The organism is Bacillus cereus group sp. MYBK216-1 (assembly GCF_051916495.1).
In the GTDB taxonomy this organism is placed as follows: Bacteria; Bacillota; Bacilli; order Bacillales; family Bacillaceae_G; genus Bacillus_A; species Bacillus_A thuringiensis_K.
In genome coordinates this window covers 1-56788 of sequence record NZ_JBQAGT010000014.1, presented here as the reverse complement: position 1 = coordinate 56788, position 56788 = coordinate 1, and the positions used below count along the sequence as shown (strand labels likewise).

The window sequence follows — 56788 nt, the reverse complement described above, 5'->3', positions numbered from 1 at the left end:
TTGGAATAGGGTAATTAATACAAATTTAACAGGTGCTTTTTTAGGAAGTCGTGAAGCGATTAAATATTTTGTAGAACATGATATTAAAGGGTCTGTCATTAATATGTCTAGTGTTCATGAGAAAATTCCGTGGCCACTATTTGTACACTATGCAGCAAGTAAGGGTGGCATTAAACTGATGACAGAAACGTTAGCGATGGAATATGCGCCAAAAGGTATTCGAGTAAATAATATTGGACCAGGTGCAATTAATACGCCAATTAATGCCGAAAAGTTTGCTAATCCTAAAAAGCGGGCTGACGTAGAAAGTATGATACCGATGGGCTATATTGGAAAACCTGAAGAAATTGCAGCAGTAGCAACTTGGCTTGCTTCTTCAGAGGCGAGTTATGTAACGGGAATTACGCTATTTGCAGATGGTGGAATGACGTTATATCCATCGTTTCAAGCTGGGCGTGGGTAATATAAAAGGACGAAGAGATAAAACTCTTCGTCCTTTTTTACAAAAAAAATAGCGGCCAGCTATTTTAAATTTAGTGATTAATTGTATCTTGAAGATATTCTGTTGCTTGATGTTCAGAAACATTTTGTACGAGTGCAACTTCACTAATCATCATTTTTCGGGCGTTATCTAGCATTTGTTTTTCGCTCGCATTTAAAGTTCTCTCTTTATTGCGGCGAAGTAAATCACGAACAACTTCTGCACTATCTAGCAGATTGCCGTTTTTCATTTTTTCCATATTCATTGTATATCTTTGTTTCCATGAGAGTGATGGGTCTGACTCCCCGTTTTGAAATTCAAGAAGTATATCATCTAACGTACCTCGATCAACGATATAACGAATACCTGATTTTTTTAATTGATCCATCGGAAGCATTACTTGCATATCTTTACTAATGATGCGTATCACACAATATTGACGTGAAGTACCTAATATTTCTTTCTCTTCAATTGCTTCGATGATTCCTGCACCGTGCATTGGATAAACGATTTTATCACCAATTTGAAACAAATCATCCACCTCCATATGTGGTAACCACTTTTAATGATAGCATACGTATGTAAAAATGTCAAATTTTATATAATAACATAATATTTATATTCGAGTCAATAATGTAAAGCGCTTTTTTTTTAGATCTTATTTATCCCGCATTAACGGGCAGCCCGATTGGTGAGGGCTGCTAATCAGTGGGGGATGAACAAAACCCCCCCACTGATTAAAGTTTCACTTTATAGTGATTTTTTTAGAAAAATAGTACAGGTGAGAAAGAAGGCATATCCACTTATTTTTAAGCATAAAATGTAAAAGCGCTAATACAATATACCTAAATCCGTTCTTTGCAAAGGAGGGAGAGAAGGTGGGGCGCACAATAAAAATTGATATTACAAATAAAGTTGTAGCTAAATTTAGACCAAATTATTTGGAATTATATACGAGTAAATTTATGATAGGTAAGTTTTATGTCTATACTGAAGATAAAAAATATGTGTTAGAAGACGGATATATATATGAGAATGGAAAGTTTTATCGCATCATAGATACGCACCGTGGCAATAATCAAGCGGCGGAGGGCTGCGATCTAGGATGGTGTTAACATGATTCGTGTGAAAGTGTTTGATGAAAGTCACGAAAAAGACTTAGAAGACGCTGTGAATGTGTTTTTGAAAAAGATTGATGATAGCAACTTTGTAGATATTAAGTACCAAGTCGGTGTTTCTATTAACGATGACGAAAACCAAATTTATTGTTTTTCAGCAATGATCGTTTATAAAGCATAAAAAAGAGCTGGATGAGCCAGCTCTTTTTTATGCTTTATGTTGGGACAACATGTGTCGGTAATACGTTCATAATAGATTGGGTTGTGCCTAATTTCTTTGTCGTTAAAAGAGGCTCCCCTGTCTCATGATTTTGGGCATCTTTACACATACCAAGGTGATAACGATCACCTAAAAATGGATCAATATAAAAACCATTTTTGAATACTTTATCATTCGGATGTTTTTCATGGTGAATATCAGAGCAGTTAATGCAATAGAACATAGCGTTCAACCCCTTTTTATTTTGTTTGAAAAAAGTGAGTCGGTAGTCATTTCGCTCCTAAGGAAATGTTGAGGAGAAGAGAAATAACTACCTACTCAAATGGTGGGCATATTCCTTCTGATTTTTCATATCCCGCGTAGTGTCCCTGAGGGAAGGAGGAGAGACGAAATACGCATGATATACGTAAGGCGCTTCTTTCAAGATGAATGATGGAGTTTCATGTTGAGAGAAGTTTTTATTTTTTGTTGCCTTTGTGAGTATATTATGAGGAAATGTGCAGAGGGTGTTTGTCCTGTTGAAAAAATGTTGAGAATTTCTCAACAGTAAAAAAGAATTAGCGTTGACATGAAACTAAAAGGTGTTATATTATCTAAATGAAACCAAAAGGTGTTATATTTGAGTGCTGAATAAAGGAGAATGAAAATGGAACAACAAAATACATTAACTGATATTAAACAAACGATCGTTTTTAACGCGTCTATTCAAAAAGTATGGAATGTAGTATCGACTGCAGAGGGGATTGCATCATGGTTTATGCCAAATGATTTCGAATTAAAGGTAGGACATGAATTTCATGTGCAATCACCATTTGGGCCATCACCATGTAAAGTGCTAGAAATTGATGAGCCAAACCACCTATCTTTCTCATGGGATACAGATGGCTGGGTTGTTTCATTTAATTTGAAAGACCTAGGAGATAATAAAACAGAATTTACATTAATTCACGGCGGCTGGAAACATCCTGATGAAATTCTTCCGAAAGCGAATGCGAAGAGCTCTATTATTCGCGATAGAATGAGCGGCGGCTGGGTAGCGATTGTAAATGAAAAACTGAAAAAGGTTGTCGAAGGCTAAGTGTCCTCATCAGCAGCAAAATATGATGTATTTCAAGCAATTGCTGACCCAACCCGCCGAGAAGTAATACGGTTATTAAGTGATAAAGAGTTACCGATTTCCAAAATAACGGATCACTTTCCTATGAGTCGTACTGCGGTTGTAAAACACCTTCATATTCTTTCAGAAGCGAATTTAGTAAGCGGAAGAAAGAGCGGAAGAGAGAAGATATATCGTTTGCATCCAGAACCATTAGAAGAATTACAACAGTGGCTCTCGTATTATGAACGTTTTTGGGATAATAAATTATCCATGCTGAAACATATTGTGGAGAATGAAGAGTAAAAAGAGGATGACCGAAATGGTCATCCTCTTTATTATTGCTCATTTGTTTGTGTAGCGGGCTTTAATAAAAGCCAAGCGATAATTAATGTACATACTGCTAATACGAAAGTGCTCATATAAATGACGTGTACACTTGCTGCTAATGCGGATTGTGATTCAGTTGCTACACTTGCTGTAGCCCCGCCGTGTCCGCCAGATACAAGATCAAGGTTTTTAATGCCACGTGCGTGAATCATCGTATTGAAGATTGTTCCAAAGATTGCAGCACCTAACGTTTGACTAAATGTGTTAATAAATGTGTTTAAACCAACGGCTGTTCCGCGTGTATGAGCTGGTACAGCTGCTTGAATTGTTACCATGTAAATCGGTGTCACAAGCCCCATTCCTAAGCCAAATAATCCGACTGCTACATAAATAAGGAACGATGGTGAATGTGTTGATAATGTAAATAATAAGAACGTAGCGACTGATAAAATGCTAGCTCCAAGTAAAATGATTTGTTTCGTTTTTAATTTGCCTACTAAGTTACCAGAGAAGATAGCACCAAATGTCCACATAACAGGAATTGGCATTAAAATAAGTCCGGCTTCCGTTGCATTTTTTCCTAATACACCTTGGCTCCAAATTGGAAGGTACATTGTAATACTAATAATCATTGCGCCAGCAATAAGCGTTAATATGTTTATTGTAGATAATGTACGGTTAGAGAAAAGTGCTAGCGGAATTAATGGTTCCGGAGATTTTTTCTCGATGAATAAGAAAATAATGAATGAAACGACGGCGAAGATTAATAGGCCGATAATTGTTATGTCTCCCCAGTTTTGCTTACTGCTACCTGTTAATAATGCGTATAGTAGAGCGATCGTACTTAATGAGAAGACTGTTGCACCAAGATAGTCGATATGGTGTTTAGCGGGCTTAATAGATTCTTTGTAGTAAATGGCAATCATTAAGCAAGCGATAATGCCGAATGGAACGTTTAAGAAGAAAATATAACGCCAAGATAGGGAGTCAACTAAAAATCCACCTACTAACGGTCCGATAACACCAGATACACCCCAAACGGCACTCATCCAGCCCTGTGCTTTCGCGCGGTCTTTCGCTTCGCTATATAAGTCTCCAATAATTGTCATTGTAATCGGCATAACAGCACCAGCACCGATACCTTGAAGAGCGCGGAAGAAAATTAATTGTTCCATCGATGTAACGACTCCGCAAAGTGCAGAACCGACTAAAAAGATTGTAGCTCCGATAAGTAAAACTTTTTTACGGCCAAACAAATCAGCAAGCTTTCCGTATATTGGAGTCGAAACAGCTGTTGCAAGCATATAAATTGCATATACCCAACTAACAAGTTCGACGCCTGACAAATCACTCGTTATACGAGGGATTGCTGTACTAACAATCGTTCCTTCTACTGCAGAAAGAAACGTCATTAGCATTAAAGACATCATGACTTTTTTTCTCATACGTTTTCCCCTTACCCTTTTTCAAATATTCAACAATATAAAATATAAAGGTACTAAGGTATATAAAGCAACAAAAAAGCAATGGGAAGTTAAGGGGAGGGGATGTTTGTCGTTTTTTGTCGGTAAGTCGATATATTTGAAAAATCGCTGATATAAGTAGCAGAATCGCTGATATATTTGAAAAATCGCCTATATAAGTAGTAGAATCGCTGATATATTTACAGAATCGCCGATATAATTTCATGTACTTAAAAAAAGAAACAGGAATCCCTGTTTCTCGGTTTAATATTGCATTTTCGCGTTTTCTCCAGCTGTTGTTCCGGCAATTCTACCAGTAACAAGAGCAGATGTAATATTATAGCCACCAGTATAACCGTGAATATCAAGAACTTCCCCACAGAAATATAAGCCGTTCGTGAATTTAGAAGACATTTCTTTCGGATTAATTTCTTTAACGGATACACCGCCGCCAGTCACGAATGCTTTTTCAATTGACTGCGTACCATTTACATTCACAGTAAATTCTTTAAAGTCTTTCACAAGTGCACGAATCTTTTCGTGAGAAACTTGTCCAGCTTGTTCGCTGCCATCAATTTCATTTTTTTCTAATAAGAATAGGAAGTAACGCTCAGGTACATAACCTTTTAACACGTTTTTAATTCCTTTTTTCGGATCTTCTTTCATTTGTTTCAGCATGCGTTGGAATAGTTGTTCACTATTTTCGTCTGGCAATGCATCGATACTCATTTGAATGGTATTTGTTTTGAACTTTTTCAGTGCTTTCACGACGAATTGACTACAGCGAAGTGCAGCAGGACCAGATAGGCCGAAATGAGTGAAGAGCATGTCCATTTTGTGAGAAATAATAGTTTTTCCTTTCGGGTTTAATACGCTTAAGTTTACATCGCGTAAAGCTAGACCTTGTAAGGAGCGATCAAGAATAAATGGTTCGTTTGAAAGGATTGGTACTTCTGTTGGGAATAATTCTGTAATTGTATGCCCGGCTTTTTTAGCCCAAGCATATCCGTCTCCAGTAGATCCAGTTTGAGGAACAGATTTTCCACCAACAGCGATAACGACGTGATTTGTTTCTAACACTTCGCCAGTTTGTAGTACAACTGCTTTCGTTTGACCATTCTCATATTCAATCGTTTCAACGGGTGTATTCGTACGGATTTTTACACCTAAGTCTTTTAATCGTGTTAAAAGTGCGTCTACTACCGATTGTGCTTTATTTGATACAGGGAACATGCGACCATGATCTTCTTCTTTCAGTTTTACACCGAGATTTTCGAAGAATGTAATAATATCTTCATTATTGAAAATAGAAAAAGCGCTGTATAAGAAGCGGCCATTTCCTGGTATATGTTTAACGATCTCATCAAGTGGTAGACGGTTCGTTACGTTACAACGGCCGCCACCTGAAATTGCAAGTTTACGCCCTAGTTTATTTCCTTTATCAAGAAGTAAGACGCTTGCGCCTTCTTCTGCAGCACCGATTGCAGCCATTAGCCCAGAAGGACCGCCGCCGATGACAATAACATCATAATGCATAATATATCGACCTCATTTTCTACATTTCCTGCCTAAAAGAATAGCATGTTTTCCCTTAAAAGAAAAATAGAGTGAAGTACTGCTTAATGAGAGAATTGTGGTACAATACAAAAGTTAGAGTTCAGTACTATCCTGCCATTTGTAGGTGATAAGACTAAAACCTCAAGATTTAGGAGAAGTAAATAGGGAGTTTGTTAGCCTGTAAATGCTCGAATGGTTCAACTAATAAGGAGTAGGAGAGAAGTCTCCAACTAATTATAGTTTCACTTTATGTAGATGTAGGAGGATTTTTGTATGTCCGATTCGAAATTTCTGCGCGGAACGCTTATTGTTACGCTAGGGACATTTTTAGTAAAGTTCTTAGGCATGATTTACGTCTTTCCGTTTCATGCATTAGTAGGAACAGAAGGCGGAACGCTCTATACATATGGATACATTCCATATACGATCTTTTTAAGTATCGCAACGGCAGGTGTGCCACTTGCTGTTTCAAAATTTGTTTCCAAATATAATGCGCTTGGCGATTATAAAACGAGCCGGAGAATGTTCCGCTCGGGAATGGTTATGATGATAGTAACAGGAGTTCTTTCGTTCCTAGTACTGTACATGACGGCGCCATTGTTTGCAGAAGCGATGCTTGGTAAACAAAGTATACACAATAATGTAGGAGAAGTTACGACGATCATTCGTCTTGTAAGTTTCGCACTTATTGTTGTACCAGCAGCGAGTTTAATTCGTGGTTATTTCCAAGGTCACCAGTCTATGGGACCAACTACCGTTTCACAAATTATTGAACAAATTATTCGTATCGTCTTTTTATTAGCAGGTAGTTTTATCGTTATTAAAGTACTTGGCGGTACAGTTGCAACAGCAGTTGGAGTAGCGACATTTGCTGCGTTCGTTTCAGCGGTTGGAGCACTCGGAGTGTTAATTTGGTACTGGTTAAAACGTAAAAAATATTTGGATCAATATTTAATTGAACAAACTGTACCAGAGTCAACAGTAAGCACCGTTCAATTGTTTAAAGAATTATTTGCATATGCGATTCCTTACGTTGTAATTGGGTTAACAATTCCTTTATATCAACAAATTGATACATTGACATTTAACTCAATTATGCAGGCGATTGGTCAAGGTGATATCGCAGAGCGAGCCCTCGGTATTTTCACAATGTGGACGCATAAGTTAATTATGATTCCTGTATCACTTGCGACAGCGTTTAGTTTAACGCTTGTACCAGCAATTACAAAATCATTTACTGAAAAACAATACCGCTATTTGAAATTACAAATTACACAAACATTCCAGGCGAATATGTTTTTAACATTGCCAGCAGTTGTCGGTATTTCTTCACTGGCATATCCAATTTATACTGCGTTTTACGATTCAGATCCACTAGGTGGACAAGTATTAATGTGGTATGCACCAGTTGCGTTGTTATTCGCTTTATTTACAGTAACAGCGGCAATCCTGCAAGGTATTAACCAGCAGAAGCATGCGATTATTGCGCTTATAATGGGCGTTATTTTGAAATTTGTATGTAACGTAATCTTTATTCGTTATTTCGGTACAGTAGGAGCAATTCTAGCGACAGCAGTTGGTTTCTTAGCTTCTGTTTGGTACACAAATCAACAAATTAAAAAATACGCACACTATTCATTCGGTGTTGTATATAAAAGAACATTCCAAATTGCAGTACTGACACTTATAATGGTCGTTACTGTAAAACTATCACAATGGATTCTATCCTTCATGATTTCGCCTGATGGCCGTATTGGTGCTCTTATAACAGTTGCGATTTGTGCAGGTATTGGCGGTTTTGTTTATGGATTGTTAGCAATTCGCACAGGAGTACTTGAAAGAGTATTTGGCGGAGAAGCATTAGATAAAATTCAACGTAAACTTGGTAGTAGATTTAAAATAAAGTTGAAATCAAGAGGGGCGTAATTACGTCCCCTTTTCTATGATAAATAAAGAAGGTGAAAAACGTGAGATTAGATAAATTATTAGCGAATATGGGATATGGAAGTAGAAAAGAAGTAAAGAAATTATTGAAAGATGGCGTTGTGAAAATTGATGGAACGCCAGTAAAAGATGCGAAAGTTCATGTAAATGTAGAAGAGCAAGAAGTTATGATTCACGGTGAAGTTGTGGAATACAAAGAGTTTGTTTACTTAATGATGCATAAACCACAAGGTGTTATTTCAGCGACGGAAGATGATAATCATGAAACAGTAATAGATTTATTAGAATTAGAAGATGCTATCTTTGATCCGTTCCCAGTTGGACGACTTGATATCGATACGGAAGGTTTCTTATTGATAACAAATGATGGGAAGTTATCGCATCAATTATTATCTCCGAAAAAGCATGTGCCGAAAAAATATTATGCACACGTTGCAGGAGTAGTAACAGAAGAGGATGTAAAAGAGTTTGCTAAAGGTGTTATTTTAGACGATGGCTATGAAACAAAGCCAGGTGCACTTACAATATTGAAAAGCGATGATATTTCTGAAATTGAGCTTGTGATTACGGAAGGGAAATTCCATCAAGTGAAGCGTATGTTTGAAGCGGTAGGGAAAAAAGTAGTCTACCTAAAGAGAACAGAGATGGGTCCGTTAGTATTAGATGAGGAACTAGAACTTGGACAATACCGAGAGCTAACAGATGAAGAAGTAGAAATGTTAAAAACATATCAAGTAGATACTGAAAAGTAGTACCTTTATAGGCGCAGAAAAGACCCCTTTCTAATTATTAGAAAGGGGTATGTATTTATTTACCATACAATTATTTTTCGTTATGAGGTCATTCTCACTTTCTTTCCTGTTGTTGTCCACTTACCGCGGCAAGGGCTATACACGAGTTCATTAAACTGCAACACATTTAGATCACGTTGTATCGTTCGCGGTGTGATCCCGAACTCATCTACAAGGTCTTTCGTCGTTACCGTTCCGTTTTCATTGATGTACATATAAATTGATTTAATGCGTGTTAGCATACGAGTAGTTGTAGGTTTCAAGAGAAAACCACTCCTCTACTAGTTTTTTTGACCCCATTCAGGAAAGAAGGTCGTTACTACCATTGTACTCTACATGATAAAATTCATGCTTTAATCTACTTAAATTTTACAGAAATTTAACAAATATTCATATAGAAAAATATTGGTAGTTGACATTGTATATATGGTCAGTCAACTAACACATAAAATTCTACGTAAAACGCCAAATTCCTGCAAATTTTTTTAGAAAAATAAAAGAAAAACTAATGAGAAATATCTGAAATATTACAATTGTTCGGTATTTGATTTTCGTGTATGGCATAAGAGATTTCGGTTTGTTATGATGAAAGAAACAATATAGTGAAGGGTGGATGCGTGATGTCAGCAATTAATTGGACAGAAGAAGTTGCAAAACGAAAAGATGATTTAATTCGTGATACACAACAATTTTTACAAATTAAAAGTGTATGGGAAGAAGAGTCAGCGAAAGAGGGCGCACCATTCGGTGAAGGTGTAGAAAAAGCTTTATCTTTCATGTTACATAAAGGAGAAAATGAAGGTTTTACTTCTAAAAATTTAGAAGGATATGCAGGTCATCTTGAAATGGGACAAGGAGAAGAGTTAGTAGGTATTCTTTGTCACGTTGACGTTGTACCAGAAGGAGATGGCTGGACAACTCCTGCATATAGTGCAGATATTCGCGACGGAAAGATTTTTGCGCGTGGTGCAATTGACGATAAAGGTCCAACGATGGCAGCATATTATGCGATGAAAATTGTGAAAGAATTAGACTTACCTCTTTCAAAACGTGTTCGTATGATTATAGGAACAGATGAGGAAAGCAATTGGAAATGTGTAGATCACTACTTTAAAAATGAAGAAATGCCAACGATTGGTTTTGCACCAGATGCAGACTTTCCAATTATTAATGCAGAAAAAGGAATTTCTGATATACAAGTTGTGCAAAATGGTAGTGAAGAGAAAAAAGGTACATATGAACTTGTTTCATTTGATTCAGGGCGCCGTTTAAATATGGTCCCTGATTTTGCAGAAGCGGTTATTACAGGAGAAGATGTAAATGCACTTACAGTAGCATATGAAGAGTATTTACAAACTGCTAAAAAAATAGGGAAATCGACTATAGAAGGAAATACAGTGAAGTTGCAAATAGAAGGAATTTCAGCGCACGGATCTACTCCTGAAAAAGGAGAAAATGCAGGTTTATTATTAGCAAACTTCTTAACTACAGTTTCACTTGATGGAAAAGCAACTGCATTTGCGACATTTGCAACAGAAACATTTACTGGTGATATTTTTGGTGAAAAAGCTACTATTGCTTATAAAGATGAAATTAGCGGTCCGTTAACAGTGAATGTCGGTCGCATTTCTTATACGAAAGAAAACGGTGGTAACTTAGGGCTAAACGTACGTTACCCAGTTACAACTAACTTTGAAGAAACAATTGTGAAGTTGAAAGAATATGTTGGTACGCATGGTTTTGAAGTGGCTGACTATTCTAATTCTCGCCCACATCACGTCGATAAAAATCACGTATTAATCCGTACGTTACAACGTGTGTATGAAGAACAAACGGGTGAAAAACCAGAACTATTAGCAATCGGCGGCGGTACTTATGCTCGTTCATTAAAAGCTGGTGTGGCATTTGGTCCGCTGTTCCCTGGAAAAGAAGAACTTGCGCATCAAAAAGATGAGTATATCGAAATTGAAGACTTATTAAAAGCAACAGCAATTTACGCGCAAGCAATTCATGAATTAGCGAAGTAATGGATATATAAATAATGTCCGCTCTCTATTTTGGAGAGCGGCTTCTTTTTACCTGAATGAGATAAGAAAGAAAAGCAACAATAGAAAGAAGGAGAAGATGTACATGGAACTGCATTATTTTGTCGCAATTACGTTACCGAATCATATAAAAGAAATGCTGTCTAACTATAAAGAGGACATGCAAGAGGAATTGCAATTTCGTTCATGGGTACATAAAGAAGACTATCATATTACCCTTTCATTTTTAGGGAGTGCAACGGAGGAACAGTTAGAGGGAATAAAGAATGGATTACAAACAATTGCAGAAACAAAAGAACTATCGTTCACGTTACAAGGTTTTTCAACGTTTGGTAGGGAAGATCAGCCCCGTATTTTTTGGGCGAAGGTAAGTGAAAATCACGATTTGTTTCAGTTGCAAAAGCAAATACATGCCATTTGTGAAGAAAATGGATTTTCTCTAGAAACACGCCCGTATCACCCGCATATTACCGTTGCTCGTAAATGGATAGGAGAAGAAAAGTTCGATTTAGAACTTATAAAAGAAGTGCCTAAAATATCATTTCAAGCAGATACAATTACTTTATACGAATCCCACGTGAAAGAAACCCCGAAGTATAAATCGATTGCTGAAATAAAATTACAAAAATAGAATGTTGAAAACGTTTTTTATGCAGGTGAATATACTATAGAGAAGAATGGAGTTACTGTATAGAGTCTTGTTGATAAGAAAAGTCTTATCATTTGCAGCTCATTTTATCTCGCCTAATTGGTGAAGGCTAATAATAAGTGAGGATCGAAAAGTTTTCTCGCTCATTAAAGTTTCACTTTATTTTAACTTTGAGAATGATGGTGATTTTTTTATGTTGAAAGTAAAACGTCCATTTGATGCCTATTTAGATGAAATGAATAAAATTACAATTTTGCTCCCACATGCGTATGGAACAAGTCGGACATTTCGTTTGCAAGAAGGAAGTAATGTGAAAGATTTACCGATTGCTCATACTATTGCGCTTCCAGATGCAACGAAGTATGAGTGCTTTATAGAAGAGCCGCTAGATGTGGGGAAGTATTATACAGTACGAGATGAACGGAATGAAGAAACTGATTTACAAATAGGTGCTGTTATTCGAACGACAATTTTCGATGAAAAGTATTATTACGAAGGTACAGATTTAGGTGCTGTGTATCAAAAAGAAGAAACGACATTTAAAGTATGGGCCCCAACTGCAAGGCTTGCGAAAGTAAGAATTTATAAGAGTGATAAAGAATATATCGATCATGAAATGTACAGGGGAGAAAACGGAGTTTGGATTCAAACATTACAAGGTGATTTAGACGGAGCACGCTATACATTTCTTGTTTGTATTAATTTAATATGGAACGAAGCTGTGGATCCTTATGCAAAGTCGGTGACGGTAAACGGAAAACACGGTGTTGTTATCGATTTAGAAAAAACGAATGTAACAAGACGAGAGGGATTACCAACATTACAATCAATGACAGATGCCATATTGTATGAACTGCATATTCGTGATGCGACTATACATCAAAATAGTGGAGTAATTCAAAAGGGAACATATAAAGGATTGATGGAGGATGGAACAACAGGACGGAACGGGGCGTTAACAGGGTTGTCTCATATAAAAGATTTAGGTGTTACACATGTTGAACTATTACCTTTATATTGTTTCGGTGGTGTAGATGAGGCGAATCCTTCATCCGCCTATAATTGGGGATATAATCCATTATATTACAATGCACCAACAGGATTTTATGCTACAAACCCCTCTGATCCGTATAACAGGATAGTTGAGTGTAAACAACTAATCGAAACATTTCATGAACAAGGTATTAGGGTGATTATAGATGTTGTATATAATCATGTTTATGAAAGAGAGCTATCATCATTTGAGAAGCTTGTTCCAGGATATTATTTTCGTCATGGTGAAGATGGTATGCCTTCTAATGGGACGGGAGTTGGAAATGATATAGCATCTGAACGGAAAATGATGAGGAAATTCATTGTAGAGTCTATTTTATATTGGCTTACTGAATACAATGTCGATGGATTCCGATTCGACTTAATGGGAATTTTAGATGTTGATACAATGAATATGATAGAAAAAGAAGTGCGAAACATAAAACGAGATGCTTTGTTATTAGGGGAAGGATGGGATTTACAAACACCGCTTCCTGCCAAAGAAAAAGCAACGTTAAATAATGCGAAGAAAATGCCACATATCGCGCAGTTTAATGATCAATTTCGTGATGGGATAAAAGGGAGTACATTTCATATAAATAAGCGTGGTTTTGCATTTGGTGGGCATGTAGACTGTAACCATTTGCAGTATATTGCAGCAGGAAGTCTTTTAAGTATGAAAGAAACGGGGCTGTTTCTAGAGCCGGCGCAAAGCATTAATTATGTAGAATGTCATGATAATATGACGATGTGGGATAAACTAGTGCGCAGTAATGAAGAATCAGAAGCGATTTTGAAAAAACGTCACCTGTTGGCGAGCGCGATGGTTATTCTTTCACAAGGCATTCCTTTCTTACACGCAGGGCAGGAGTTTTATCGTACGAAGAAAGGAAATGAAAATAGTTATAATGCAAATGATGAGATCAATCAATTAGATTGGGATCAAAAAGAGAAAGAGATAGAGACCGTTAACTATATAAAAGGTTTAATTGCGATTCGTAAAGAGCATGGGGCATTCCGATTACAAAACGCAGACCTTATAAAAAAACATATGACTTTTTTACAAACATCTACAGAAGTACTTGCATATCATCTAGAGCATGCAGAATCGTTTGGGCCGTGGAAAGAGATTGTCGTCTTATTTAATAGCTGTTTAGAAGCCAAAACTGTGCAGCTTCCGAAAGAAGCAACGTGGCATGTGTTAGTAAACGAAAACGAAGCGAAAATAGAGCCAATTTCTTCATTTAGAGGAAAGGAACTTAAGCTGGCTCCAATTAGCACGTATATATTGACGATAATGTGACAAATCGCTACTTGACGATGAGAATGTAATAAATGTAGAATTGACAAAGGTGACGATTTTGATAAGTTGTCATTCTATGACAGGTTTTGTAAAATAAAATAGAGGATTTTTGGCTTAGGCTAATTTTTCTTTTCATTTACAGTAAAATATATGAATCCACAACATATGTAGAAATGTTGCGGTTTTTCTTTTCATAACTATAAAAGATAAGGATTTGTTAACGGGTAATGAATATGGAATGGTTGGAACAATTATTAGGAAAAGAGTGGAGTCTTGTACCGGCTGGTGGAGTAACGGGCGATGCATATATTGCGCAAAATGGACAACAGAAGTTATTTTTAAAGCGGAATACATCGCCCTTTTTAGCGGTATTGTCAGCAGAAGGAATTGTTCCAAAATTACTTTGGACAAGAAGGGTAACGAATGGTGATGTAATTTCTGCTCAAAAATGGCTTCCGGGACAGAAGCTAGAGCCAGAGGATATGAAACTAGAACGTGTTGCGAAACTTTTGAAGAAAATACACTCCTCTAAAGCGCTTGTACAGATGATTCAAAGACTTGGGAAGCAGCCGCTTCACGCACAAGAGTTATTACAACAGCTGCAACTCGTTTTAAGAGGAGATATAAGGGATGATGAAACAATTCAGCAAGGCCTTCAATATTTAATGGATTCATTAAAAGCTATTGAATACAATGAATTCGTTGTATGCCATTGTGATGTAAACCATAACAACTGGCTATTGTCGGATGAAGATGAGTTGTTTTTAATTGATTGGGATGGAGCTGTAATTGCTGACCCAGCTCTAGACCTCGGTATGTTATTATATTGGTACATTCCGCGCCAGGAGTGGAGTGAGTGGCTCGGTTATTATGATATTGAAATGGATGAATCGCTGCTTAGGCGTATGAGATGGTATGTGATAGCACAAACGATTTTGTCTATTCAATGGCACACAACAAAAAAGCAGCAAGCAGAAGCTGAATATTGGCATCAATATTTACAGCAACTACTTGCTTCAGAATAATACTTAAGAAAAATTGTCCATTCCAGCAATCCACTGAGTAAGTTGTTCTTGATTATTGGAAATATGGTTGTCCAAATTAGAGGAAGATTTACCCGATTGACTATAAGAATATACATCGTTTAGCATTGCTTTAGCGTCACTACTTATATTATCGTTTGCGAGTAACGATTGAATGAGGCGCTCTAATTGCTCGCATTCTGAAACTGTCCCGCAACAATCACTTTGGTGGTTGACTAAAATATCTTTCAGCACTTCTAATTGATGTTGTTGATTAATTGGCATGAACGGATCATCCTTTCGATTGTTTTTCTCTTCAAATGTAAGAGAAAAAGCTGTTTCGTCATGGAATGTTTAATGCTGTATGTAGTTTTTATCAAAATGGTACATCTTATACTTGAAAGAAACGGACCGAGTGCTCGTACGTACTTGGTTTTTTGTTTGGTAGATTGATTAAAAAAGAAAGAAGGAATTATTCCTTTAAAATAGCTATGTAAAGAGAGGGAAACATCTATGCGTTTAAGACATAAACCGTATGCAATGGATCGAATTAATGAATATTCACATATCGTAATCGGAAACCCAGAGGAGCGCGCTGGTAGCTGGAAAGAAGTATTTGGAAACGAACAACCAATTCACATTGAAGTAGGTACAGGTCGTGGCCGCTTCATGTATGATATGGCAAAAGCGAATCCACATATTAATTATATTGGAATTGAAAAATTCACAAGTGTTGTTGTAGATGCACTTGATAAATTAATTGAAGAAGAATTACCAAACTTAAAGTTAATTAATAAAGATGCTGAAGATTTAACAGTTTTCTTTGCGAAAGGTGAAATTGATCGCGTTTATTTAAACTTCTCAGATCCATGGCCAAAGAAACGTCATACGAAGCGTCGTTTAACGTATAAAACATTTTTACGTAATTACGAAGAAGTATTAGTAGAAGGCGGAGAAATTCATTTCAAAACAGATAACCAAGGTCTATTTGAATATTCTCTTATGAGTATGGCTGAGTATGGTATGTTACTAACGTACTTAAGCTTAGATCTTCATAACAGCGACTTTGAAGGTAACATCATGACTGAATACGAAGAGAAATTCTCTAGTAAAGGTCATCGTATTTACCGAGTTGAAGCAAAATATCGTACAGAGCCTATGCAGTAATGCATAGGTTTTTTTACAGCTAAAATAATCAGAATTTTATGTTAAGATTAATTGAAAGGGGGATGTGTAATGGAACAGTTACAAATTGGAGATATAAAAGTAACGTGGTTAAAAGGCGGGAATACACATTTAGATGGAGGAGCAATGTTTGGTGTTGTGCCGAAAGTACTTTGGTCACGTAAATATAAACATAATGACACAAATCATATTTATTTACGAACAGATCCGTTACTTTTGCAAACGAAAGACGGAAATATGCTCATTGATTCCGGGATAGGAAACGGTAAGTTGAATGAGAAGATGAAACGAAATCAAGGTGTAACAGAAGAATCATCGGTTTATGAATCATTAGAAAAATTAGGATTAAAGCCTGAAGATATCGACTACGTCTTGATGACACATCTTCATTTTGATCATGCATCTGGTCTAACAAAATGGGAAGATGATCACCTTGTACCAGCATTTCCAAATGCGAAAGTTTACGTAAGTGAAACAGAATGGAATGAAATGAGGAATCCAAACATTAGATCACGTAATACATATTGGAAGGAAAATTGGGAGCCAATTGTAGATCAAGTTGTTACGTTCCAGCAAGAAATAGAAATTACAGATGAAATCAAGATGGCGCATACGGGTGGTCATAGTGATGGACATGCAGTTATCACTTTGGAGAGTCAAGGGGAGACGATGCTACACTTAGCAGATCTATTGCCGACGCACGCGCATCAAAATGTATTATGGGTAATGGCATACGATGATTATCCTATGACCTCGATTGAAAATAAGCAAAAGTGGATGAAGTATGGTGCTGAAAAAGATGCTTGGTTTACGTTTTATCATGACGCGTATTATCGCGCTGTGAAGTGGAATGAGGAAGGGCATATTGTAGAAAAGATAGAGAGAAAAACGAGTATAGAAGCATAGAAAGAGGAGGTTGTTCCATCATATTTATTGGAGCAGCTTCTTTTTTATTGTCGGGTTTTGTCGGTAAGTCGATATAATTGGGAAATCGCCGATATAATTTGAGTTGCGCCGATATAATTGAGGAATCGCTGATATAAAACGAGTTGCGCCGATATATTCGAAAAATCGCTGATATAATTTTAATCAATAGCCGCAATTTCAAAAAAATAAGAGGTTCACCTAATGGGAACCCTCCTTTTTATGCTGTTATAACCTCTAAAACAGTACCTGTTTTAGCATCAACTAAAAATTCAAATCGTTCTTGTATATCATCTAACATTGTTGTAAGACCGCCGCGATAAACTTCATATGCGACATCATATTTTTCAAATGTCTCTGGAACCATATGTACCCAAGAGCCAGTAATTTCACCTTTATGACTTAATGCTTGTTTCACCATTTTCAATGCTTTTTCTGAAGAAATATGGGATTGTTCTTGTACTTTGTTTGCAACGAGATAACCAGCTGCGAACCCAACGCCAAGACCTGCTACTAAACCTTTCCAGCTCATATATTCACCTCAATTCTATAAAATAAAAATAGTGTACCGATAATAATTATAAAGCAAATACAGCCAAAAAAGAAGAAACTAGAAACATTTCGAAAATTTCGTTACAATAAAAGAGGTATTCTACTAAGGTTTGAAAGAAGGGGACTTCGTGAATAAAGAGACATTACAATTATTTCGTACGTTAACAGAATTACAAGGTGCATCAGGTTTTGAACATGATGTACGCCGTTTTATGAAACAAGAATTAAGCAAATATGCGGATGAAATTGTACAAGACGGTTTAGGTAGCGTATTTGGTTTGAAAAAAGGGGACGAAACTGGCCCGCGTGTTCTTGTAGCAGGTCATATGGATGAAGTAGGTTTCATGATTACGCAAATTACGAAAAACGGAATGCTTCGTTTTCAAACGTTAGGCGGATGGTGGAGTCAAGTTCTATTAGCACAGCGTGTACAAGTTATGACGAAGAATGGTCCTGTTATTGGGGTTGTTGGTTCTATTCCTCCTCATTTATTAAGTGACGCGCAACGTGCAAAACCGATGGATATAAAAAATATGTTAATTGATATAGGTGCAGATAGTTATGAAGATGCGATTGAAATTGGTGTAAAACCAGGACAACAAATCGTGCCGATTTGCCCATTCACGCCGATGGCAAACGAAAAGAAAATTATGGCGAAAGCTTGGGACAACCGTTACGGATGTGGCCTTGCAATCGAATTGTTAAAAGAATTAAAAGATGAAACATTACTAAACACATTATACTCTGGTGCTACTGTACAAGAAGAAGTAGGTCTCCGCGGAGCGCAAACAGCTGCCAATATGATTCAACCAGACATTTTTTATGCGCTTGATGCAAGTCCAGCAAACGATGCATCTGGTGACAAAACGCAGTTCGGTCAATTAGGAAAAGGTGCTCTTCTTCGTATTTATGATCGCACGATGGTAACACATAGAGGAATGCGCGAATTCATTTTAGATACAGCAGAAACAAACAACATTCCGTACCAATACTTTATTTCACAAGGTGGTACAGATGCGGGCCGTGTACATACAAGTAACTCTGGTATCCCATCAGCAGTAATTGGTGTTTGTGCACGCTACATCCATACACATGCTTCAATTTTACATGTTGATGATTATGCAGCGGCGAAAGAATTAATTACAAAGCTTGTAAGAACAACAGATAAAACGACGTTAGAGACAATTAAGAATAACGCGTAGAGAGAAGGGCTGAAGAGCCTTTCTTTTTTTGGCTTGAATAGATGACCCATCCATGTGTGTGAGCGGTCAGTGCCTAATTGGTGCTCGCATGATGTATTAAGACCCTGGATAGGAAAAGAGAGGAAGGCTGTTTTTGTGTTCGAGGACGGTAATGGTGAGGAAATCCACCTTCTTTTTTAGGTTGAATAGGTGCCACGGTGATGTATGGTAGTGATTGATGTTTAATTTAAGTAGAACGAAATGATGAATTTTTATAGAGGTGGACGAAATGAAAGTAGTAGTTGGATCGAAGAATAAAACGAAAGTTGGAGCTGTGGAGAAGGTTTGGAAAGATGCTGAAATTACATCTCTTTCTGTTCCATCAGGAGTATCAGCTCAGCCTTTCTCAGATGAAGAGACGATGGAAGGAGCGATTAATAGAGCGAAGCGAGCGCTAGAGGAAGGAGAAGCTCCAATTGGTATTGGGCTAGAAGGCGGTGTAATGAAAACGGAGCACGGTTTATTTATGTGTAACTGGGGCGCGCTAGCAACAAGTGATGGGAAAGTATTTGTGGCCGGAGGAGCGCGTATTACGTTACCAGACGATTTTTTAGCACCTCTTGAAGATGGTAAAGAATTAAGCGAAGTGATGGAAGAGTTTGTGCAGCGAAAAGATATTCGTAGTCACGAAGGTGCGATTGGTATTTTTACAGATGATTATGTCGACCGCACGGAATTATTTGTACACGTTGTTAAGTTGTTAGTTGGGCAATATAAGTATGACAAAAAGCAAGCATAAACCTTGCACCGTGCGCGATGTATGGTAGTATAAAAGAAAGATTATAACATGAAAAATGCACTCGTTAGAGGAGGAAATATAGATGAAGTCATTAGAAAGCATGGAGCAATTCCAAGATTTAAAAAATGAAGAGAATGTAGTCTTTATGTTCTCAGCAGAATGGTGCCCAGACTGCCGCTTTGTAGACCCATTTATGCCAGAAGTAGAAGAGAAATATAGTGATTTCTCATTTTACTATGTAGATCGCGATGAGTTTATTGATCTATGTGTAAAATTAGACGTATTTGGCATTCCGAGCTTTGTAGCGTACAATAAAGGTGAAGAAACTGGTCGCTATGTAAACAAAGATCGTAAAACACAAGAACAAATCGAAGAGTTCATTGAAGGTTTAAAATAAGGCAATTTGCCAATTGAATTGTAAAACAACCTCTACCTTCGCGGGGGAGGTTATTTTTTTGGAAGGGAGGAAAAAGAGATGAAGATGACAAGTAAAAAGATGAAAGATGAGTTAATAAAGAAATTATCTCGCCCAGAATGGGACTTTCAGTATGATAGTGAGAAAGAAGTTTTACGTATTGAACAAAAAGACTCCAAAAAAGGTATTAACGTATCGCTTCCAGGAGTTGTGGCAAAATGGGAAGTGAACAAAGAAAAGGCAATTGAAGAAGTTGCTTATTACGTACAAGAAGCGCTAATTGCGATGCATAAAGAAGAAAATAGCGGAGCGAAAATTTTACCTGTTATTCGCTCTACTTCTTTCCCGAAACAAGCAGAAGAAGGAAATCCGTTTATTATGACGGATCATACGGCGGAAACACGTATCTACTATGCGTTAGATTCGAATAAAACGTATCGACTAATTGACGAGCGTCTATTACAAAAATTAGAACTTACAGAACAGCAAGTGCGTGAAATGGCATTATTCAACGCACGTTCGTTAGGTTATGAATTTAAACAAGACACAGTAGCGGGTAATACATTCTACTTTTTAAACACAAATGATGGGTATGACGCGACTCGTATTTTAAACGAATCGTTACTACAATCGATGCGTGAAAAGATTTCTGGTGACATGGTTGTTGCTGTTCCTCACCAAGATGTATTAATTATTGCTGATATCGTCAACGAAATCGGTTATGATATTATTGCACAAATGACAATGAAATTTTTTGCCGAAGGGCATGTTCCGATTACATCACTTTCATTCGTATATGAAGATGGAGAATTTGAACCAATCTTTATTTTAGCGAAAAATCGGAAGAAGACAGATGGAAAAGAGAAAGGATGAACGAAGTGAACGTTTTTTACAACCTTGAAGGAATTGGTGACACTTTAATTGTTGCCTTACAAGATATTACTTTAGAGAACCGTACTTTTGATCGCAAAGGAGATGTTGCACGCGTATACGATCGTGAAAGCAACGAGACAGCAGGATTCAACATCTTTAATGCATCTTCTTACTTAGAAGTAAAAGAAACAGGAAACCTTACATTAACGAAAGAGCTTGTAGAGAAAATCAACGAAATTTTAGCGAAGAATGGCTTTGAAGAAACAGTAGAAGCAGATCTTTCTCCGAAATTTGTTGTAGGCTATGTAGCTGAAAAAGAAAAGCATCCAAATGCTGATAAGCTAAACATCTGTAAAGTAGAAATCGGTACAGAAACATTACAAATCGTATGTGGCGCACCAAACGTTGATGCAGGACAAAAAGTTGTCGTTGCAAAAATTGGTGCTGTAATGCCAAGCGGTATGTTAATTAAACCAGCAGAACTTCGCGGTGTTCCTTCTTCTGGAATGATCTGCTCTGCACGTGAATTAGAGCTTCCAGACGCTCCACAAGAAAAAGGTATTCTTGTATTAGAAGATAGCTTTGAAGTTGGACAAGAGTTTAAATTTTAATTGATATAAGAAAAGAGAGGTTGTCCTTTTGGACAACCTCTCTTTTTTTGTCATTCTTTGTCGGTAAATCAAAATTTCGTGTTAAATCGTTGATATATTGAGAGTTGTGATAGATATATTAAAAAAATCGTTAATATGATAAGGATGTCACCTTTTTTCTTAAAATCTATATTGTATTTTATAAACAAACTAGTTAAAATTTAGAAAAATAGAAGGGGATAGACGTATGAAACAACAACCAAAAATCGCAGAACTTCTAAAACGAATTGAAACTTCAAAACAGCAAGATGTTGAGCTAGGTACTTATGAAATATATGTGTTTAGTGAAAGTGAATTAGAAAAAGGACAAATCGGTTATCGATATGATAAACATAAAAATTCATTAATAAGTGAAGAACACGGAAAATGGAAAGAAGAATGGATTGTTATCGGATATGAAACAGATATGGGGGACCCAGTTTTCGTAAATGTAGATGATGCCGCTTATCCGGTTTATACTGCAGAACGTGGTACAGAAAAATGGCAGCCAGTTTATATTGGAAATATAGATGAGATTATAGGGCAATTATAAGAAAAACTTTGAATCCGGTGCAAAGTGATGGGGGAGAAGTATGAAGTATATAAAAATAATGAGCATGATTTCATTCATTGGAATATATATGGCCGGTTGTTCACAAGGGCAACCGAAAAAAGAAACTACATCTTCTATACAAGAGAAAAACAAAGATACCAAAGAAGACGCACCGGTAGAAAAGCAGCAAGAACAAGAAAAGAACGAAGAATCGCAAGCAATTCAAACGAATGAGCAAGTAGAACATAAGCAAGAGGAAGTATCATCTGAGGAAAAGAAAGAAGAAACTACGCCAGTACAGCCAACTGAGCAACCAGTGCAAAATAATGAACAAAAAGTAGAGAGTAATGAAAAACAAGAGAAGTTTCTCGTCGTTATTGATCCAGGGCATCAACAAAAAGCGAATTTAAATTTAGAGCCGATTGGACCAGGGGCAACAACGCAAAAATATAAAGTGACAGACGGTACAACAGGTGTTGTGACGAAAAAGAGAGAGGCTGTACTTGTATTAGAAATGGCTTTTTTATTAAAAGAAAAGCTTGAAGCAAAAGGGATACAAGTATTAATGACGAGAACATCACAAGACGTTGATATAAGTAATAAAGAACGGGCGACATTCGCAAATAATCATAAGGCTAATTTATTTTTACGTCTTCATGCAGATGGTTCTGAAAATCCAAACCAAAGTGGATTTGCTGTATTGACGCCGGCAGAAGGAAGTCCGTATACGAGAGAGATTTATGCGGAAAGTCTTCAAATCTCTCAAATGATTGTAAATAAAATGAGGGAGAACCAGCAAGTAAAAGTAAATGGAATTAAATTTCGGGATGATCTTTCTGGATTTAATTGGGCAAAGGTTCCTGGTGTGTTATTAGAACTTGGGTTTATGTCAAACCATGAAGAAGATAAAAAATTATCTGACCCGCAGTATGTAAATTCTTTATTGCAAAGTGTAACGGATAGTATAGATGTATATCGGAAGAGTAAAGCTTAAGCGCAGTCTTACATGAAAGGCTGCGTTTTTCTATATGAAACACTCGTAAATTAGAATATTGTGGATAAATATGACATGCTTAATTTTACCTGCACTTTTTGCCGAATGCTGATACAATAAAGGATGTTACTATTTAGTAGAAAGAGTGGTAAGCATGTTAGATTGGATGAAAAAGCTGTTTAACAAAGAGGAAGAACAAACAGCGATGAATAAAGAAGTACCAAAGCAAATTGAAAGTCAGCCGAAAATTCCTCGTGTAAACCACTACACTGAAGCAAGAGAAGCACAAATGGCAAGTAGGAATGCAGGTAAATGCCGTTTTCCTTTAGTACCGGATAATGGGTTCGATGAAGAGGATGAAAGCGAAGTAAATCGCTTCGAAGAACAACCTGTTCAAGGAGTAACATATGAAGAACCGACTGCCCAAAGAGGAATAAAGGTGGAAAGAAGCAGACGACCGTATGTGGAAAAGGTAGTTTCTACATATGAAGAGCCGGAAGTGCAATATGAACCGGTGCGGGAGTCTGTCGTTAAAAAGGCATCTGTACCTTCGCAAGAGAGTAACCGTAGACCATTTCGTCCAACAGAAATGATTTCGCCAATTTATGGATATAATCGTCCTTCAGTAGAGAAAAAGAAAGAAAAGCAGGAGGAAGTAAAGGAAAGAGAAGACCTTGAAATATCTGTAGAGGGTAAATCAGTCGTTGATGCATGGTTAGAGAAAAAAGGATATACATTATCTGATTTCTCGGAAGGACAAGCACCAACTTCTTCTAGTCATAGAGCTGCTAACCAGCATGGAGAGCAACAATATGAAGAGAATAAAAAGGAAGAAAAGTCAGTAGTTGATCAATGGCTAGAGAAAAACGGTTATGAAATTGAACGCCAAGTGCCTTTAGTAGAAGAAAAAGAAGTGATTCAAGAAATGAGTACACCGCAGGAAGTTTCAGCGGATGAATTACTTCATAAAACAGTAGCTGAGCAGATGGAAAGTGCTAAGCTAGAAAAAGATGTAGTGGTGTTAAACGAAAACAATCTACAAGAAGAATTAGTAGCTTCTAAAGTAGAGCACGAGGATACAATATTATCAGAAGAAATTAAACGTAATACAGAAATAAAACAACCTACTATTGAAGTAGAAAAGCAAGCTCCAGAAGAATCAGTGATTGTCAAAGCAGAAGAAAAACTTGAAGAAACAATCATTGTGGAAATACCAGAAGAAGTGTCAAAAGTAGAAGTAATTGCAGAAACGGAAGAGTTTGAAGAAGTAGTTATGGAAACAGAGGCACCTGAAGAAGTGGAAGTAATTGCGGAAACAGAAGAGTCAGAAGAAGCTGAAGTAGTTATGGAAACAGAGGCACCTGAAGAAGTGGAAGTAATTGCGGAAACAGAAGAGTCAGAAGAAGCTGAAGTAGTTATGGAAACAGAGGCACCTGAAGAAGTAGAAGTAATTGCGGAAGCAGAAGAGCTAGAAGAAGTAGAAGTAATTGCGGAAGCAGAAGAGCTAGAAGAAGTAGAAGTAATTGCGGAAGCAGAAGAGCTAGAAGAAGCGGAAGTAATTGCGGAAACAGAAGAGTCAGAAGAAGTGGAAGTGATTACAGAAACAGAAGAGTCAGAAGAAGTGGAAGTAATTGCGGAAGCAGAAGAGCTAGAAGAAGTAGAAGTAATTGCGGAAGCAGAAGAGCTAGAAGAAGTGGAAGTAATTGCGGAAGCGGAAGAAACAGAAGAAGTGGAAGTAATTGGGGAAACGGAAGAAACAGAAGAAACAGAAGAAGTGGAAGTAATTGCGGAAACGGAAGAAACAGAGGAAGTGGAAGTAATTGCGGAAGCAGAAGAGTCAGAAGAAGCTGAAGTAATTACAGAAGCAGAAGAGTCAGAAGAAGTAGAAGTAATTACAGAAGCAGAAGAGTCAGAAGAAGTAGAAGTGATTGCAGAAATAAACGCGCCTGTAGTAGAGACATTTGTAGCACTTGAGGACATTCAGCAAGAAGATGAAGCAATTGAACAAAAGAATGAATTCATACATGTTGCTGAGGCTGATGAACAAACGAAGAAAGATGTTCAAAGCTTTGCGGATGTTTTAATTGCAGAAGAACAACCAGTTGTAGAGGAAGCACGGATTGCAGAAGAACAGCCAACTGCCGAGGAAACACCGGTCGTAGAAGAACAACCAGTTGTACAAAAAGAAGAACCAAAACGTGAGAAAAAGCGTCATGTACCATTTAATGTTGTTATGTTGAAACAAGATAGAACACGATTAATGGAAAGACATGCAGCTAGAGCAAATGCAATGCAGCCTTCTGCTAATGTACGAGTAGAGAATAAGCCAGTACAACAAGAGGTAGCAGAACCACAAGTGGAAGAACGCCCAGTGCAGCAAGTAGTAGCAGAGCCACAAATGGAAGAACGCCCAGTGCAACAAGAGGTAGCAGAACCACAAGTGGAAGAGCAACCAGTGCAGCAAGTAGTAGCAGAGCCACAAGTGGAAGAACGCCCAGTGCAACAAGAGGTAGCAGAACCACAAGTGGAAGAGCAACCAGTGCAGCAAGTAGTAGCAGAGCCACAAATGGAAGAACAATCAATACAGCAAGTAGTGGTAGAGCAAGTACAAAAGCCAATTTCAAGTACGGAAGTACAAGAGAAAGCATATGTTGTAAATCAAAGAGAGAACGATATGCGAAATGTATTGCATACACCACCGACATATACTGTTCCACCATTAGCGCTGTTGTCGATTCCACAGCAATCAGCGTTAGATAATACAGAATGGTTAGAGGAGCAGAAAGAATTATTAGATACAACGTTTAATAATTTTCACGTTGGAGCACATGTTATTAATGTATCGCAAGGGCCAGCGGTAACTCGTTTTGAAGTACAGCCAGACCCAGGTGTGAAAGTAAATAAAATTACAAACTTAAGTGATGATATTAAGTTAAGTTTAGCTGCGAAAGATATTCGTATTGAAGCGCCGATTCCAGGGAAGAGTGCAATTGGAATTGAAGTTCCAAATAAAGAAAGTAAGCCGGTATTTCTTCGCGAAATTTTAAGAAGTCCTGTATTCACAAAGAGTGAATCACCGCTTACTGTTGCGCTTGGACTTGATATTTCAGGGGATCCAATTGTAACGGATATTCGAAAAATGCCACATGGACTTATTGCGGGTGCAACCGGTTCTGGTAAAAGTGTGTGTATTAACGCCATTTTAACGAGCATTTTATATAAAGCGAAACCACATGAAGTGAAGTTAATGTTAATCGATCCGAAGATGGTTGAGCTTGCACCATACAATTCTGTTCCGCATCTTGTAGCACCTGTTATTACGGATGTAAAAGCAGCAACAGCTGCATTAAAATGGGCAGTTGAGGAAATGGAACGCCGTTATGAATTGTTTGCACACGCAGGTGCTCGTGATTTAACTCGCTACAATACGATTGTAAGTGAGCGAGAAATTCCAGGAGAGACATTACCTTATATCGTTATTGTCATTGACGAGTTAGCCGATTTAATGATGGTAGCACCTGGTGATGTTGAGGAAGCGATTTGTCGCATTGCGCAAAAAGCACGTGCTTGTGGTATTCATTTATTAGTAGCGACGCAGCGTCCATCTGTAGATGTTATTACAGGTTTAATTAAGTCAAACATTCCAACGCGTATTGCGTTTACTGTATCATCTCAAGTTGATTCGCGTACGATTATTGATATTGGGGGCGCGGAGAAATTACTTGGCCGTGGTGATATGTTATTCTTAGGGAACGGTACATCTAAGCCAGTTCGTGTACAAGGTGTATATGTATCGGATGATGAGATTGAAAAAACAGTTGATCATGTGAAAAAGCAAATGAAGCCGAATTACTTATTTAAGCAAGAGGATTTATTAGCGAAAACAGAACAAGCTGAGTCAGAAGACGAATTGTTCCTTGATGCATGTCAATTTGTTGTAGAACAAGGGGGAGCGTCCACATCTTCTGTACAGCGAAAATTCCGCATCGGTTATAATCGCGCGGCACGTCTCATTGAAGAGATGGAATCGCAAGGGATTATTTCTGAAGGTAGAGGAACGAAACCGAGAGATGTCCTTATTTCTGAGGATGAATTTGCCGCTATGCAGGAAACAAATGTATAGTAAAAGGTTTTGCTGTATACTAAGAGAAAATGTTGGATAGTAAAGTAGGGAGTAAAGCGACATGAAAGAAATTGAATTAAAATTAAAAGGTGAAATAAATAGACTAACAAATAAAACATTTAAATTTGACGAACGTGTTGGAGAAGGTTGGTTCTCTGCCGTTTACTTTTTAAAAACTAGAGAAATCATCGAAGAATTTCGCCCGAAAAGTGTTGTAACGATGCAATTTTTCCAAAAGGAAAATGCAGTTCTTTGCGGAACGGATGAAGTAATTGCATTGCTACAAACATTCGCTAAAAATCCTGAGGAACTTGAAATTAACTCTTTAAAAGATGGCGATAAAATTAGTCCATTTGAAACAGTGTTAACAATTCATGGTCCTTATGAAAATTTCGGATTTTTAGAAGGTGTCATTGATGGGATTTTAGCTCGTCGTACATCGGTTGCGACAAACGTATATAACGTTGTCCAAGCTGCGCGTAGCGTAGATAAAGAAAAACCAGTTATTTTCATGGGAGATCGTGACGATCATTATACACAACAAGCTGGTGACGGTTATGCAGCATACATCGGAGGTATGAGCGCACAAGCGACGCATGCGATGAATGAATGGTGGGGCAAAAGTGGTATGGGGACGATGCCTCACGCATTAATTCAAATGTTTAATGGTGATGTTGTAGAAGCTGCAAAAGCATATCATAAGAAATTCCCAGAAGATGAATTAGTTGTATTAATTGATTACAACAATGATGTCATTACAGATGCACTTCGCGTAGCGCGTGAATTTGGATCAACATTAAAAGGTGTACGTGTAGATACGTCCCGCACGATGATTGATCAATACTTCATTCGCCACCCAGAAGTACTTGGAACATTCGATCCACGTGGTGTAAACCCATCGCTTGTATTCGCACTTCGTAAAGCACTTGATGAAGAAGGATTCCAGCATGTAGACATCGTTGTAACTGGTGGATTTGATGAGAAGCGTATTCGTGAATTTGAAGCTCAAAACGTACCTGTTGACATATACGGGGTAGGAAGTAGCTTATTAAAAATGAATATTGGCTTTACTGGTGATAACGTAGAATTAAATGGAAAACCAGAAGCGAAAGCTGGTCGTAAATATCGTCCAAACCCACGTTTAGAGCGTGTTCAATTAGAAAAAAGAGAAGAGATGTAAAAGAGAGAAAAACTGATAGGTGATTGACCCTATCAGTTTTTCTGTTATCATAGTATAGCGGCTTCTTTTTTGCTATAATGAACTTGTTATAGACATATAAAGAAGTACGTACGAGTTTATCCTGATAAGTGAAGGGAAAGAATAACTTCACTACATCAAAAATGTATGATGATTACCAAAATAAGAAAAGATTCATATACTGTCTTATAGATAGGCCGTTGTATTAGTTCGAAATGTTGGAGGTTCTTTAAGATGACAGTTTACCATTTTGTAGGAATTAAAGGAACAGGAATGAGTTCATTAGCGCAAATTCTTCATGATATGAAGCATACTGTTCAAGGGTCTGATTATGAAAAGCGTTTCTTTACACAAACAGCGTTGGAAAAGCGTAGTATCTCGATCCTTCCTTTTGATAAGAATAATGTAGAAGAAGGACAAGTGATTATTGCAGGAAATGCATTTCCTGATACGCATGAAGAAATCGTAGCAGCAAAAGAATTAAACATCCCAGTCCATCGTTACCATCATTTCTTAGGTGACCTGATGAACCAATACACAAGTGTTGCTGTAACTGGTGCACATGGAAAAACATCAACAACTGGTTTGTTAGCCCATGTAATGCAAGGTGCACACCCTACATCTTACCTTATTGGAGATGGAACAGGGCATGGGGTAGAAAATAGTAAGTATTTTGTATTTGAAGCTTGTGAGTATCGTCGTCATTTCTTGTCTTATAATCCAGACTATGCAATTATGACGAATATTGATTTTGATCATCCAGATTATTTTGCAGACATCAATGATGTATTCAGTGCATTCCAAGAGATGGCATTGCAAGTGAAAAAAGGCATTATTGCATGTGGAGATGATGAAGAACTTCAAAAAATTCAAGCGAAAGTACCTGTTATTTTCTATGGATTTGGAGAAGATAATGATTTCCAAGCACGCAACATCCAAAAGAGAACAGATGGCACGATATTCGATGTATTCGTTCGTAACACGTACTATGATACGTTCAAAATTACAGGATACGGCAATCACAGCGTATTAAATGCGTTAGCAGTAATCGCGCTTTGCCATTATGAAAATGTTGATGTAGAAGCAGTAAAACATCAATTAACAACTTTTGAAGGCGTAAAACGTCGTTTTAATGAAAAGCCGATGGGAGAGCAAGTAATCATCGATGACTATGCACACCATCCGACAGAGATTAATGCAACGATTGAAGCTGCTCGTCAAAAACATCCAGAGCGTGAAATTGTCGCTGTATTCCAGCCACACACATTCTCACGTACAGAAAAGTTCTTAGATGAGTTCGCAGAAAGCCTAAGCAAAGCTGACCAAGTATATTTATGTGATATTTTCGGATCAGCACGTGAAAACAAAGGTGAATTAACAATTGAAGATCTGCAAAAGCGTATTGACGGTGCAGAACTAATTACAGATACAACAACGGATGTATTAAAGAAACATAAAAACGGCGTTCTAATTTTCATGGGCGCAGGTGACATCCAAAAATTCGAAGCAGCTTATGTAAAAGAAGTTCAAGTTGCAGAGAAGTAATAGGAAAGACGCATAGCTTGGCTGTGCGTCTTTTTTTGTTGTCGTGGTTGTGTATTAATGTTGAAACGTCGATATATATGGAGTTGTGTTCGATATATTTCAAAAATCGTTGATATATTGGTACGCGTTTTGAAATGTAAGTGTTAGAATAATAAGAAAACTAAAAAGGGGACTAAAAAACATGTTCACACTCCGAGTAGATGACGAAATCGAACTACAATTATTAGAAAAACATCATAAAGAGGAATTATATCAATTATTAGATCAAAACCGTAATCATTTACGGAAATGGCTCCCTTGGGTAGATGGGACAAAATCTGCTGATGCTTATGATGAGATTTTTCCGATGTGGTTAAAGAAGTTTGCAGAGGGAGATGGTTTTGAAAGTGGCATACGTTACAAAGGAAAGCTCGTTGGGATGGTAGGTATTCATCCAGTGAGCTGGGGGAAGAAAGCGACGAGTCTTGGGTATTATCTTGCAGAAGATGCTGGCGGGAAAGGTATTATGACGCGTAGCGTAAAGGCTGTACTTCACTATGCATTTGAAAATTTAAAGCTGAATAAAATTGAAATTCGTTGCGGTGTTGGAAATGCGAAGAGTCGCGCAATTCCAGAGCGTTTAGGATTTAAGTTAGATGGTATTTTACGAGATGAAGAATGGCTATATGATCATTTTCATGATATCGCTGTATATAGTTTACTAGCTTCAGAATGGAAAGAGATTCGATGAACGAGAAGATTCGTATTGTTCCATATGAAGGTACGTTTCAAGAGGAAATAGTAGATCTTATCGTTCATATTCAGCAAAAAGAGTATAATGTTCCCATTACGAAAGAAGAGCAACCTGATTTACTTGAAATAAAAACGTTCTATCAAAAGGATCACGGAAACTTTTGGGTAGCACTTTATGATGGTAAAGTAGTTGGAACAGTAGCTTTATTAGATATTGAGAATCATCAAGTAGCGCTAAGAAAAATGTTCGTACAAAAAGAGTTTCGTGGAAAAGAATGGGGCGCATCATATATGTTGCTTCAAACAGCAATTTCATGGGCTGAGGATAAAAAGTTGAAAGATATTTATTTAGGAACAACAGTAAAATTTTTAGCGGCACATCGTTTTTATGAAAAGAATGGTTTTCAAAGTGTGAGTATAGATGAGTTGCCGAAAAACTTTCCGGTGCTACAAGTAGATAAGAAATTTTATAGGTACATTGTGTAAAAGGTCATTTAGAAATGGCCTTTTTCTATGAACCAAAATGGAAATAGTGGTATAATTTGGATTAGGGGGTATAGGTATGAACTTTCCAATTCAAAGAAGTAAGTCAGTAGTCATTTTCGTTTGTCTTACGTTAGCTTTTATGTGTATATATCCAATTGTCATGCTTTTCACTAATAGAGCGCATTGGATGTCAGCGTTGATTGGGATGGGTTTATGCTTCCTTGTAAATGTACCACTCGTTTGGGAAGTATTTATTAAAAAACATAAAGTAGAAAATGGTGTATTAAAGTACGGCATTTTAAATGACGATATTGTATTGAAAGAGATAAGAATCATTCGTCAAGTTGGGAAATACCTTGAAATTACGACGAATGCATACAAAGTACATATGGTTGCGATGCCGCAAAATATGAATGAATTTTTGGCGCTTATCGAGAAAGAAAATCCACATGTGAAAATAGAAATGGTAGAGAAGAAATAAAAAAAAGCTCGGAGAAAATTCCGAGCGTTTTTATTATTATTTTAAGTTCTCTGGGTTTAAAGCTTCTAATTCAGGTACAACGAAGCGTCCGTCTTTACGGATTAGTACGTCGTCGAAGTAAATTTCGCCACCGCCGTATTCAGGGCGCTGGATGCATACTAAATCCCAGTGAATGTTCGAGTTGTTGCCGTTCCATGCATCGTCGTAAGCTTGTCCAGGAGTGAAGTGGAAGCTGCCATCGATTTTTTCATCGAATAGGATGTCTCCCATTGGATGTAAGATGTATGGGTTTACGCCGATTGCGAACTCACCAACGTAGCGTGCACCTTCGTCTGTATCGAAGATTTTGTTAATGCGCTCTGTATCGTTTGCAGTTGCTTCAACGATTTGACCATTCTCAAACTTAAGTTGTACATTTTCAAATGTATAACCGTTGTAAGGAGATGGTGTGTTGTAAGAAACTGTACCGTTAACAGAATCACGAACTGGTGCAGAGTATACTTCACCGTCTGGAATGTTTAAATGACCTGAGCATTTAATTGCTGGAATGTCTTTAATAGAGAATGTTAAGTCAGTTCCGGGACCAGTTAAACGAACTTTATCTGTTTTATTCATTAATGTAACAAGGCTATCCATCGCCTTATCCATTTTACCGTAGTCTAAGTTACAAACTTCGAAGTAGAAGTCTTCGAAAGCTTCTGTACTCATTTTAGCAAGCTGTGCCATAGAAGCATTTGGGTAGCGAAGAACAACCCAGCGCGTTTTCGGAACGCGAATGTCTCTATGAACTTTTTTACCAACTGTTTGGCCATGAACTTTCATACGCTCACTTGGAACGTCAGCTTGTTCATTAATATTATCGCCAGAGCGAAGGCCGATATAAGCGTCCATGTCTTTCATTACGCTTGCTTCATATGCAGCGATTTGTTCGAAATGTTCTTCAGTAGCACCCATTAATAAAGAGCGATCTACTTGATGATCTTTTAAAGAGACGAATGGGAAACCACCAGCTGCATATGCTTCTTTTACAAGTGCAGTTACAAGTTCTTTTTGTAAGCCAAAGTTTTCAATTAATACTTTTTCACCTTTTTGTAAGCGGATAGAGTAGTTAATTAAATTGTATGCTAACTTTTCAATACGTGGATCTTTCATATGTAAAGCCTCCCTACTAATTATGTATCCTCTCCTATTGTAACCTACTTAGTGGAATTTGTTGAATGATTTATGTTACAGTTAACGAATAAGTATGAAAATTCTAATGATGAGATAGGGATTAGAATGAAACGGAAAATGATTGTATAATAGGGGAAAGTATGAAAAAGATAAAGGAAGTGATGAAATGCAAGTTCTTTTATATGTAAGTGCGGCTATTATCGCGGTTGCTTTCGCAGTATTAGTAGTGTATGTATGCAGAACGTTGTTATCGGTTCAGAAGACGTTAGAAAACGTTGCAAGCACGTTAGAAGGTTTAGAAAAACAAATGCAAGGAATTAGCGTAGAGACAGAGCAATTATTACATAAGACGAATGCGTTAGCTGATGATATTCAACAGAAGTCACAGTCATTAAATAAAGTGGTAGCGGGTGTAGATGGGATTGGAACGACAATCCAATCTTTAAATACGAAGCTTCGTAATGTATCAGACTCTGTAACGGATGAAATTGAAAATAACGCTGATAAAGTAGCGCAAGTTGTACAGTGGAGCAGTGCGGCGATTGAAGTATACAATCATTACCGTGCGTCGAGACAAGAGAAGAAGGTTGAAAAAGAAGAGCGTAAATTAGAAAGAATTGAGAAAAAAGCTGAAAAGAAAGAGAAGCGCTCTAGATTTCGTATGAGAGGTGAATCGTGATGAATATGACAAAACTTGAAACAATTGAAGAGCTTGAAGTCTTAGTAGAAAAGAATGAGCCGTATGTTCTTTTTAAACATAGTACGACATGCCCGATTAGTCACGGTGCATACACAGAATTTCAAGCGTATTGCAGTGAAGAAAGAGCGGTACCAGCGTATTACTTATACGTACAAGACGCGAGAGATGTGTCGAATCGTGTTGCAGAACAGTACAGCATTAAACATGAATCTCCGCAAGTGTTATACATAAAAGATGGGATCGTAGTATGGAATACGTCTCATTGGAACATTAAAAAAGACGCTTTAGAAGAGAATATTAAGTAAAAAGAAGCAAGCTAAAGGTGCTTGCTTCTTTTTTTTGTTTTTGTTGAAATATATTTAATGGTACACTGTTATTAGTTCAAATTAAATAACTAGATTGTTGAAAGTAGGTTTTAAGTAATGAAGAAAATGGCATTATCCTTCGCGGTCGTAAGTTTATTACTGGGAGCTTGTAGTAACGATAGTAATACGATTAGTAAGAAGGATGAAGTTATACAAAAAGATACAAAAGAAAAAAGTATGATTCCGAGAACTGCTGTTTCTAAAGATTATTATAGAACTGTTATTCCTTTAAAAGAACAAAAGGTTATTAATACAGCTAATATAAAAACAAATTCTAAATTAGATTTAGCAGAGTATGAAAATGGTTTAATAAATATTGCAACGCAACAATTTGATACAGAGAGTCACGTACTGCAATTAAATCAGTATATTCCAGAGAAACTAGTTGATGAACTAGTTGCGAAAGTAGAAGCGCCAGTTTTGACGAATATTATAGAACAAGACTATTTTGGAAAACAGAATTCAAATGAATTAAGTTTATCTGGTGTTATGATTGGCTTAGCTATGTCTTCAAGTGTATCGAATGAAGAAGCTATGTCTAAAGGGTCTGAAGTTGCTAAACAACTTATTGAAGCTATTAACAAAAATGATAAGTATAACAAATCTCCAATTACGTTTGCTATCTTTAAGCAAGAAAGTACTAGTTCTTTAAAAAATGGTACGTATATTGCTAGTGCTACTGTTCAAAAGAATGATACGAACCTTGGAAATTGGAGTACAATTGATGAAAAGTCGTATTCATATCCTTCTGATGAATTTACACAAGCACATGGAGAAGATAATACAAAAATAAATAACTTTGCTAAGGAAATAAAAGGTTTTTCTAGTGGAGATTTTATTCCAGTCAACGCTAAAGTTTCTTATAAGAAAGATCAAATGGATACATTAAATATGAATATTGTTATTAAATATAACGGTAAAACAGAATTAATGGCTCTTACCCAATTGGCTGCTCAAGGCATGTTAGACAAATTGCCTAAAGATGCGAAAGTACAATTACAGATTAAGTCCGAGAGTAAAATTGAGGCCGTTATTATAAAAGAGAAAAACAGTGATAAACCGTTTGTTTCCTTCTTGTAAAAAAGACAGTATGTAAACTGTCTTTTTTTTATTTTAAATAAAAATATACAATGTTTTTTGATAGTAATTCATTGCTGTATATCGTGTGACAATCGTATATGTATCAGCTATAATAAGTTATCTTAAAAAAGTAATATATAGGAATTTGAAAGAGGTGGCTTTCTTATGGCATCACAACAATTAGGTCGTTTACGTTCTGAGATTGATCAACTTAATTTACAAATATTAGAGTTACTAAACGAAAGAGGTCGTCTCGTACAAGAAGTTGGTAATTTAAAAGAAATACAAGGTGTGAAACGTTTTGATCCTGTACGTGAAAGAAATATGCTGGATTTAATTGCAGAGAATAATAATGGTCCATTTGAAACTTCGACTTTACAACATATTTTCAAACAAATTTTTCAAGCTGGTTTAGAATTACAAGAAGATGATCATCGTAAAGCATTACTTGTTTCTCGTAAGAAAAAAACAGAAGATACAATTGTTGAAATTAATGGTGAAAAAATTGGTGACGGAAATCAGCATTTTATTATGGGACCGTGTGCAGTGGAAAGTTATGAACAAGTACGTCAAGTTGCTGAAGCAATGAAAGAGCAAGGTCTGAAATTAATGCGTGGTGGTGCGTTCAAACCACGTACTTCACCGTATGATTTTCAAGGTCTTGGATTAGAGGGATTACAAATTTTGCGCCAGGTAGCAGATGAATATGATTTGGCTGTTATTAGTGAAATTTTAAATCCGAATGATATTGAGATGTCATTAGATTACGTTGATGTTATTCAAATTGGCGCTCGCAATATGCAAAACTTTGATTTGCTAAGGGCAGCTGGTGCTGTAAATAAACCAGTATTATTAAAACGTGGTCTATCAGCAACGATCGAAGAATTCATTAATGCGGCAGAATATATTATGGCAAAGGGAAATGGAAACATTATTTTATGTGAACGAGGTATTCGCACGTATGAAAGAGCGACGCGTAATACGCTTGATATTTCCGCTGTGCCGATTTTAAAGAAAGAAACACATTTACCTGTCGTTGTCGATGTAACGCATTCTACAGGGCGACGTGACCTTCTCTTACCAACTGCAAAAGCAGCGATGGCAATTGGTGCAGACGCAATTATGGCTGAAGTACATCCAGATCCAGCTGTAGCTTTATCAGATGCGGCGCAGCAAATGAATATACCGCAGTTCAATGATTTTATGAATGAATTAAAATCATTTGGAAGTAAATTATAAAAACTTTTAATGAGCTGTTCCAAGAAGGCATTTTGGAACAGCTTTCTCCTATTGTATAGCGACTGTCATTGTCGATTTTTGTTGATAAGTTGATATATTTAAAAAATCGCTGATATAATTAGAGTTGCGGTCGATATATTTGGAAAATCGCTGATATAATTAGAGTTGCGGTCGATATATTTGGAAAATCGCTGATATATTTCGAGTTACAGTCGATATATTCGAAAAATCGCCGATATAAATTTCATTTACTATCGTACTGTTTAAAATAAGATTTCTACTTAGGAAACATCTATTTTTTTACAAAAAATGCCCTTTTTTCATAAAAAATACGAAAATACGAGAAAAGAAGCGAATTTTTTCGAAACTTTTGCGGGAAAATATTGTATGAGCCTGCGTTTTTATCGTATCATTAGTAAAAGGAAGAACTCGGGACGATTGGTGGCATCTGCAAATAGAGTTGATGTCTTTTTTTCATTCAAGTAACCGATACATAAAAATAGATAACAAAAATAGAAGGAGTGTGCGATGAGATGAACGTAACAATATATGATGTAGCGCGCGAAGCAAACGTTTCAATGGCTACCGTATCACGCGTTGTGAACGGTAACCCAAATGTAAAGCCTACAACAAGAAAGAAAGTATTAGAAGCAATTGATCGTTTAGGATACCGCCCAAATGCGGTAGCACGTGGACTAGCAAGTAAGAAGACAACTACAGTAGGTGTTATTATTCCTGATATCTCAAATACGTTTTATGCAGAACTTGCACGTGGAATTGAAGATATCGCAACAATGTACAAATATAACATCATTTTAAGTAACTCTGATCAAAACAAAGAGAAAGAGTTCCATTTATTAAATACGATGCTTGGAAAACAAGTGGACGGAATTGTTTTCATGGGTGAAGATATTACAGACATTCACATTGAAGAATTTAAAAAATCTCCAGTACCAATTGTATTAGCAGCGTCATTTGATGAGCAAAATGAAACGCCATCAGTAAATATTGATTATACACAAGCAGCTTATGATGCAATGAAGCACTTTATTGAGCAAGGACATAAGCGTATCGGTTTCGTCTCTGGTCCTTTCATTGATAAAGCAGGAAGTGCGAAGAAGTTACAAGGTTATAAAAAAGCTCTAGAAGAAGCAAGTATTTCATATGATGAAAATCTTGTAATCGATGGAGATTACACATATGATTCAGGTATTGAAGCATTTGAAAAGCTTTGGAGCAATGATGAAAAGCCAACAGCAATCTTCGTGTCTTCTGATGAAATGGCACTAGGTGTAATCCATGCAGCACAAGACGCTGGATTAAACGTACCAACTGACGTAGAAGTACTTGGTTTCGATAATACACGTCTTGCATTAATGGTTCGTCCGCAGCTTTCAACAGTTGTTCAACCGATGTATGATATCGGTGCAGTAGCAATGCGTTTATTAACAAAGTATATGAACAAAGAAAAAGTGGAAGATCACACTGTTATCTTACCTCACCGTATCCAATTTAGAGATTCAACCAAGTAAGTATAAAAAAGCTCACAGCATTTGCTGTGAGCTTTTATTCGGATTCAGGATAGTATTTTTGTACGACTGTATCCACCGCTTTATTTTTCTTAACGTGTAAAAATCTTGCGTACAATTCTTTTCCAGTTTTAAAGGGGGTATCGTCTAATTCAAACACATGTAACACTTTTCGGAACGTCCACGTTACTTGCTCATCGTACATATTATCGTACGTATCTTCAGATTGCATAGCAATTTTTTTACCAAGTTCGTGAGCATCCTCTAAACTGTTTGCTTTAACAAGAATAATGCTTTCTTCAAAAAGTGTATTGTGATTCTCTTCATAATGCCCATCAATTTTCGTAGAATTAGGCTCACTAGAATGAACAGACTCAAACAATAATTTTACAGCGTACATATTATGCTGCATGTTTCACTTTATAAATAATACTTGCGACAAGCGAAGCAGGTATTGTAAATACGTTACTTTGATAATGGTAATGTACTTGGGATTCTTCATAAGACATATTGTCATATAGTTCGTTTTGTGAGACATTCATTTTTTTCTGTTTTTCTTTGAGCATTTTAATGTAGTTGTACTGTATTGGGACGAGAATGATGAAATAAGCTAATACGATTAGTGAAATCCAAATCATTATGAACACTCCCTTACAAAGGATATTTGTATATGGTAATTATATCAATTTACATGAGGGATATCCATATTTTTCTAGTGGTCAATTTCTTTTCCAAAATGCAAAAAGTTCTTCAGGACTTCGTAAATTATGTTCAAGGCATGTTTGTGAAGTGCGTTTAAAATATCCTACAATATCATCTTCCAATTGAAATCCTCCCTAGTATATAGCTTAGCTGGAAGAGTTCTCTATAGATTGTATGATTCCTTGTTATATGTCACATAAGTGTAAAAATAACTATTATAGGGCAATGTCATGTATAATAGAAAGAAAAGGCTTGTGAGGGGGGAAAAGAGATGATCGTTCTTTGGATAATTACGCTTTGTATGACTGCTATTTTTGCATATATGACGTTAAAACAAAATGGTTTAAAGCGATTTGTTCCAGGAAGTATTCTTGCAGGAATTGCCCTTATCACGTATGTAATTTCTATTTTTATTGAAAGTGTATCAGTAGATATGAGCAAAAGTTTAATGTTTATTGGTATTACACTATTTGCAGGTAGCATTATGGTACTTATGGTTGCTGGTATTATTTTATTTATTCATATGAATTCGGAAACGTTATAGCATATAGAAAAGGCATGTCCCGAGGGACATGCCTTTTTATCCGTTCAATTATGCTCTATCTTTAGAAGAATTTTGTTGTTTTAATAAGTCGCGAATTTCGCCAAGAAGAACTTCTTCTTTTGTTGGTTCTGGAATTTCTTCCTCTTTTTCGTCTTCTTTTTTAGATGTTAGTTTGTTGAAAACTTTAATAAACATAAAGATAGAAGCTGCGATAATTAAGAAATCAAAAATTGTTTGGATGAAGTTACCATACATAACAGCTGATTTACCGTATCCAAAGTGCAAATCTGTAAAGTTAACGCCACCTAATACCATACCAAGTAATGGTGTAATAATGTCTTTTACTAAAGAACTAACGATTTTACCGAATGCAGCACCGATTACAACCCCGACAGCTAAATCAACGACATTCCCTTTGAAAGCGAACTTTTTAAACTCGTTCCACATGTGTCAATCCCATCCTTTCCACGATTCATTATGAAATTTATAATTCCTATCAACATATTCTATAGAAATTTACGAGAGAAATAAAGGGGAAATGGGAATGAAAGTAAATTCTGAAAAATGTATCCGTTTTAATTTTTGTTTACATCATCTAGTAAAGATTGCAATAGTTGCTGCGTTTTTAATCCTTCTAATCCATCTACAACAGGCTTTGTATCTCCGTGTACACATTCAATAAAATGACGAACAGCATCTTCAAAACCACGTTGTTTTAACGTTGTATCCCATGATGGTGAACCAATTTGAGAAACTGAATTATCCTGCTCAACTTCAAATGTGTTCATATTTTTTACGCGAATGATTTTGCCTGTCGTTACAAGTTCGATTTGTTCTAAATTTGTACCAGCATGGCGATGCATTGCTGTAGAAAGCAACAGTCCACTTGGCGTTGTATATGTATGATGTCCGTAAAGAAGTTCATTCTTTTCATTGATTTGCATCATATTGTGAACGGCGTTAAGGTCATCATTAGCTAACCAGCGAGCAGTATCTACAATGTGTAAATAATCATCTAACATAGTGAAGTCGTACGTATATGGCCCGACTTTATTTGTACGATGCTTTTCAATTCGAATCCATGAAATATCATTAGCCTGTTCTTTGGCAGCGACATACATAGGAACGAATCTGCGATTAAATCCGACCATTAATTTTCGGTTATACTTCTCGCTTAACTCGACTAGTTGCTCAGCTTGTTCCACTGTAGCTGCTAGTGGCTTATCAACATAAACGTCGATTCCCTTTTTCAGAAGTTCAGAAACGATTTCATAATGCGATGCAGTTGAACTATGAACGAAGATTGCATCGCATTCCCAAGCTAACATTTCAATAGAATGAAAGTCTTGAATACGGTATTGCTGGCAAACTTGTTTTCTTTTCTCAGCGTTAGGTGTAAACGCCCCTACAAAATTCCAATCTGTTTCTTTTGTAAGTGTTGGAAGGTAGGCTTTTTGCGCAATACTTCCAAGTCCAATCATCCCAATTTTAGGTTTGTTCATGTGTATTCCCACCCTATTAATAGTAATGTAACGGGTTAAATGTAGCATAGGGCGGGGGAGGAAGGCAAAAAATAGCTTTTTACTTATTCCCTTCTAACAAAATCTTCTCTATCTCTTCAAAGTTATGAGCACGAGAATGCTCTAGCGGGGTAACACCATCGTTGTCTGGAATAGTTACATCTGCGCCGTGCTCAATAAGAAGGCGAATGACTTGTTGCTGTGTTTCGTTTCCGTTACTTAGTACGATGGCTTCCATTAAAGCTGTCCATCCCAGGTTATTTACATGATTTACATCAATATTTGTTCGAGTGAGGAGTTCTTTTATAACGTCAATATAGCCATGTTCTGAGGCTGGGATAAGAGCTGTTCCGCCGTAACGATTTGTAATCGTAGGATCTGCACCAGCATCAATTGTTAGTTTTAAAATGTCTAAGTAACCTTCCGCACCGGCGTATAGAAAGGGATTGTTTTTCATGTCATCTTGGATATTTACGTCAGCACCAGCTTCGATAAGTGCTTTTGCGGTTTTTACATCATTTTTGTATGTAGCAATCATAAGCGGAGTGCGTCCTTGATTATCCGTCGCATTTATATTTGCACCTTGTTTTAGTAAAGATATAACAGTATTCGTTTCATTTTTTTCAGTAGCTGCTAGTAGTGCAGTCTCCATGTTTGTCATCTCCTTTTTGACTTCTTGTTCTTGCGAGCATCCTTGTAAAAAAATTACGCAACATATCATACTGAATGTTTTTTTGAACATGGAATTTCAACCTCCTAATTTCAACTGTAAAATAGGAACATTAAATTTTTATAAACTGACGCTAAAATTACTATAAAATCGCTTGAGTAATTGAACATATATTTTTATGCTTATAAATAATAAGGTTTGATAAAGTGAGGATTTAAGATATGTCTATTAAAACAAGGTTTTTATTTTCTTATATTGCTGTTATCCTCGTTTCCATTACGCTTATATTAGTCGCGGGATTTTTAATCGTTTTTTCGATAACAGGTGACTTGGAAGCAGTAAAAAATTTCTATAAAAGTTCTTATATTCAAAAGCCACTTACACCAGAAGAAGAGAATGCCTATCTTGAGTTGAAGTCAGCAGCTAAACAGCATCAATCTCAATTGTTAGATGAGTCGTTTGTCTCAGCAATAGAAAAAGAGGGTGTGAAAATAGTAGTAAGAAAAGGAGAAACACTTTCATATGCTTCAAACGTATTTGAAAGTGTATCTTTAAAAGAAGCCCTTCCGAAATTTGAATCAGCAAATATTAATAGTCGTGGTACAACGGAACTAGGCGATACATTTTATCGATATGTAAAGTTTGATTTTTATTTTCCTCAGGAAGAAGAGGGAAGTATATTTGTATTAAAAAAGCAAAGTTCATTTGTAGATCTTACACAAAAATTATTTCCAATCTTATTCGTAGCGCTCTTACTACTAGCCATTTTACTCATTGGATTATTAAGTTACCTCGTTTCAAGAAGTGTAATAAAACCAATTTTTGTATTGAAAGGCGCAACGGAGAAAATTAAAGAAGGAAATTTAGATTTTCAAATACCAGTTACATCACACGATGAAATAGGGCAATTAAATCAAGGATTTGAGGAAATGAGGAAGAGATTAAAAGAATCGATAGAGATGCAAACGCAGTATGAAGAAAATCGAAAAGAGCTTATTTCAAACATCTCTCATGATTTAAAAACACCGATTACATCAATTATCGGATATGTAGAAGGAATAAAGGACGGAGTAGCAAATACGCCAGAAAAAATGGATAAGTATTTAACAACTATCCATACGAAAGCAAGACATATGGATACACTTATTGATGAATTATTTTTATTCTCAAAGCTCGATTTGAATCGAGTTCCCTTTCAGTTTGAAACGGTTGAATTGAATACGTTTATGCAAGAGTTAATCGAAGAGATGCAAATGGATTTAAGTAAAGAAGGTATAGAAGTTAACTTACAATTACATGCATCACCACTATATGTAACGGCTGATTGGGAAAAGATCAATAGAGTTATATCAAATTTAATTCATAATAGTGTGAAATACATGGATAAAGAAGAGAAGAAAATTACTGTAACAGTATCGAGTGATAATAATAAAGTTATTGTGAAAGTGATGGACAATGGATCAGGTATAGAAGTTGATACATTGCCGTATATATTTGAACGTTTTTATCGTGCAGAACAATCGCGGAATTCTAGCACAGGTGGAAGTGGACTTGGTTTAGCAATAGCGAAGCAAATTGTTGAAGAACATGGCGGGAAAATTTGGGCGGAAAGCGAGCTTGGTAAAGGCACAAGCATTTTCTTCTCATTGGAAAAAGTAGAGGAATGTGGTGAGTAAATTGAAAAGAATTTTACTAATAGAAGATGAAGTAAGTATTGCAGAATTACAGCGAGATTATTTAGAAATTAATGATTTCCAAGTTGATGTAGAGCATTCAGGAGAAATAGGTTTACAAACAGCTCTGCAAGAAGACTATGATTTAATTATTTTAGATATTATGCTTCCGAAAATGAACGGATTCGAAATTTGTAAACAAATACGTGCTGTAAAAGATATTCCGATTCTACTTGTTTCAGCAAAAAAAGAAGATATAGATAAAATCCGCGGACTTGGATTAGGAGCGGATGATTATATAACGAAACCGTTTAGCCCGAGTGAATTAGTCGCAAGAGTAAAAGCACATATTGCCCGTTATGAAAGATTATTAGGAAATGTAAGTAAGCAACGTGATACGTTATATATTCACGGAATTTCTATCGATCAACGAGCGAGAAAAGTTTTTATAAACAATGAAGAAGTGGCGTTTACAACGAAGGAATTTGATTTATTAACATTCTTTGTCACACATCCAAACCAAGTATTAAATAAAGAACAGTTATTTGAACGCATTTGGGGATTAGATTCCGCTGGGGATTTAGCCACTGTTGTCGTCCACATTAGAAAGCTACGTGAAAAAATTGAAAGAGATCCTGCTCACCCGCAATATATTGAAACGGTATGGGGAGCTGGTTATCGTTTTAATGTGTAGGGAACCTGTCAAAGTTTTGGCAGGTTTTTTTATGTGATCAAAAGGGGAAAATAGGTAATTTATGTTAAAATATAAAGAGAGATAAAACATAGGAGAGTGTGAGAGGGCGTGCTACATTTTGGGAGATACATTAAAAGATAATAAATCAAACAAGGCTTTAAAGATTGGAACCAATATCATACTTATCTTATTAATTATCGGTGCAATACAAATGTTTTATGATGAAGATTATACAAATGATCATTTTGGTTGGTTATTTATGATGGTCTTTTTTGCAATTAAAATAGTTTCTAGTTTTCTAATAAGTTTAAAAGAAGGAGATAAAAAGGCAGTATTTATTGATTTAGGTTTAGTGGTTTTGTGTGTTCTTCTTTTAATTGTTACTAGTTGAAATACTTCTTTTGAAAAAAGCTCATAGTCTCATAGAGGCTGTGAGCTTTCCTTAATAATAACGGTACTGGCGTAATGATTTATCCCGCATTTAACGGGCAGTAAGACCCCCACCTCAAAATTCAGCGAAAGCAAAGAAGTAAGGTGGGGGATCAACTGCCCGTAAAAGCCCGATTGGTTCAACTAATAATCAGTGGGGGATGAACAAAACCCTCACTGATTAAAGTTTCACTTTATAAAATGTTTGAGTAGTAGAAGTAAACTGAGCAGCTTCTTCTAAAAAAGGATAATGGTTACTCTCCTCAAATGGAATAAAGATAGAATTACGTATACTCTTATGCATCTCGATAGAATATTGAATCGGGCACTGTACATCATGTCTTCCGCATATAATAAGTGTATTTGTTTGGATGGAAGGTAAATTTTCTCTTAAATCAAATGAGGGATACTCTTTATTAAAAACGTTCATCCGGCTAGCGGACATAGTTTTTTGGATTGGTTTACAAAAATAAGAATTGTAGTTTTCCGGTTTATATAATGATAATTTTGTTCTCTTAGTAGATAGCTCTTTCCGTTCTTCACTTGTAAGGAGAGGGTTTTTTAAGTTTTCGATGAGTTTTTGCATATAATGAAACTGCGGATGTTCTAGATGATAAATGCAAAAGGGTGTTTCGGTGTAGTTGCTTGCTGCCGCTCCAACGAGTACTAATGATTGTAAGGAATTTGGATAGGTAATTGCATATAAAAGTCCAAGCATACCACCTGTTGAATGACCGGCGAAATGCCATGTTGGAAGTTGTAATGCTTCTCGTATGGCTTCTAAGTCGTGGATTGTTTCAATCATGCTTAATTCGTTTTCTGACTGGGCGGTTACAGAGCGACCAGTATCTCGTAAATTAATGAGAAATACACGATGCGTAGCAGTAAAAACATCCGCAAAGTAATCACCAGTTTCATTAAATTGTGAATAGTGATGTGTAATACAAAGCGATTCGCCATTTCCTTTTGTAAAGAGTTCAAATGTACCGCGTTTCGTGTTGATTATTTGTTGTGTCCACATAATATCACGACCTTTTCTCATAAAAGTTGGGCCAGACTGTTATGAAATAAAAATATATCAGCGATTATTAGAATATATCGGCGCAACTCGGAATATATCAGCGATTATCAAAATATATCGGCGCAACTCGGAATATATCAGCGATTATTAAAATATATCGACTTACCGACAGAAAACGACAATAATAGCAAGCTTTAAATAAAAGGAGGCTATTCAAAAACGAGCCTCCTTTTCGTTTAGTATAAAGATTTTGTCATATTATTCCGAATAATTTCAAGGGATTTCGCTACAGTTAATGCATTCTTTTCTTCAATTTCTGGTTTACGGGGGATAGGTTTATACATGTTGTCTGGATCTTCCCATGTGAGGGGAAGTTCTGTTTCTGCTTGTCCTTTCCAAGCTTCAATCCATTCTGGAGGGAGATAACCTGAGATGTTGTGGATGTTGTTCATTTCGAGCCAAATGAGTGCCCAAGCTCTTGGAACGACGCGCCAGTGATCATAGCCACCGCCGCCGACAGCAATCCAGCGACCGTCGCAATATTCGTTAGCGATTTCGCGAGCGAGCTTCGGTATTTCGCGGTAAATATTCATTGTCGCACAAAGATGTGTAAGTGGGTCGTAGTAATGTGCGTCAGCACCATTTTGCGTTAAAATAATATCCGGTTTAAAGTACGCTGCAACTTCTTTTACAACAGTTCGATATGATTCTAAAAACGATTCATCTTCTGTAAAAGCATCGAGTGGAACGTTAAAAGAATAACTATAACCATTACCTTGTCCACGTTCGTTTACAGCGCCAGTTCCAGGGAATAAATAGCGACCAGTTTCATGCAGTGAAACGGTGCATACGTTAGGGTCATCATAAAACGACCACTGTACGCCATCACCGTGATGAGCATCTGTATCAATATATAAGACGCGTAAACCGTATTTCTTTTGAATATATTTCATTGCGATGGAGCTATCGTTATAAATACAAAAGCCAGATGCCTTGCCGCGAAAGCCGTGATGTAAGCCGCCGCCCAAATTAAGTGCATGTTTTACTTTCCCGGAAAGAACAGCATCGACAGCTGTTAACGTACCACCAACGAGCAATGCGCTTGCTTCGTGCATATTTGGGAACATCGGTGTATCTTCTGTTCCGAGTCCATATGTCATCGCAATTGATTTTTCTAACTTTCCTTCTCCAGCACGTTTTACCGCATTTATGTACTCCTCTGTATGAACGTAGGCAATCTCTTCATCTGTAGCCATCCGTGGTGAGATGATTTGAGAGGGAGAGATGAAACCGCCCTTTTGTAATAAATCATACGTAAGTGTGACGCGCAGTTGGTTAAAAGGATGATCAGGGCTAAATGAATAGCCCAGAAAATCATCCGAATAAATAAACGCGCTACTCATGCTTGCATCCCCATGATGTTTGGCCATAATACGCGGTAGCCTTCTGCTTCAAGTGCATCAATCACTTTTAGAGGATTCATCGTTTGAATGCGGAAAACGAGTACTTTATCATTCTCATCTTTTGCTGGGTAGACGAGAACGCTCACGATATTTATTTGTAAATCACTAAAAATAGCAACGACTTTTCCAAGAATACCAGGTTCATTTTTTACTTGAATTTCAATTTGCGAACTTGGTTGATGTGCTCCTGTTAATTTTACTAACGTGTGCAGTACTGTAGATTCAGAAATAATTCCAACTAACTTCCCAGCCTTTGTAACAGGAAGACAGCCAATTTTATTTTCAAAAAATAAAGTAGCAATTTCCTCAACGAAATCGAGAGGATGGCAAGTCATAACAGGATGTTTCATAATAAGTTCGAGCGGTTGCTGTAGCATATCGAGTGAAACTTGTTCATCTAGAATAGACGGACTTGCATCTCTTACATCCCGATCAGAAATAATGCCTACGACGTGATTATTTTGATCGACAATTGGAATGTGCCGAATTCCTTTCGTGCGAATCGTTCGGATTGCTGTTTCGATTGTATCGTTTGGATGTAGTGTAACTACATTTTGATTCATAATTTCTTCTACAATCATTCCAGTTGCCCCCTTTATTAATACATAAAACGATTGTGAAAACGTAGACGATCAAAAGCTTGAATAGAATCCGTATCAACGCGTTTACCGATGCGGACCATTAAACAGTTGGCGGGATGTGAACAAATTTCAGGATCATCTGTAGCCATCCATTGTAACCCGCCGGCATTCATCATCTTTTCCATTACTTTTCGGTATTCCCAAACATTTAATCCTGTTTGTTTCAAATCCCAGTGCCAATAATATTCAGTCGTCAATATAATGTAATCTTCCATATAATCGTCCATCATAGAAACCTCTAGTAAGTTCTTTCCGACAGAACTCCCGCGGAAGGCTGGGACTACTTCAATTGCCCCAAGCTCAATTAAGTTTTCTATTTTTCCTTCTGACCATCGTTCAAGTGGATCAGGATATAAATATGTAACATATCCAACAATCATCTGGTCATGTCTAGCAATAATGAGTCGAGCTTCTGGTAATTTAGAAATTTCGACAATTGCTTTATATTGCTGTTCAGCAGGACGAAATGCAACTAAATCTGGATGAAATTCATACATTTCAAGATTATGTGTAGAGACAGGACCTTCAATAATTAAAGTGCCTTTCGCTGTTTTTAAGTTTCTAGCATTGTATATTTTTTTATGAATCAATGTATTGCTCACCACCTTGAGGGTTTGTGAATCTATTAATATCGTACTTTATAATATATGCGATGTGAATCGAATTTTGTCATTAAAAATTTGTCTAAAAATCAACAAATATACTGAAAATTTTAAATAATGTCATTATAATAGATAATAGAATACATAGGAGGGGGATGTAAAGTATGAAAGTAGAAACGCTTCCTGTCATTAAAGGAGAAAATAATTTGCCGAATTATGATGAGGCATACGCGAATTTTAACTGGGAAGAGGTTAATAAAAACTTTACTTGGAATGAAACAGGCCGAGTAAATATGGCGTATGAGGCAATTGATAAGCATGCGAAATCCGATCGAAAGAATAAAGTAGCTCTTTATTATCAAGATGGATCGCGAAAAGAGAAATATACATTTAAGGAAATGAAGGATTTTTCTAATAAAGCAGGAAACGTCCTTAAGAATTATGGCGATGTAGAAAAAGGCGATCGCGTTTTTATTTTTATGCCACGTTCTCCAGAGTTATATTTCGCACTTTTAGGTGCAGTGAAATTAGGAGCAATTGTTGGACCGCTATTTGAAGCATTTATGGAAGGCGCAGTTCGCGATCGCTTAGAAGATAGCGAAGCAAAGGTGTTAATTACAACGCCTGAATTGTTAGAGCGCGTACCATTAAATGATTTACCAGCTTTAAAGACAGTCTTCCTTGTTGGAGATAATGTAGAAGAAGGCGGTAAAACGGTAGCGTTCAATCCTTTATTTGAACAAGCTTCAAAAGAATTACATATTGAATGGTTAGGCCGTGAAGACGGTTTGATTCTACATTACACGTCTGGCTCTACTGGTAAGCCAAAAGGTGTGCTTCATGCGCAAAACGCAATGGTTCAGCACTATCAAACGGCGAAGTGGGTATTAGATTTAAAAGAAGACGATGTATATTGGTGTACTGCTGACCCGGGCTGGGTAACTGGAACAGCTTACGGTATTTTCGCACCGTGGTTAGTTGGAGCGTCAAATGTTATTTTAGGTGGACGCTTTAGTCCAGAAGCTTGGTATGAAGCACTGCAAGATTACGGTGTGACGGTTTGGTACAGCGCACCAACAGCATTCCGTATGTTAATGGGAGCTGGACAAGACGCAATTAAAAAATATGACTTATCACAAGTTCGTCACGTATTAAGCGTTGGTGAGCCGTTAAATCCAGAAGTAATTCGCTGGGGTATGAATGCATTTGGACTTCGTATTCATGATACGTGGTGGATGACAGAAACAGGTGGACAAGTTATTTGTAACTACCCTTGTATGGAAATCCGTCCAGGTTCAATGGGTAAACCAATTCCAGGTGTGAAAGCAGCGATTGTTGATAATGAAGGAAATGAAGTGCCTCCTTACACAATGGGGAACTTAGCAATTGCGAAAGGTTGGCCATCTATGATGCGCGGGATCTGGAATAACCAGCAAAAGTATGAATCTTATTTCATGCCGGGAGATTGGTACGTATCAGGCGACTCTGCCTATATGGATGAAGATGGATACTTCTGGTTCCAAGGACGTATTGACGATGTAATTATGACGTCAGGTGAGCGCGTTGGTCCGTTTGAAGTAGAAAGTAAATTAATCGAGCATGCTGCTGTTGCAGAAGCTGGTGTAATTGGTATTCCTGATCCGGTGCGCGGCGAAATTATTAAAGCATTTATCGCACTTCGAGCAGGATACGAACCATCTGATGAATTAAAAGAAGAAATTCGTCAATTTGTAAAGAAAGGCCTAGCAGCTCATGCAGCGCCACGACAAATTGAATTTAGAGATAAATTACCGAAAACGAGAAGTGGTAAAATTATGCGACGCGTATTAAAAGCGTGGGAGTTAAACTTACCAACAGGTGACTTATCAACGATGGAAGATTAAGAGAGAAAGGTCTGAACGAAAAATGTTCAGGCCTTTCTTTTTTATGATATCATGAACTTATATATATAAGTTAAAGGGGGTAGTATGATGAAAACAGAAAAGGAAAAGATGATAATAGGAGAAATGTACATACCGGCTGATCCAGTTTTAGTACAAGAAAGAGAGCAAGCACGTATATTAACGAGAAAATTAAATGATACGCCAGAAGAGCAATTGAAAGAGCGTAGCGAAATCGTAAAAGAATTATTCGGAACGACTGGAGATAACATTCATCTTGAATCTTCTTTTAGATGTGATTACGGCTATAACATTCATGTCGGTGAAAATTTTTACGCGAACTTTGACTGTACGATTTTAGACGTATGTCCGGTAACAATCGGAGTGAACTGTATGTTAGCTCCAGGTGTTCACATTTATACAGCAACGCACCCGCTTGATCCGGTAGAGCGTATAAGCGGATCAGAATACGGAAAACCAGTTACAATTGGCGATAACGTATGGATTGGCGGAAGAGCAATTATTAATCCAGGTGTAACAATTGGAGACAATGCGGTGATCGCATCTGGTGCTGTCGTAACGAAAGATGTGCCTAATAATGTAGTAGTTGGCGGGAATCCTGCAAAGATTATAAAAAAACTAAAATAATATTTGAACGAAGTGCCTTCCTCGTCTGTATACATTTATGAAAGAATAGATGAGGGAGGCTTTTATATGTCTAATAAATTACTTCTTACTTTTGCTGTAATTGGAATTATAGTTGTATTTTCTTGTGGTCTTTTCTTACCGATACCAATTGGATATAGAGTATCAATGCTTACAGCTGGAGTTATAATGGGTGTTATGTTTTCAATCATTATTCCATTTGATAGAAAACATATAGTACGGAAAAATGGATATAAAATTGATTTTACAAAAACAAAAGTGTATTTTCGCTGGAATGTATTTGACACTATTTCTATCTGCCTTGCGTTGTATGCATGCATATGTGTGCAAGCGTTAAATACTTTAGTTACAATGGGATTTACGATTCAAAACCCATATGTGCAATTTTTTACAAATCAATCACAATTGTGGATTTTTATTGCGATTGCATATTTAATTTCCCGTATTTCATTAACGTTAAAAGGAATAAAGGAGATCAAAAATCATGGCGCAGATTGGGATTGAGGAGGAGCTCATGCTTGCGTATCAAAGTGGAGATAAACAAGCAGGAGAAAGACTATATGTTTTAATCAAACCAGCGCTATACACATTTTTATATCGATTTAACCGAGATGAACAATTAAGTATCGATCTTGTGCAAGATACGTTTTTGACGCTAGAGCGTAAGAAACATATGTATGAACTTGAAAAAGGTAAAATAAAAACGTATTTATTTCAAATTGGTTATCGTCTTATGATTAATAAATTAAATAGGAGAAAAAAGTGGCGTACGCTTTTGCCATTTTTAGTGCCGATTCCGGAAAAAGAATTTTCTCACGAAGATCGGCTCACAGTAAGAGAAGCAATTTTGAAAGTTCCAGAAGAGCAAAGAGCGGTCCTAATCCTTTCTTATTATCATGACATGCAGCAAAAAGAAATTGCAGAGATATTAAACATTCCGATTGGAACGGTGAAATCGAGACTTCATAACGGGATAAAGAAATTGAAACAATTGCTGGAGGTGGACGAAATTGAGCGAAAATCCCTTTAAGAGTGAATATAAGTTAAAGCAACATTTAGATAGTGATCATGTAGAAATACCAGACTTTCCAAAAACGGTAAGTCGATTCGATCGATTAATCGGGTTTCTTGGTTCCCCAGCGAAAGATCCTGTGGAGGCGACCATTGGGAATGATTTATCGATTGTGTTTCATGTATCATTATTAGTTGGGGTTCCAATTCTTTCTCTTATTACGATACTCTTTATGGTGTTGTAAAGGATTGACAAGAAGGGAAACTTGACCTCTATTTGACACGCCTATATAAATGATGGTATAAAGAAAAGTATATGAATAATTGAGCGTGGAAAGGGAGAAGTAGTGATCATTTCCCTGTTTTAGAGAGCTGATGGCCGGTGAAAATCAGCACATAGATGATCGCGAATTACGCCCCTAGAGCATCTTTTTTCGATTGAATTTTATTCAAAAGGGAAAAGACGGTGCTAAGCCGTTATGTAAATAAGGTGGTAGGCTTTTTTTGCCTGCAACTAGGGTGGTAACGCGATGATCAAAATCGTCCCTTATTTGAAGGGGCGATTTTTTTATGTTTTCAACCTTCACGCCAGTAATGAACTTAAAGGAGAGTATGTAGGATATGGGTATTTTACAAGATCTTGAATTTCGCGGTCTAATTAATCAGCAAACAGATGCTGAGGGACTTGAGCAATTATTAGAAAAAGAAAGCGTTAAATTATACTGTGGTTTCGATCCGACAGCAGATAGCTTACACATTGGTCATATGTTACCAGTATTAATGTTACGTCGTTTCCAATTAGCTGGTCACCAACCAATCGCACTTGTTGGCGGTGGTACTGGTATGATCGGTGACCCAAGTGGTAAAAAAGCAGAGCGTACATTAAATACGAAAGATACAGTTGCTTACTACACAGAAAGCATTAAAAACCAACTTTCAAACTTCTTAGAGTTTGAAAACGTGGACAACCCAGCAACGATGGCTAACAACTATGACTGGCTTGGTAGCTTAGATGTCATTTCATTCTTACGCGATATCGGTAAAAACTTCGGTTTAAACTATATGTTAGCAAAAGATACAGTAGCATCTCGTTTAGAAACTGGTATTTCATTCACTGAGTTCAGTTACATGATTTTACAATCATACGACTTCTTAAACTTATACCAACAACATAATTGCCGTCTACAAATCGGTGGTAGTGACCAATGGGGTAACATTACAGCTGGTCTTGAATTAATCCGTAAATCAGAAGAAGATGCGAAAGCATTCGGTTTAACAATTCCACTTGTTACTAAATCTGACGGTACGAAGTTTGGTAAAACAGAAGGCGGCGCAATTTGGTTAGACCCAGAGAAAACAACTCCTTACGAGTTCTACCAATTCTGGATTAACACAGATGACCGCGACGTTGTTAAATACTTAAAATACTTCACATTCTTATCTCATGAAGAAATTCTTGAGCTTGAAAAGCAAGTAGCTGAAGCGCCAGAAAAACGTGCAGCACAAAAAGCATTAGGTTCTGAAATGACAAAACTTGTTCACGGCGAAGAAGCATTAGAGCAAGCGATTAAAATTTCAGCTGCATTATTCAGCGGTTCTGTAGCAGAACTAACTGCAAGCGAAATCGAACAAGGATTCAAAGACGTACCATCTGTAGAACGTACTGCAGAAGATACAGTATTAATCGACTTACTTGTAGAAAGTAAAATCTCTCCATCAAAACGTCAAGCACGTGAAGATGTAACGAACGGCGCAATCTACGTAAACGGTGAGCGTACACAAGCATTAGACTACGTTGTAACAGAAAACGACCGCATCGAAGGTAAATTCACAATCATTCGCCGTGGTAAAAAGAAATATTTCTTAATTCGTTACTAATAAATAAAAAGCTTTGAGGAAATTCCTCAAAGCTTTTTTTGTTTTAATCTCCTTTTCGAGTTCATACGGAAATCACATGTAAGCGGTATGATAAACGTATAACAATTAGAAAGGAGTGGTAAAACGAAATGTCACTAGAAGCATTGATTATTTTTTCTTTGCTAAACGCGGGTCAACTTGCAGAGAATTCGAAGGTTGATATACATAAAGAGCAGAAAGATGCTTATGTATATGTTCAAAAAGAGGAAAATAAATAACTTTAATATATATAAATAAAAGCTACTCGAAGTAACTGTTTTGGTGTCTTCGGTAGCTTTTTAAATTATAAATAAATAGGAATTAATTCTCGCTTAAAATCTTCGTACATTTCAAAGGCAATTTTCATGATTTCTTTGAGTTCATCGTAACTATGGAAATATAACACGGGTACTTTTTCCTTGTCATTTGATAACAATCTTATAAATATGTCCCAAGGGTCTCCAGCTCTAACTTCATCATCATGCCATGCTTCCCAAATCAATTCAGCAACACCATATTTTAAGCTGATGTTAAATCTAAAGGCGTAGCTATCTTTGTTTTTTACTTCACCTACAATAAAAAAGTCTGCTTTTTTATTGTAACGAGCTTTATAGCCAAGAGACTCAAATACTGCAATTACTTTTTCGTTTTCATAGTTTTCAAATGTATTTTCTCTATCAGAAAATTTTTCTGATAAGGCTTTATATTTCTTAATAAAATCAATTTTTGTAAGACTGGCTTGTATTTCAGGTTTTAATGAATACGCCAATAATTACTCCTCCCTAATTTTTAGTATTAGATCAAATAAAGCAGTATACATTTTAGATACATGAAGAAATCCGCCTTTTGTGAGTCGGATTTTTCTTAGTTTAATTCTATTAAAATATTATAATTGTTAATTGAAATTTAGTTATTTTTAGCAAGATTTTGCAGTTAGCTATTTAAAAGTGTAAGTATATCTCCTTTAAATATAGCAGCTATTTCCGCTTCCTCTAATGAATCTCCCCATCTAAAAACTATATCATCTTTTGGGCAGAGATGAATGGAAAGGTTAAAATAATCTATTTCATCTTTCCATTTGTTATATTCATTAAATGCTTTTTTGAAGATTGTTCTAACATTTTCTTCCGCAATTATATTATTATTTTTACTTGCAATGATTGTAAATCTTTTAGGATTACTAGAAACTATTTCAATGGCATCTGGAAGTTTCTCGAGACAAAACTCTGCAATACTTGAGTAGAAAGTTGTTCCTCCAACTTCCATTTCAACTTCTGGACCCTTATTAAATCCCTCAAGTTTCCATTTGGTTTGAAGAGCTTTCCATACCTTTCGGTATTTTTCAATTTTAGAGTTTTTGTCTTTGATTTCAATAGCTGCAATCAAGTAGAATTTGTAGACATTAGTCAAATCATGTTTCATAAATACTTGCTTGATTTCAGTGCCACATACTTCTTTGAATTGATTTTTTTCATCTGAGCTAAATAACATGGAGCCATTAACACTGAATAAACTTAAATTTGGTAAATTACCGACTCTTTTGATTGCTTCATCCTTACTAAACCATTTGTAGTATGAGAATGCATCTTCTTCTACTTCATTCCAACACTTCATTTTACCACCTCAATTTTAATAGTCATAATGATTCCCATGTACATCATTGAAATGTGATCCTCTATTTTGAGATGGATCATCTGGATAAGTATGACCGCCTGAATGCTCTCTTATAATCTTACCATCTTTGAAATGATAGTCTCTTCCAGGGATAGGATTCCCTCTTTTATCTACAGCTGGTGTAACCTTAGTTGGCTGTTCATTAACAGGAATACCGCTTGCTCTCTTAGCTTCGTTGAAAGCTCCACCTCTCTTAGCTCCTTTAGGAGTAAAATTTGGCGGTCTTTGTCCTTTTTCTGCTTTTACATAGTCTTTGTAGTTAGGTTTTACTGTCTGCGTAACTCTTTCGCCAGACTTACCAAAAGAAGATTGAAACCTTTGCAAAGTATCAATGCTATTTTGAACGGTATTATACCATACAAATGTACCATGTGTAGCAACACCTGCTCCAGCGGTTGTAAGAACTAAATCAGCTGGGATAACAATTGGTGATGCTGCCCCGAAAGTTACTCCTTCTAACAATACGGTTCCAACATTTGATCCTGTTACAATAGCTATACCGCCCAAAATTTCAAAAATAGATCCTACCCCTGATACAAAATTCCCCACAAGATTTCCGGCTTGAAAGGTTGTTTTGTTTTCTAATTCATTGCCCATTGGTAATTCCACGCCTGTAAAGTTTTCAGCGGCTGAATTACAAATTCCCTGGAAGAATTCCCAAGCACCAATAGCTGTTTTTTGGTACCACGGTCTATTAGCTTCTTGTTCTTGTAAAGCCATTTTTTCTTCAATTTCTTTTTTTATTTCGGCTTCTTGAACTCTTTCCTCTGCAATTTTTTGAATAGAGGTTATCCATTCCATATTCAACCCTTGTGTACTAAATGTACCACTGGCGGGACTAAAACCTTTTCCGCTTTGTACTTCCGCCAAACCTGTCGCAATGCTAGCGGCTAGTTGGAGTGCAGTATCATAATTATTACTAGAAGTATAATTAAATTCATATAGATGCTCTAATTTTTCTTGCATTTTTTGCCTCATGACAGTAAAAAGATTTACCATAGCGTCCATACCTGGGATCGACATAGTTTGGTTGAGCGCTTCTGTACTTGCTATCATTCGATCGATTTCTCGAATTTGTTCTAATATCTCCTGTTCGATAACATCTGTAGAAGCTACCTGTGATTGAAAGTCTCTTGGAAAAGCATCATTTTGACGGATTAATTCTTCGCATAAGTAAATGATTCCTTGTGCTAACGGACGAAAGGTTTGTAAGAAATATGATTTTGCACTGCTATATGTTTGTCCTTGTAGAACAGTATCCAATGCAAAAGCGTCAATAGAATGAATAATGTGTTCCATACCTTGAATAGTAGCGTTACAGAAAGCGTTCATACTTTCTGTTTGAGCTTGTACTTCACCGAGATACATATTTAAAGACATGAACTTTCCCTCCCTCTTATAAAAAATACCAATTAAAGGAAGAGATTGTAAATGTAATGTTCTAATTATTCAGCAAACAAAAACTTGTTCATTAAGTTTTTTAATCTCATTCGGATGCTCGGATGATGAAGAGGTTTTTAAGATTGAATGTAAATAGAAAAAGGGAAGGTATAGAGAATGTGCACATAAATACGTTGTAAAAATCATGTTAACAAAAAGAAAGTATAGCAAAGAAAAATGAGTTATGGGGTAGAATGTAGTGTTTTTAAGTGTTAGAAGAAGGTAAACTGGCTAAATTCAGAAATGATAATTCTAATGTTGTATTAGCATTGAAAAGAAATACTAACATTAGAACAAATAGGACAGTATAAAATGAATTAGATAATGAAGAAAGCCGCTCGTTTTGAAGTGCACCCCAATTGTTAGACACAGTCTAACAATTGGAGGTGCATTTTTTATGGCTAAATTTTCTTCAAAAGAAAAAATCCAAGCGGTGAAACGATATTTAGATGGTA

General features: G+C 36.6%; 62 protein-coding genes and 1 other annotated feature (1 of these 63 cut by a window edge). Of the genes, 42 read left to right on the top strand and 20 right to left on the bottom strand.

Annotation, left to right across the window (positions count from 1 at the left end; translation table 11 throughout):
• A protein-coding gene (locus ACTFRH_RS27630) for a glucose 1-dehydrogenase (protein WP_000286678.1) crosses the window boundary here: on the top strand, nt 1–463 show its 3' portion. It extends 323 nt beyond the left edge of the window; the window shows 463 of its 786 coding nt (coding positions 324–786); its start codon lies off the left edge, out of view; the stop codon is at nt 461–463.
• 70 nt (nt 464–533) lie between these two features.
• Here ACTFRH_RS27630 and ACTFRH_RS27625 read toward each other — a convergent pair whose 3' ends face one another.
• Entirely contained in the window at nt 534–1028 is a 495-nt protein-coding gene (locus ACTFRH_RS27625) for a CarD family transcriptional regulator (RefSeq protein WP_000451441.1), read from the bottom strand.
• Nucleotides 1029–1359: 331 nt separating this feature from the next.
• On the opposite strand from ACTFRH_RS27625, the gene ACTFRH_RS27620 reads away from it, so the two are divergent.
• Both ACTFRH_RS27620 and ACTFRH_RS27615 read left to right on the top strand, forming a co-directional pair.
• Nucleotides 1360–1596 carry a DUF2553 family protein gene (locus tag ACTFRH_RS27620; RefSeq protein WP_000533804.1) on the top strand — a complete coding sequence of 79 codons (237 nt, stop codon included), beginning with the start codon at nt 1360–1362 and terminating at the stop codon, nt 1594–1596.
• A 1-nt stretch (nt 1597) separates the two neighbouring features.
• On the top strand, nt 1598–1780 hold the full coding sequence (locus ACTFRH_RS27615) for a sporulation protein Cse60 (protein WP_000621751.1): 183 nt from the start codon (nt 1598–1600) through the stop codon (nt 1778–1780).
• A gap of 34 nt (nt 1781–1814) precedes the next feature.
• Here ACTFRH_RS27615 and ACTFRH_RS27610 read toward each other — a convergent pair whose 3' ends face one another.
• The gene (locus ACTFRH_RS27610) at nt 1815–2042 is read right to left on the bottom strand and encodes a DUF3973 domain-containing protein (RefSeq protein WP_000498989.1); all 228 of its coding nucleotides are present in this window, start codon (nt 2040–2042) and stop codon (nt 1815–1817) included.
• A gap of 423 nt (nt 2043–2465) precedes the next feature.
• Here ACTFRH_RS27610 and ACTFRH_RS27605 point away from each other — a divergent pair, with 423 nt between their 5' ends.
• Together ACTFRH_RS27605 and ACTFRH_RS27600 are read left to right on the top strand one after the other, a co-directional pair.
• Nucleotides 2466–2897: an SRPBCC family protein gene (locus tag ACTFRH_RS27605; protein WP_000437773.1), complete on the top strand. Its 432-nt coding sequence runs from the start codon at nt 2466–2468 to the stop codon at nt 2895–2897.
• Complete coding sequence (locus tag ACTFRH_RS27600; protein ID WP_000098837.1) at nt 2898–3221, top strand: ArsR/SmtB family transcription factor; 324 nt, start codon at nt 2898–2900, stop codon at nt 3219–3221.
• 32 nt (nt 3222–3253) lie between these two features.
• On the opposite strand, the gene ACTFRH_RS27595 is transcribed toward ACTFRH_RS27600, so the two are convergent.
• Nucleotides 3254–4690 (bottom strand): MDR family MFS transporter, encoded by a 1437-nt coding sequence (locus ACTFRH_RS27595; RefSeq protein WP_001228010.1) that lies wholly within the window; start codon nt 4688–4690, stop codon nt 3254–3256.
• Between the two features lie 282 nt (nt 4691–4972).
• Nucleotides 4973–6244, bottom strand: coding sequence for an NAD(P)/FAD-dependent oxidoreductase (locus tag ACTFRH_RS27590; RefSeq protein WP_000558889.1), 1272 nt, complete (start codon nt 6242–6244; stop codon nt 4973–4975).
• 294 nt (nt 6245–6538) lie between these two features.
• Here ACTFRH_RS27590 and ACTFRH_RS27585 point away from each other — a divergent pair, with 294 nt between their 5' ends.
• Both ACTFRH_RS27585 and ACTFRH_RS27580 read left to right on the top strand, forming a co-directional pair.
• On the top strand, nt 6539–8191 hold the full coding sequence (locus ACTFRH_RS27585) for a putative polysaccharide biosynthesis protein (protein ID WP_001284031.1): 1653 nt from the start codon (nt 6539–6541) through the stop codon (nt 8189–8191).
• 41 nt (nt 8192–8232) lie between these two features.
• On the top strand, nt 8233–8961 hold the full coding sequence (locus ACTFRH_RS27580) for a pseudouridine synthase (protein ID WP_001234947.1): 729 nt from the start codon (nt 8233–8235) through the stop codon (nt 8959–8961).
• A gap of 80 nt (nt 8962–9041) precedes the next feature.
• On the opposite strand, the gene ACTFRH_RS27575 is transcribed toward ACTFRH_RS27580, so the two are convergent.
• Entirely contained in the window at nt 9042–9263 is a 222-nt protein-coding gene (locus ACTFRH_RS27575; RefSeq protein WP_000805512.1) for a DeoR family transcriptional regulator, read from the bottom strand.
• A gap of 357 nt (nt 9264–9620) precedes the next feature.
• Between ACTFRH_RS27575 and pepV the strand changes: the two genes are divergently transcribed.
• The 4 genes from pepV to ACTFRH_RS27555 all read left to right on the top strand — a co-directional run bounded on the left by pepV (nt 9621) and on the right by ACTFRH_RS27555 (nt 15054).
• On the top strand, nt 9621–11027 hold the full coding sequence (gene pepV, locus ACTFRH_RS27570; RefSeq protein ID WP_001274248.1) for a dipeptidase PepV: 1407 nt from the start codon (nt 9621–9623) through the stop codon (nt 11025–11027).
• A 103-nt stretch (nt 11028–11130) separates the two neighbouring features.
• Nucleotides 11131–11676, top strand: a complete 546-nt coding sequence (gene thpR, locus ACTFRH_RS27565) for an RNA 2',3'-cyclic phosphodiesterase (RefSeq protein ID WP_000418983.1) — start codon at nt 11131–11133, stop codon at nt 11674–11676.
• Between the two features lie 211 nt (nt 11677–11887).
• On the top strand, nt 11888–14029 hold the full coding sequence (gene pulA, locus ACTFRH_RS27560) for a type I pullulanase (RefSeq protein ID WP_000921760.1): 2142 nt from the start codon (nt 11888–11890) through the stop codon (nt 14027–14029).
• A 227-nt stretch (nt 14030–14256) separates the two neighbouring features.
• Complete coding sequence (locus ACTFRH_RS27555; RefSeq protein ID WP_001986674.1) at nt 14257–15054, top strand: phosphotransferase family protein; 798 nt, start codon at nt 14257–14259, stop codon at nt 15052–15054.
• A 3-nt stretch (nt 15055–15057) separates the two neighbouring features.
• Here the strand turns inward: ACTFRH_RS27555 and ACTFRH_RS27550 are convergent, their stop codons facing one another.
• Nucleotides 15058–15336: a YtzH-like family protein gene (locus tag ACTFRH_RS27550; protein WP_001122234.1), complete on the bottom strand. Its 279-nt coding sequence runs from the start codon at nt 15334–15336 to the stop codon at nt 15058–15060.
• Nucleotides 15337–15564: 228 nt separating this feature from the next.
• Between ACTFRH_RS27550 and trmB the strand changes: the two genes are divergently transcribed.
• Nucleotides 15565–16218, top strand: coding sequence for a tRNA (guanosine(46)-N7)-methyltransferase TrmB (gene trmB / locus ACTFRH_RS27545; protein ID WP_001239385.1), 654 nt, complete (start codon nt 15565–15567; stop codon nt 16216–16218).
• Nucleotides 16219–16287: 69 nt separating this feature from the next.
• Entirely contained in the window at nt 16288–17142 is an 855-nt protein-coding gene (locus ACTFRH_RS27540) for a YtnP family quorum-quenching lactonase (protein ID WP_000436850.1), read from the top strand.
• A gap of 238 nt (nt 17143–17380) precedes the next feature.
• Here the strand turns inward: ACTFRH_RS27540 and ACTFRH_RS27535 are convergent, their stop codons facing one another.
• Nucleotides 17381–17692 carry a PepSY domain-containing protein gene (locus ACTFRH_RS27535; protein ID WP_000118542.1) on the bottom strand — a complete coding sequence of 104 codons (312 nt, stop codon included), beginning with the start codon at nt 17690–17692 and terminating at the stop codon, nt 17381–17383.
• A gap of 148 nt (nt 17693–17840) precedes the next feature.
• Here ACTFRH_RS27535 and ACTFRH_RS27530 point away from each other — a divergent pair, with 148 nt between their 5' ends.
• From ACTFRH_RS27530 to ACTFRH_RS27470, 13 genes are all read left to right on the top strand, one after another.
• Entirely contained in the window at nt 17841–18914 is a 1074-nt protein-coding gene (locus tag ACTFRH_RS27530) for a M42 family metallopeptidase (protein WP_001031506.1), read from the top strand.
• Between the two features lie 268 nt (nt 18915–19182).
• Nucleotides 19183–19692, top strand: a complete 510-nt coding sequence (locus tag ACTFRH_RS27525; protein WP_000869936.1) for a DUF84 family protein — start codon at nt 19183–19185, stop codon at nt 19690–19692.
• An 82-nt stretch (nt 19693–19774) separates the two neighbouring features.
• On the top strand, nt 19775–20089 hold the full coding sequence (locus ACTFRH_RS27520; protein WP_000838187.1) for a thioredoxin family protein: 315 nt from the start codon (nt 19775–19777) through the stop codon (nt 20087–20089).
• Between the two features lie 78 nt (nt 20090–20167).
• Complete coding sequence (locus ACTFRH_RS27515) at nt 20168–20980, top strand: DUF1444 domain-containing protein (RefSeq protein ID WP_000784588.1); 813 nt, start codon at nt 20168–20170, stop codon at nt 20978–20980.
• Nucleotides 20977–21591, top strand: a complete 615-nt coding sequence (gene ytpR / locus ACTFRH_RS27510) for a YtpR family tRNA-binding protein (protein WP_001006761.1) — start codon at nt 20977–20979, stop codon at nt 21589–21591. The genes ACTFRH_RS27515 and ytpR overlap by 4 nt, the downstream gene beginning before the upstream one ends.
• A gap of 226 nt (nt 21592–21817) precedes the next feature.
• Complete coding sequence (locus ACTFRH_RS27505; RefSeq protein WP_000813349.1) at nt 21818–22162, top strand: hypothetical protein; 345 nt, start codon at nt 21818–21820, stop codon at nt 22160–22162.
• Nucleotides 22163–22202: 40 nt separating this feature from the next.
• The gene (locus ACTFRH_RS27500) at nt 22203–23156 is read left to right on the top strand and encodes an N-acetylmuramoyl-L-alanine amidase (RefSeq protein WP_000874066.1); all 954 of its coding nucleotides are present in this window, start codon (nt 22203–22205) and stop codon (nt 23154–23156) included.
• 154 nt (nt 23157–23310) lie between these two features.
• A complete protein-coding gene (locus ACTFRH_RS27495; protein ID WP_440048876.1) occupies nt 23311–27279 on the top strand; it encodes a DNA translocase FtsK in 3969 nt (1322 codons plus the stop codon).
• Between the two features lie 61 nt (nt 27280–27340).
• Nucleotides 27341–28459, top strand: a complete 1119-nt coding sequence (locus tag ACTFRH_RS27490; protein WP_000658370.1) for a nicotinate phosphoribosyltransferase — start codon at nt 27341–27343, stop codon at nt 28457–28459.
• A gap of 252 nt (nt 28460–28711) precedes the next feature.
• Nucleotides 28712–30022 (top strand): UDP-N-acetylmuramate--L-alanine ligase, encoded by a 1311-nt coding sequence (gene murC / locus ACTFRH_RS27485; protein ID WP_000219467.1) that lies wholly within the window; start codon nt 28712–28714, stop codon nt 30020–30022.
• A 181-nt stretch (nt 30023–30203) separates the two neighbouring features.
• Nucleotides 30204–30752 (top strand): GNAT family N-acetyltransferase, encoded by a 549-nt coding sequence (locus ACTFRH_RS27480; protein ID WP_000494681.1) that lies wholly within the window; start codon nt 30204–30206, stop codon nt 30750–30752.
• A complete protein-coding gene (locus ACTFRH_RS27475; RefSeq protein ID WP_001003155.1) occupies nt 30749–31240 on the top strand; it encodes a GNAT family N-acetyltransferase in 492 nt (163 codons plus the stop codon). The genes ACTFRH_RS27480 and ACTFRH_RS27475 overlap by 4 nt, the downstream gene beginning before the upstream one ends.
• 76 nt (nt 31241–31316) lie before the next feature.
• On the top strand, nt 31317–31721 hold the full coding sequence (locus ACTFRH_RS27470) for a PH domain-containing protein (RefSeq protein WP_001010624.1): 405 nt from the start codon (nt 31317–31319) through the stop codon (nt 31719–31721).
• A gap of 36 nt (nt 31722–31757) precedes the next feature.
• On the opposite strand, the gene ACTFRH_RS27465 is transcribed toward ACTFRH_RS27470, so the two are convergent.
• Nucleotides 31758–32873, bottom strand: coding sequence for an aminopeptidase (locus ACTFRH_RS27465; RefSeq protein ID WP_000654731.1), 1116 nt, complete (start codon nt 32871–32873; stop codon nt 31758–31760).
• A gap of 187 nt (nt 32874–33060) precedes the next feature.
• On the opposite strand from ACTFRH_RS27465, the gene ACTFRH_RS27460 reads away from it, so the two are divergent.
• The 5 genes from ACTFRH_RS27460 (at nt 33061) to ccpA (ending at nt 37810) form a co-directional block, all read left to right on the top strand.
• Complete coding sequence (locus ACTFRH_RS27460) at nt 33061–33573, top strand: DUF948 domain-containing protein (RefSeq protein WP_001197720.1); 513 nt, start codon at nt 33061–33063, stop codon at nt 33571–33573.
• Complete coding sequence (gene ytxJ, locus ACTFRH_RS27455; protein WP_001057465.1) at nt 33573–33899, top strand: bacillithiol system redox-active protein YtxJ; 327 nt, start codon at nt 33573–33575, stop codon at nt 33897–33899. The genes ACTFRH_RS27460 and ytxJ overlap by 1 nt, the downstream gene beginning before the upstream one ends.
• A gap of 117 nt (nt 33900–34016) precedes the next feature.
• Nucleotides 34017–35039: a CamS family sex pheromone protein gene (locus tag ACTFRH_RS27450; RefSeq protein WP_000738001.1), complete on the top strand. Its 1023-nt coding sequence runs from the start codon at nt 34017–34019 to the stop codon at nt 35037–35039.
• Nucleotides 35040–35204: 165 nt separating this feature from the next.
• Nucleotides 35205–36278 carry a bifunctional 3-deoxy-7-phosphoheptulonate synthase/chorismate mutase gene (locus tag ACTFRH_RS27445; RefSeq protein WP_000168201.1) on the top strand — a complete coding sequence of 358 codons (1074 nt, stop codon included), beginning with the start codon at nt 35205–35207 and terminating at the stop codon, nt 36276–36278.
• Between the two features lie 533 nt (nt 36279–36811).
• Nucleotides 36812–37810 (top strand): catabolite control protein A, encoded by a 999-nt coding sequence (gene ccpA / locus ACTFRH_RS27440; protein ID WP_001103300.1) that lies wholly within the window; start codon nt 36812–36814, stop codon nt 37808–37810.
• A gap of 34 nt (nt 37811–37844) precedes the next feature.
• Here ccpA and ACTFRH_RS27435 read toward each other — a convergent pair whose 3' ends face one another.
• Both ACTFRH_RS27435 and ACTFRH_RS27430 read right to left on the bottom strand, forming a co-directional pair.
• On the bottom strand, nt 37845–38207 hold the full coding sequence (locus tag ACTFRH_RS27435; RefSeq protein WP_003302999.1) for a DUF4288 domain-containing protein: 363 nt from the start codon (nt 38205–38207) through the stop codon (nt 37845–37847).
• Between the two features lies 1 nt (nt 38208).
• A complete protein-coding gene (locus ACTFRH_RS27430; RefSeq protein WP_000637899.1) occupies nt 38209–38445 on the bottom strand; it encodes a DUF3949 domain-containing protein in 237 nt (78 codons plus the stop codon).
• 335 nt (nt 38446–38780) lie between these two features.
• Between ACTFRH_RS27430 and ACTFRH_RS27425 the strand changes: the two genes are divergently transcribed.
• The gene (locus tag ACTFRH_RS27425; protein ID WP_000636586.1) at nt 38781–39053 is read left to right on the top strand and encodes a DUF3917 domain-containing protein; all 273 of its coding nucleotides are present in this window, start codon (nt 38781–38783) and stop codon (nt 39051–39053) included.
• 48 nt (nt 39054–39101) lie between these two features.
• Here the strand turns inward: ACTFRH_RS27425 and mscL are convergent, their stop codons facing one another.
• From mscL to ACTFRH_RS27410, 3 genes are all read right to left on the bottom strand, one after another.
• Nucleotides 39102–39500 carry a large conductance mechanosensitive channel protein MscL gene (gene mscL / locus ACTFRH_RS27420; RefSeq protein ID WP_000267015.1) on the bottom strand — a complete coding sequence of 133 codons (399 nt, stop codon included), beginning with the start codon at nt 39498–39500 and terminating at the stop codon, nt 39102–39104.
• 128 nt (nt 39501–39628) lie between these two features.
• Complete coding sequence (locus tag ACTFRH_RS27415) at nt 39629–40555, bottom strand: Gfo/Idh/MocA family protein (protein ID WP_440048877.1); 927 nt, start codon at nt 40553–40555, stop codon at nt 39629–39631.
• 79 nt (nt 40556–40634) lie between these two features.
• Nucleotides 40635–41315 (bottom strand): ankyrin repeat domain-containing protein, encoded by a 681-nt coding sequence (locus tag ACTFRH_RS27410; RefSeq protein ID WP_000475118.1) that lies wholly within the window; start codon nt 41313–41315, stop codon nt 40635–40637.
• A gap of 149 nt (nt 41316–41464) precedes the next feature.
• Here ACTFRH_RS27410 and ACTFRH_RS27405 point away from each other — a divergent pair, with 149 nt between their 5' ends.
• From ACTFRH_RS27405 to ACTFRH_RS27395, 3 genes are all read left to right on the top strand, one after another.
• Entirely contained in the window at nt 41465–42919 is a 1455-nt protein-coding gene (locus ACTFRH_RS27405; RefSeq protein ID WP_000023864.1) for a sensor histidine kinase, read from the top strand.
• Nucleotide 42920: 1 nt separating this feature from the next.
• Nucleotides 42921–43610 carry a response regulator transcription factor gene (locus ACTFRH_RS27400; protein WP_001986686.1) on the top strand — a complete coding sequence of 230 codons (690 nt, stop codon included), beginning with the start codon at nt 42921–42923 and terminating at the stop codon, nt 43608–43610.
• Nucleotides 43611–43728: 118 nt separating this feature from the next.
• Entirely contained in the window at nt 43729–44001 is a 273-nt protein-coding gene (locus ACTFRH_RS27395) for a hypothetical protein (protein ID WP_000502923.1), read from the top strand.
• A 219-nt stretch (nt 44002–44220) separates the two neighbouring features.
• On the opposite strand, the gene ACTFRH_RS27390 is transcribed toward ACTFRH_RS27395, so the two are convergent.
• From ACTFRH_RS27390 to acuA, 4 genes are all read right to left on the bottom strand, one after another.
• Nucleotides 44221–45081 carry an alpha/beta fold hydrolase gene (locus tag ACTFRH_RS27390; protein ID WP_003302979.1) on the bottom strand — a complete coding sequence of 287 codons (861 nt, stop codon included), beginning with the start codon at nt 45079–45081 and terminating at the stop codon, nt 44221–44223.
• 215 nt (nt 45082–45296) lie between these two features.
• Nucleotides 45297–46463, bottom strand: coding sequence for an acetoin utilization protein AcuC (gene acuC / locus ACTFRH_RS27385; protein WP_000092790.1), 1167 nt, complete (start codon nt 46461–46463; stop codon nt 45297–45299).
• On the bottom strand, nt 46460–47104 hold the full coding sequence (locus ACTFRH_RS27380) for an acetoin utilization AcuB family protein (RefSeq protein WP_000634583.1): 645 nt from the start codon (nt 47102–47104) through the stop codon (nt 46460–46462). The genes acuC and ACTFRH_RS27380 overlap by 4 nt, the downstream gene beginning before the upstream one ends.
• A gap of 17 nt (nt 47105–47121) precedes the next feature.
• A complete protein-coding gene (gene acuA, locus ACTFRH_RS27375) occupies nt 47122–47754 on the bottom strand; it encodes an acetoin utilization protein acetyltransferase AcuA (protein ID WP_000581392.1) in 633 nt (210 codons plus the stop codon).
• Nucleotides 47755–47930: 176 nt separating this feature from the next.
• On the opposite strand from acuA, the gene acsA reads away from it, so the two are divergent.
• The 7 genes from acsA to ACTFRH_RS27340 all read left to right on the top strand — a co-directional run bounded on the left by acsA (nt 47931) and on the right by ACTFRH_RS27340 (nt 53458).
• A complete protein-coding gene (acsA, locus tag ACTFRH_RS27370; RefSeq protein WP_000862049.1) occupies nt 47931–49649 on the top strand; it encodes an acetate--CoA ligase in 1719 nt (572 codons plus the stop codon).
• Between the two features lie 84 nt (nt 49650–49733).
• Nucleotides 49734–50294 (top strand): maltose acetyltransferase domain-containing protein, encoded by a 561-nt coding sequence (locus ACTFRH_RS27365; protein WP_003302985.1) that lies wholly within the window; start codon nt 49734–49736, stop codon nt 50292–50294.
• Between the two features lie 66 nt (nt 50295–50360).
• Nucleotides 50361–50816, top strand: a complete 456-nt coding sequence (locus ACTFRH_RS27360; RefSeq protein WP_000066457.1) for a hypothetical protein — start codon at nt 50361–50363, stop codon at nt 50814–50816.
• Nucleotides 50797–51342, top strand: a complete 546-nt coding sequence (locus ACTFRH_RS27355; protein WP_000057201.1) for an RNA polymerase sigma factor — start codon at nt 50797–50799, stop codon at nt 51340–51342. The genes ACTFRH_RS27360 and ACTFRH_RS27355 overlap by 20 nt, the downstream gene beginning before the upstream one ends.
• Nucleotides 51323–51568 (top strand): hypothetical protein, encoded by a 246-nt coding sequence (locus ACTFRH_RS27350; RefSeq protein WP_001293778.1) that lies wholly within the window; start codon nt 51323–51325, stop codon nt 51566–51568. Before ACTFRH_RS27355 ends, ACTFRH_RS27350 begins: the two co-directional genes overlap by 20 nt.
• Before the next feature lie 77 nt (nt 51569–51645).
• Nucleotides 51646–51874 (top strand) — a binding site (T-box leader).
• A gap of 70 nt (nt 51875–51944) precedes the next feature.
• Nucleotides 51945–53201 (top strand): tyrosine--tRNA ligase, encoded by a 1257-nt coding sequence (tyrS, locus tag ACTFRH_RS27345; protein ID WP_000512092.1) that lies wholly within the window; start codon nt 51945–51947, stop codon nt 53199–53201.
• Between the two features lie 128 nt (nt 53202–53329).
• Entirely contained in the window at nt 53330–53458 is a 129-nt protein-coding gene (locus tag ACTFRH_RS27340) for a hypothetical protein (protein WP_000050940.1), read from the top strand.
• 65 nt (nt 53459–53523) lie between these two features.
• Here ACTFRH_RS27340 and ACTFRH_RS27335 read toward each other — a convergent pair whose 3' ends face one another.
• The 3 genes from ACTFRH_RS27335 to ACTFRH_RS27325 form a co-directional block, all read right to left on the bottom strand.
• Entirely contained in the window at nt 53524–53988 is a 465-nt protein-coding gene (locus tag ACTFRH_RS27335; protein WP_000331786.1) for a hypothetical protein, read from the bottom strand.
• A 164-nt stretch (nt 53989–54152) separates the two neighbouring features.
• Nucleotides 54153–54833, bottom strand: coding sequence for a hypothetical protein (locus tag ACTFRH_RS27330; protein WP_000650401.1), 681 nt, complete (start codon nt 54831–54833; stop codon nt 54153–54155).
• A 15-nt stretch (nt 54834–54848) separates the two neighbouring features.
• Nucleotides 54849–56273, bottom strand: coding sequence for an HNH/endonuclease VII fold putative polymorphic toxin (locus tag ACTFRH_RS27325; RefSeq protein ID WP_000056030.1), 1425 nt, complete (start codon nt 56271–56273; stop codon nt 54849–54851).
• Between the last annotated feature and the right edge of the window lie 515 nt (nt 56274–56788).

What these genes read in the sequence shown, in the direction of transcription:
- acuC (WP_000092790.1), bottom strand. Translation starts at nt 46,463, where the DNA reads ATGAGTAGCGCGTTTATTTATTCGGATGATTTTCTGGGCTATTCATTT.
- ccpA (WP_001103300.1), top strand. Translation starts at nt 36,812, where the DNA reads ATGAACGTAACAATATATGATGTAGCGCGCGAAGCAAACGTTTCAATG.
- ACTFRH_RS27480 (WP_000494681.1), top strand. Translation starts at nt 30,204, where the DNA reads ATGTTCACACTCCGAGTAGATGACGAAATCGAACTACAATTATTAGAA.
- ACTFRH_RS27555 (WP_001986674.1), top strand. Translation starts at nt 14,257, where the DNA reads ATGAATATGGAATGGTTGGAACAATTATTAGGAAAAGAGTGGAGTCTT.
- ytpR (WP_001006761.1), top strand. Translation starts at nt 20,977, where the DNA reads ATGAACGAAGTGAACGTTTTTTACAACCTTGAAGGAATTGGTGACACT.
- pulA (WP_000921760.1), top strand. Translation starts at nt 11,888, where the DNA reads ATGTTGAAAGTAAAACGTCCATTTGATGCCTATTTAGATGAAATGAAT.
- acsA (WP_000862049.1), top strand. Translation starts at nt 47,931, where the DNA reads ATGAAAGTAGAAACGCTTCCTGTCATTAAAGGAGAAAATAATTTGCCG.
- ACTFRH_RS27465 (WP_000654731.1), bottom strand. Translation starts at nt 32,873, where the DNA reads ATGAAAGATCCACGTATTGAAAAGTTAGCATACAATTTAATTAACTAC.
- ACTFRH_RS27615 (WP_000621751.1), top strand. Translation starts at nt 1,598, where the DNA reads ATGATTCGTGTGAAAGTGTTTGATGAAAGTCACGAAAAAGACTTAGAA.
- ACTFRH_RS27490 (WP_000658370.1), top strand. Translation starts at nt 27,341, where the DNA reads ATGAAAGAAATTGAATTAAAATTAAAAGGTGAAATAAATAGACTAACA.
- ACTFRH_RS27470 (WP_001010624.1), top strand. Translation starts at nt 31,317, where the DNA reads ATGAACTTTCCAATTCAAAGAAGTAAGTCAGTAGTCATTTTCGTTTGT.
- ACTFRH_RS27460 (WP_001197720.1), top strand. Translation starts at nt 33,061, where the DNA reads ATGCAAGTTCTTTTATATGTAAGTGCGGCTATTATCGCGGTTGCTTTC.
- ACTFRH_RS27525 (WP_000869936.1), top strand. Translation starts at nt 19,183, where the DNA reads ATGAAAGTAGTAGTTGGATCGAAGAATAAAACGAAAGTTGGAGCTGTG.
- mscL (WP_000267015.1), bottom strand. Translation starts at nt 39,500, where the DNA reads ATGTGGAACGAGTTTAAAAAGTTCGCTTTCAAAGGGAATGTCGTTGAT.
- ACTFRH_RS27445 (WP_000168201.1), top strand. Translation starts at nt 35,205, where the DNA reads ATGGCATCACAACAATTAGGTCGTTTACGTTCTGAGATTGATCAACTT.
- ACTFRH_RS27610 (WP_000498989.1), bottom strand. Translation starts at nt 2,042, where the DNA reads ATGTTCTATTGCATTAACTGCTCTGATATTCACCATGAAAAACATCCG.
- ACTFRH_RS27515 (WP_000784588.1), top strand. Translation starts at nt 20,168, where the DNA reads ATGAAGATGACAAGTAAAAAGATGAAAGATGAGTTAATAAAGAAATTA.
- ACTFRH_RS27380 (WP_000634583.1), bottom strand. Translation starts at nt 47,104, where the DNA reads ATGATTGTAGAAGAAATTATGAATCAAAATGTAGTTACACTACATCCA.
- ACTFRH_RS27475 (WP_001003155.1), top strand. Translation starts at nt 30,749, where the DNA reads ATGAACGAGAAGATTCGTATTGTTCCATATGAAGGTACGTTTCAAGAG.
- tyrS (WP_000512092.1), top strand. Translation starts at nt 51,945, where the DNA reads ATGGGTATTTTACAAGATCTTGAATTTCGCGGTCTAATTAATCAGCAA.
- ACTFRH_RS27605 (WP_000437773.1), top strand. Translation starts at nt 2,466, where the DNA reads ATGGAACAACAAAATACATTAACTGATATTAAACAAACGATCGTTTTT.
- ACTFRH_RS27500 (WP_000874066.1), top strand. Translation starts at nt 22,203, where the DNA reads ATGAAGTATATAAAAATAATGAGCATGATTTCATTCATTGGAATATAT.
- ACTFRH_RS27390 (WP_003302979.1), bottom strand. Translation starts at nt 45,081, where the DNA reads ATGAGAAAAGGTCGTGATATTATGTGGACACAACAAATAATCAACACG.
- ACTFRH_RS27435 (WP_003302999.1), bottom strand. Translation starts at nt 38,207, where the DNA reads ATGTACGCTGTAAAATTATTGTTTGAGTCTGTTCATTCTAGTGAGCCT.
- ACTFRH_RS27340 (WP_000050940.1), top strand. Translation starts at nt 53,330, where the DNA reads ATGTCACTAGAAGCATTGATTATTTTTTCTTTGCTAAACGCGGGTCAA.
- ACTFRH_RS27325 (WP_000056030.1), bottom strand. Translation starts at nt 56,273, where the DNA reads ATGTCTTTAAATATGTATCTCGGTGAAGTACAAGCTCAAACAGAAAGT.
- ACTFRH_RS27585 (WP_001284031.1), top strand. Translation starts at nt 6,539, where the DNA reads ATGTCCGATTCGAAATTTCTGCGCGGAACGCTTATTGTTACGCTAGGG.
- ACTFRH_RS27535 (WP_000118542.1), bottom strand. Translation starts at nt 17,692, where the DNA reads ATGAGCTGGAAAGGTTTAGTAGCAGGTCTTGGCGTTGGGTTCGCAGCT.
- ACTFRH_RS27450 (WP_000738001.1), top strand. Translation starts at nt 34,017, where the DNA reads ATGAAGAAAATGGCATTATCCTTCGCGGTCGTAAGTTTATTACTGGGA.
- ACTFRH_RS27430 (WP_000637899.1), bottom strand. Translation starts at nt 38,445, where the DNA reads ATGATTTGGATTTCACTAATCGTATTAGCTTATTTCATCATTCTCGTC.
- ACTFRH_RS27365 (WP_003302985.1), top strand. Translation starts at nt 49,734, where the DNA reads ATGATGAAAACAGAAAAGGAAAAGATGATAATAGGAGAAATGTACATA.
- ACTFRH_RS27520 (WP_000838187.1), top strand. Translation starts at nt 19,775, where the DNA reads ATGAAGTCATTAGAAAGCATGGAGCAATTCCAAGATTTAAAAAATGAA.
- ACTFRH_RS27360 (WP_000066457.1), top strand. Translation starts at nt 50,361, where the DNA reads ATGTCTAATAAATTACTTCTTACTTTTGCTGTAATTGGAATTATAGTT.
- pepV (WP_001274248.1), top strand. Translation starts at nt 9,621, where the DNA reads ATGTCAGCAATTAATTGGACAGAAGAAGTTGCAAAACGAAAAGATGAT.
- ACTFRH_RS27410 (WP_000475118.1), bottom strand. Translation starts at nt 41,315, where the DNA reads ATGTTCAAAAAAACATTCAGTATGATATGTTGCGTAATTTTTTTACAA.
- ACTFRH_RS27505 (WP_000813349.1), top strand. Translation starts at nt 21,818, where the DNA reads ATGAAACAACAACCAAAAATCGCAGAACTTCTAAAACGAATTGAAACT.
- ACTFRH_RS27330 (WP_000650401.1), bottom strand. Translation starts at nt 54,833, where the DNA reads ATGAAGTGTTGGAATGAAGTAGAAGAAGATGCATTCTCATACTACAAA.
- ACTFRH_RS27495 (WP_440048876.1), top strand. Translation starts at nt 23,311, where the DNA reads ATGTTAGATTGGATGAAAAAGCTGTTTAACAAAGAGGAAGAACAAACA.
- thpR (WP_000418983.1), top strand. Translation starts at nt 11,131, where the DNA reads ATGGAACTGCATTATTTTGTCGCAATTACGTTACCGAATCATATAAAA.
- ACTFRH_RS27355 (WP_000057201.1), top strand. Translation starts at nt 50,797, where the DNA reads ATGGCGCAGATTGGGATTGAGGAGGAGCTCATGCTTGCGTATCAAAGT.
- trmB (WP_001239385.1), top strand. Translation starts at nt 15,565, where the DNA reads ATGCGTTTAAGACATAAACCGTATGCAATGGATCGAATTAATGAATAT.
- ACTFRH_RS27415 (WP_440048877.1), bottom strand. Translation starts at nt 40,555, where the DNA reads ATGAACAAACCTAAAATTGGGATGATTGGACTTGGAAGTATTGCGCAA.
- ACTFRH_RS27590 (WP_000558889.1), bottom strand. Translation starts at nt 6,244, where the DNA reads ATGCATTATGATGTTATTGTCATCGGCGGCGGTCCTTCTGGGCTAATG.
- ACTFRH_RS27595 (WP_001228010.1), bottom strand. Translation starts at nt 4,690, where the DNA reads ATGAGAAAAAAAGTCATGATGTCTTTAATGCTAATGACGTTTCTTTCT.
- ACTFRH_RS27405 (WP_000023864.1), top strand. Translation starts at nt 41,465, where the DNA reads ATGTCTATTAAAACAAGGTTTTTATTTTCTTATATTGCTGTTATCCTC.
- murC (WP_000219467.1), top strand. Translation starts at nt 28,712, where the DNA reads ATGACAGTTTACCATTTTGTAGGAATTAAAGGAACAGGAATGAGTTCA.
- ACTFRH_RS27625 (WP_000451441.1), bottom strand. Translation starts at nt 1,028, where the DNA reads ATGGAGGTGGATGATTTGTTTCAAATTGGTGATAAAATCGTTTATCCA.
- ACTFRH_RS27425 (WP_000636586.1), top strand. Translation starts at nt 38,781, where the DNA reads ATGATCGTTCTTTGGATAATTACGCTTTGTATGACTGCTATTTTTGCA.
- ytxJ (WP_001057465.1), top strand. Translation starts at nt 33,573, where the DNA reads ATGAATATGACAAAACTTGAAACAATTGAAGAGCTTGAAGTCTTAGTA.
- ACTFRH_RS27540 (WP_000436850.1), top strand. Translation starts at nt 16,288, where the DNA reads ATGGAACAGTTACAAATTGGAGATATAAAAGTAACGTGGTTAAAAGGC.
- ACTFRH_RS27550 (WP_001122234.1), bottom strand. Translation starts at nt 15,336, where the DNA reads ATGCCAATTAATCAACAACATCAATTAGAAGTGCTGAAAGATATTTTA.